General features: G+C 66.0%; 32 protein-coding genes. 19 read left to right on the top strand and 13 right to left on the bottom strand.

Features of this window, described 5'->3' with window-relative positions; genetic code table 11:
• From ACTJJK_RS11620 to ACTJJK_RS11580, 9 genes are all read left to right on the top strand, one after another.
• Positions 1 to 3,549 (top strand): hypothetical protein (locus ACTJJK_RS11620; RefSeq protein ID WP_440730266.1); only part of this gene is annotated, 3,549 nt, incomplete at its 5' end.
• A 375-nt stretch (positions 3,550 to 3,924) separates the two neighbouring features.
• On the top strand, positions 3,925 to 7,344 hold the full coding sequence (locus ACTJJK_RS11615; RefSeq protein ID WP_440730265.1) for a CshA/CshB family fibrillar adhesin-related protein: 3,420 nt from the start codon (positions 3,925 to 3,927) through the stop codon (positions 7,342 to 7,344).
• 1,328 nt (positions 7,345 to 8,672) lie between these two features.
• The gene (locus ACTJJK_RS11610; protein WP_152566274.1) at positions 8,673 to 9,065 is read left to right on the top strand and encodes a transposase; all 393 of its coding nucleotides are present in this window, start codon (positions 8,673 to 8,675) and stop codon (positions 9,063 to 9,065) included.
• A gap of 452 nt (positions 9,066 to 9,517) precedes the next feature.
• Positions 9,518 to 10,228 (top strand): HAD family hydrolase, encoded by a 711-nt coding sequence (locus tag ACTJJK_RS11605; protein WP_031372660.1) that lies wholly within the window; start codon positions 9,518 to 9,520, stop codon positions 10,226 to 10,228.
• Between the two features lie 806 nt (positions 10,229 to 11,034).
• On the top strand, positions 11,035 to 12,192 hold the full coding sequence (locus ACTJJK_RS11600) for a hypothetical protein (RefSeq protein WP_200875849.1): 1,158 nt from the start codon (positions 11,035 to 11,037) through the stop codon (positions 12,190 to 12,192).
• Positions 12,193 to 13,032: 840 nt separating this feature from the next.
• Positions 13,033 to 13,491, top strand: a complete 459-nt coding sequence (locus tag ACTJJK_RS11595) for a hypothetical protein (protein WP_223619627.1) — start codon at positions 13,033 to 13,035, stop codon at positions 13,489 to 13,491.
• A gap of 164 nt (positions 13,492 to 13,655) precedes the next feature.
• Entirely contained in the window at positions 13,656 to 14,159 is a 504-nt protein-coding gene (locus ACTJJK_RS11590) for a hypothetical protein (protein WP_440730264.1), read from the top strand.
• Positions 14,160 to 14,248: 89 nt separating this feature from the next.
• The gene (locus ACTJJK_RS11585) at positions 14,249 to 14,902 is read left to right on the top strand and encodes a hypothetical protein (protein ID WP_440730263.1); all 654 of its coding nucleotides are present in this window, start codon (positions 14,249 to 14,251) and stop codon (positions 14,900 to 14,902) included.
• A 94-nt stretch (positions 14,903 to 14,996) separates the two neighbouring features.
• The gene (locus tag ACTJJK_RS11580) at positions 14,997 to 15,527 is read left to right on the top strand and encodes a GNAT family N-acetyltransferase (RefSeq protein WP_440730262.1); all 531 of its coding nucleotides are present in this window, start codon (positions 14,997 to 14,999) and stop codon (positions 15,525 to 15,527) included.
• A 47-nt stretch (positions 15,528 to 15,574) separates the two neighbouring features.
• Here ACTJJK_RS11580 and ACTJJK_RS11575 read toward each other — a convergent pair whose 3' ends face one another.
• A complete protein-coding gene (locus ACTJJK_RS11575; protein WP_440730261.1) occupies positions 15,575 to 17,407 on the bottom strand; it encodes an ABCB family ABC transporter ATP-binding protein/permease in 1,833 nt (610 codons plus the stop codon).
• Between the two features lie 226 nt (positions 17,408 to 17,633).
• Here ACTJJK_RS11575 and ACTJJK_RS11570 point away from each other — a divergent pair, with 226 nt between their 5' ends.
• From ACTJJK_RS11570 to ACTJJK_RS11560, 3 genes are all read left to right on the top strand, one after another.
• A complete protein-coding gene (locus ACTJJK_RS11570; protein WP_440730260.1) occupies positions 17,634 to 18,455 on the top strand; it encodes a penicillin-binding transpeptidase domain-containing protein in 822 nt (273 codons plus the stop codon).
• A 307-nt stretch (positions 18,456 to 18,762) separates the two neighbouring features.
• Positions 18,763 to 18,942: a hypothetical protein gene (locus tag ACTJJK_RS11565; protein ID WP_031372668.1), complete on the top strand. Its 180-nt coding sequence runs from the start codon at positions 18,763 to 18,765 to the stop codon at positions 18,940 to 18,942.
• 84 nt (positions 18,943 to 19,026) lie between these two features.
• Positions 19,027 to 20,313: a YcaO-like family protein gene (locus ACTJJK_RS11560; protein WP_440730259.1), complete on the top strand. Its 1,287-nt coding sequence runs from the start codon at positions 19,027 to 19,029 to the stop codon at positions 20,311 to 20,313.
• A gap of 30 nt (positions 20,314 to 20,343) precedes the next feature.
• Here ACTJJK_RS11560 and rtcR read toward each other — a convergent pair whose 3' ends face one another.
• Complete coding sequence (rtcR, locus tag ACTJJK_RS11555) at positions 20,344 to 21,936, bottom strand: RNA repair transcriptional activator RtcR (protein WP_440730258.1); 1,593 nt, start codon at positions 21,934 to 21,936, stop codon at positions 20,344 to 20,346.
• A gap of 703 nt (positions 21,937 to 22,639) precedes the next feature.
• Between rtcR and ACTJJK_RS11550 the strand changes: the two genes are divergently transcribed.
• Positions 22,640 to 23,866 (top strand): RtcB family protein, encoded by a 1,227-nt coding sequence (locus tag ACTJJK_RS11550; RefSeq protein ID WP_031372671.1) that lies wholly within the window; start codon positions 22,640 to 22,642, stop codon positions 23,864 to 23,866.
• Between the two features lie 123 nt (positions 23,867 to 23,989).
• Entirely contained in the window at positions 23,990 to 25,009 is a 1,020-nt protein-coding gene (gene rtcA / locus ACTJJK_RS11545) for an RNA 3'-terminal phosphate cyclase (protein WP_440730257.1), read from the top strand.
• Positions 25,010 to 25,159: 150 nt separating this feature from the next.
• Here the strand turns inward: rtcA and ACTJJK_RS11540 are convergent, their stop codons facing one another.
• The 11 genes from ACTJJK_RS11540 to ACTJJK_RS11490 all read right to left on the bottom strand — a co-directional run bounded on the left by ACTJJK_RS11540 (position 25,160) and on the right by ACTJJK_RS11490 (position 37,746).
• The gene (locus ACTJJK_RS11540) at positions 25,160 to 25,615 is read right to left on the bottom strand and encodes a hypothetical protein (RefSeq protein ID WP_440730256.1); all 456 of its coding nucleotides are present in this window, start codon (positions 25,613 to 25,615) and stop codon (positions 25,160 to 25,162) included.
• Positions 25,616 to 25,749: 134 nt separating this feature from the next.
• The gene (locus ACTJJK_RS11535) at positions 25,750 to 26,955 is read right to left on the bottom strand and encodes a polymorphic toxin type 44 domain-containing protein (RefSeq protein WP_440730255.1); all 1,206 of its coding nucleotides are present in this window, start codon (positions 26,953 to 26,955) and stop codon (positions 25,750 to 25,752) included.
• Between the two features lie 302 nt (positions 26,956 to 27,257).
• Positions 27,258 to 28,145 (bottom strand): DUF6999 family protein, encoded by an 888-nt coding sequence (locus ACTJJK_RS11530; RefSeq protein WP_031372675.1) that lies wholly within the window; start codon positions 28,143 to 28,145, stop codon positions 27,258 to 27,260.
• Positions 28,142 to 30,043: an iron-containing redox enzyme family protein gene (locus ACTJJK_RS11525; RefSeq protein ID WP_440730254.1), complete on the bottom strand. Its 1,902-nt coding sequence runs from the start codon at positions 30,041 to 30,043 to the stop codon at positions 28,142 to 28,144. The genes ACTJJK_RS11530 and ACTJJK_RS11525 overlap by 4 nt, the downstream gene beginning before the upstream one ends.
• Positions 30,043 to 31,038, bottom strand: a complete 996-nt coding sequence (locus ACTJJK_RS11520) for a fatty acid desaturase (RefSeq protein WP_440730253.1) — start codon at positions 31,036 to 31,038, stop codon at positions 30,043 to 30,045. The genes ACTJJK_RS11525 and ACTJJK_RS11520 overlap by 1 nt, the downstream gene beginning before the upstream one ends.
• Positions 31,035 to 31,802: a sterol desaturase family protein gene (locus ACTJJK_RS11515; RefSeq protein ID WP_440730252.1), complete on the bottom strand. Its 768-nt coding sequence runs from the start codon at positions 31,800 to 31,802 to the stop codon at positions 31,035 to 31,037. The genes ACTJJK_RS11520 and ACTJJK_RS11515 overlap by 4 nt, the downstream gene beginning before the upstream one ends.
• Positions 31,803 to 32,018: 216 nt before the next feature.
• Positions 32,019 to 35,900, bottom strand: coding sequence for a peptidoglycan-binding protein (locus ACTJJK_RS11510; protein ID WP_440730251.1), 3,882 nt, complete (start codon positions 35,898 to 35,900; stop codon positions 32,019 to 32,021).
• Complete coding sequence (locus ACTJJK_RS11505; RefSeq protein WP_223619641.1) at positions 35,897 to 36,352, bottom strand: hypothetical protein; 456 nt, start codon at positions 36,350 to 36,352, stop codon at positions 35,897 to 35,899. Before ACTJJK_RS11505 ends, ACTJJK_RS11510 begins: the two co-directional genes overlap by 4 nt.
• A 73-nt stretch (positions 36,353 to 36,425) precedes the next feature.
• Positions 36,426 to 36,830 carry a hypothetical protein gene (locus ACTJJK_RS11500; RefSeq protein WP_440730250.1) on the bottom strand — a complete coding sequence of 135 codons (405 nt, stop codon included), beginning with the start codon at positions 36,828 to 36,830 and terminating at the stop codon, positions 36,426 to 36,428.
• Positions 36,831 to 36,915: 85 nt separating this feature from the next.
• Positions 36,916 to 37,266 (bottom strand): hypothetical protein, encoded by a 351-nt coding sequence (locus tag ACTJJK_RS11495; protein WP_223619643.1) that lies wholly within the window; start codon positions 37,264 to 37,266, stop codon positions 36,916 to 36,918.
• 54 nt (positions 37,267 to 37,320) lie between these two features.
• Complete coding sequence (locus tag ACTJJK_RS11490; protein ID WP_223619644.1) at positions 37,321 to 37,746, bottom strand: hypothetical protein; 426 nt, start codon at positions 37,744 to 37,746, stop codon at positions 37,321 to 37,323.
• A gap of 333 nt (positions 37,747 to 38,079) precedes the next feature.
• Here ACTJJK_RS11490 and dusA point away from each other — a divergent pair, with 333 nt between their 5' ends.
• The 5 genes from dusA (at position 38,080) to ACTJJK_RS11465 (ending at position 42,841) form a co-directional block, all read left to right on the top strand.
• Positions 38,080 to 39,066 (top strand): tRNA dihydrouridine(20/20a) synthase DusA, encoded by a 987-nt coding sequence (dusA, locus tag ACTJJK_RS11485; RefSeq protein WP_255610690.1) that lies wholly within the window; start codon positions 38,080 to 38,082, stop codon positions 39,064 to 39,066.
• Positions 39,067 to 39,146: 80 nt separating this feature from the next.
• Entirely contained in the window at positions 39,147 to 40,088 is a 942-nt protein-coding gene (locus ACTJJK_RS11480) for an arginine deiminase-related protein (protein ID WP_440730249.1), read from the top strand.
• Positions 40,089 to 40,267: 179 nt separating this feature from the next.
• Positions 40,268 to 40,612, top strand: a complete 345-nt coding sequence (locus ACTJJK_RS11475; RefSeq protein ID WP_343223003.1) for a hypothetical protein — start codon at positions 40,268 to 40,270, stop codon at positions 40,610 to 40,612.
• Positions 40,613 to 40,671: 59 nt separating this feature from the next.
• Positions 40,672 to 41,355 (top strand): response regulator transcription factor, encoded by a 684-nt coding sequence (locus tag ACTJJK_RS11470; protein WP_031372686.1) that lies wholly within the window; start codon positions 40,672 to 40,674, stop codon positions 41,353 to 41,355.
• A 73-nt stretch (positions 41,356 to 41,428) separates the two neighbouring features.
• The gene (locus ACTJJK_RS11465) at positions 41,429 to 42,841 is read left to right on the top strand and encodes an ATP-binding protein (RefSeq protein ID WP_440730248.1); all 1,413 of its coding nucleotides are present in this window, start codon (positions 41,429 to 41,431) and stop codon (positions 42,839 to 42,841) included.
• Positions 42,842 to 43,430 lie beyond the last annotated feature (589 nt).

The raw sequence follows: 43,430 nt of genomic DNA, 5'->3' as shown, positions 1-43,430 counted from the left end.
TGCAGCGGCGAAGACGGCTTGCTGTTCAAGCTGCGTACGCGCAGCTACAGCAAGCCGGTGACCGAGGGCACGACGGCGAAATCCTCGTCTGAAGCCCTGCAGCCGGACCGCCGCGTGTCGGTGGCGCTGGAGCAGCCGGGCAAGGCCGTGGCGATCGGCAAGTGGTCGGTCAGCCTGCCCAACGGCGGGGTGATCTGGGCGACCGAGGATCCCACCCTCGGCCGTCCGGAGATGAACATCAGCAGCACCAGCCTGGTGTCGTTCGACGGCACCAAGGTGCTCAAGCCGGTGCGCTTCTACGCGTACAACAACTACTCCTCGTTCATCCAGCGCGCCGAAGTGTTGATCTACCGCGCCAGCGACACCGACCTGGTCGATCCCTTGGCCAAGGTCGAATTGCCGGTGGGCGCGATCAGCGAAGCGGAATGGGACGGCACCCTGCCGGCCGGTTACGAAGCGCGTGCCGGCGACGAACTGCTGTACCTGGTGCGGGCCTACGGCGCCGACGGCAGCGTCGACGAGACCTATCCGCAACGCATGCAACTGGTGCGGCCGGAGGAAGCCGAACGCGGCCTGCAGACCATGCGCAACGCCATGGAACGCAAGCAGGGCACCTCGCTCGGCATCGAAGAGGCGCAACGCAACAGCCTGACCGAAGCCGTGTTCGGCAGCAGCACCCTGCGCCAGCAGAACATCGGCATCTACGGCTCGCGCATCCGCATCCAGGGCCGCAACATTCCCGAGAATTACTCGGTCACGATCAACGGGCGCAATTTCCCGGTCGATCTGGAACGCAAGCTGGTCGCCGAATACCTCGAGCCGATCGGCCGCCATGAGTACGACCTGCGTCTGAAGGGCGAGGGCGGCGAGATCAACCATAAGCTCGACATCGACGTCAGCGGCCGCTACATGTTCGCCGTCGCGATCGCCGATGTGACCGCGTCCAAGGGCAGCACCTCCGGTTCGATCGAACCGCTGGCCGGCGACGAGCATTTCGACAAGAGCTTCCTGCTCGAAGGCCGCCTGGGCTTCTATCTGAAGGGCAAGATCAAGGGCAAGTACCTGGTCACCGCCCAGGCCGACACGCGCGAGCGCGAAGTCAGCCAGTTGTTCAACGGCTTCTGGAAGGCCGACCCGCAGGACATCTTCCGCCGCCTGGATCCGGACCTGTATTACCCGGTCTACGGCGACGACTCGACCACCTACCGCGACGTCGACACCATGGGCCGGCTGTACGTTCGGGTCGACTGGGACAAGAGCCAGGCGCTGTGGGGCAACTTCGAGACCGGCATCACCGGCACCGAATACGGTCAGTACAGCCGCTCGCTGTACGGCGGTGCGCTCAACTGGCGCAGCCGCCGCAGCACCGTGCTCGGCGAGCCGGGCAGCGAACTGCGGGTGTTCGGTTCCGAGGCGCAGACCGCGCCCGGCCATAACGAGTTCATCGGCACCGGCGGCAGCCTGTACTACCTCAAGCACACCGACGTGCTGCCGGGCTCGGACAAGATCGTGCTGGAAGTCCGCGACGCCACCACCGGCCGGGTCGAGAACCGGGTCGACCTGGTGCGCGGCGCCGACTACGAGATCGACGAGATGCAGGGCCGCATCCTGCTGACGCGTCCGCTGGCGCAGGTGACCCGCGAGAACATCCCGACCCTGACCCGCGACACGCCCCTGGACGGTTTCACCCAGGTGCTGCTGGTCGATTACGAGTTCATCCCGAACGGCTTCGATGCCGACTCGGTCACCGCCGGTTTCCGCGGCAAGCACTGGTTCGGCGATCACGTCGCGCTCGGCGCGACCTATGTCGACGAGAACCGCGCCGGCGACGACTACACCCTGAAGGGCGCGGATCTGACCCTGCAGGCCGGTCGCGGCACTTACCTCAAGCTGGAGCAGAGCCAGACCGAGTCGACCAGTTCGCCGATCTTCTTCTCCGACAACGGCGGCCTGAGCTTCAACGAAATCAATTCCGGCCTCGACAACCGCAAGGGCACGGCGCGCTCGGTCGAAGCGCGCGCCAACTTCAAGGAACTGGGCTGGACCAAGCTGGACTGGTCGGCCGGCGCCTGGTGGCGTCGCGTCGATCCGGGCTTCTCGATCTCGCGTTACGACCTGGGCCAGGAGGTTCAGGAGCACGGGTTCGAGGTGCTGGGCCAGTTCAATCCGGCTTTCAACATCTACGGCCGCTACAGCCGCGCCGAACGCGGCAGCGAATCGCTGACCCAGGCGCAGTTGACCGGCGAATGGCGGATCAGCGACTCCACCACCTGGGCCGCGGAAATCCGTCGCGTCGAAGAAAATCGCGCCACCCTCGACGCCGCCGGCGTGTTGGGCGCCCTGCAGTACAAGCGCCGCTTCGGCAGCAGCTTCGATCTGTACGGCACCGCCCAGGTCACCCTGGACGACGACAACGGCCGTTACGCCGACAACGACGCCTTCACCCTGGGCGGCAAGTACGTGTTCGGCAATCTGTCGAGCGTCGGCGCCGAGCTGACCACCGGCGACCGCGGCGACGCGGCGCAGATCAATGCCGAGTACCGCATCCAGCCCGACCACACGGTCTACGGCAGCTATACCTACTCGACCGATCGCACCGACTTCGATCCGCTGTTCAACAACCGCCTCAACTCGGGTTGGACCCTCGGCCAGCGCTGGCGCCTGTCGAACCAGGTCAGCATGTACAACGAGAGCCAGTTCCTGAAGGCGCCGAACGAATCCGGCCTGGCCCATACCTACGGCATGGATTTCTATCCGAGCCAGGGCTGGAACCTCGGTTTCACCTTGCAGAGCGCCCGCCTGGACAAGGCGATCGGCGAAGTCGATCGTCGTGCGGTCAGCCTCAGCGGCGGCCACACCTCGGCGGCGACGCAGTGGCAGAGCAAGCTGGAATGGCGCGAGGACACCGGTGCGGAGCGTCGCGAGCAGTGGGTCACGACCAACAACCTCACCCACAAGATCAACGAAAGCTTCCGCATCGCCGCTCGCTTCAACTACTCCAAGACCACCGACCAGATCAACGCCGAGGCCGGCGCCAAGTTCATCGAAGGCAACGTCGGTTTCGCCTGGCGGCCGTGGAACAGCACCAAGTACGCGCTGCTCGGCAAGTACACGTATCTGTACGACGTGTCGGCACTGCCGCAGATCGGCGACAACGTGGCGTTCTACGATCAGCGCAGCCAGATCCTGTCGCTGGAAGGCATCTACAACCCGAACCACCACTGGGAGTTCGCCGGCAAGCTGGCGCGTCGCGAAGGCGAAGTGCGTTACGGCCGTCTGGAAGGCCAATGGGCCGATTCGGCGACCACCTTCGCCGCGGTGCAGACCCGTTACGAGTTCGCCGAAACCTGGCATGCCCTGGCTGAGTACCGCTGGCTGGGCGTGAGGGACGGCGGCGATCGCCAGGGCTTCCTGATCGGCGTCGACCGCGACATCGGCCGCAACTTCCGCGTCGGCGTGGGCTACAACTTCACCGAGTTCAGCGACGACCTGACCAACTTCGATTACGACCACAAGGGCTGGTTCTTGAATCTGGTCGGCACGTACTGATCGCGTTAGGCCGTAACGCAAATGCGTTGCGGCCATCGCCGCGACCGCCGAGAGGATGATCGCGCTTGAGCGGCGGATGGTTCTGCGGCCGCTCGGCGCCTGCGTGGGGGGCTTTTGAGCCATTCGCGCCGCCGCCGGTTTTTCGTTGAGGATGAACGACATTAGGTAGACATATTTCCGCTTTCGTTCTGGTCATAGGCGCATCGGCGATCGGCATGAGCGAAACCGGCGCGCAGATCCGGATACAGATCCAGCAAGAAGACTCAGCTCGGCTCCGGCCGGAGTGACCACTAGCGGCAACGATCCAGCGTCGCAGTCCCATCGATCGAATCGCAGCCGCGGCCGAACCTTCGCAGGCGGTCCATGGAGAAGGAAATGAAATCCATCGTCGCCAAGCTCCTCGCGCTGATGACGGCCGTGCTGGGCATGTTGGCTGCCGGTCCGGCGGCGGCGCAGTACGCGACCGGCGGAAGTGGCCAGTATCGAAGCCAGATCCTGTGGTTCGACTGGGGCGTCAGCGGCACCGCCATTCCCCAGGTGGGTACCTCGGTCGTCAATACGATCACCATTTCCGGTACGCCGCTGGTGATTACCTGCACCTTGAGCGGCATCAACGGCAACGGAGCCGATCCCGACCTGCAGATCTATCGGCCTGGCGGCTATTTCGAAGACGGTCTGGACGATCTGTACAACGTCGGCGGCACCGGTGGCTCCAACACGATGGACATCGGTCTGATCAATCGTGTCGACGGCACCCTGACCACGTTCACCTACAGCTGCTCGGCTTTGCTGGGCGGCAGTCCCTATGTACTGGACGGCCTGGTGTTCGCCGATGCGGAGACCACCAGTGTCACCGAAGCGATACGTACGACGTTGCCTGCGGGCGCCACGATGCGCGTGATCGAGCGCAATCGCGCCGCGGGTTGCACGACCGGTTACAACGTCAACGTGACAGGCACGACCTATGCGTTTTCTTCGTTGCCGCCGAATAGTTGTTCGCCGGCCAACCCCGCCCCGATGGGGGTGTACTTCATCGACAACGCCACCACGGCGACCCTTACGCTGCAGGCCGGCGGCCTCCAGGCGGTGGCCTTGGGCGTGATGCTCAACGTGGCCGACTACGGCGATGCGCCGAGCAGTTACGGTACGGCAGGGCACTTGCCGCAATACAACTGGAGCGGCGGCACGCTTCCGGCCGGCAACACCGACATATTCTCCGCGGGCTTCTCGCTTGCAACCCTCGTGCAGCCGACGACCGCCTTGCTCGGAAGCCGCGTCGATGTCGAGAATCCGGCCTGGACCGGGGCCGGGGCGTCGCTCGACGACAGCAACGGCGCCGCCAACGACGAGGATGGCGTCAACGTATCGGCATTGGCTCCGCTGTCGGTCAGTCTGCGGACGCTTTCGTATTCGATGCCGGTGGCCTGCGTCGGCACGGGCTTCATCGCAGGGTGGATCGATTTCGACCGCAATGGCGTATTCGATGCCGACGAACGATCGGCGACGGTCAACTGCAGTGGCGGCAGTGCGACGCTGGCTTGGACGGTGAACCCGGATACCAGCGCCGGTCAGTCCTATCTGCGCGTGCGCACCGCGGCCAGTGCCGCGCTTATTGCCAGCGCCACCGGCATCGCCGGTTCGGGCGAAGCGGAGGACTACGCACTGACGATTCTCGATCAGACGAGCTTCGGCACCTGCGATGCGCGCATGTGGCTCGAACAGTCGCCGGGTGCGCCGACGCCGACCACGCTGTACCAGATCAATACCACCGTCAATCCGCTGGTGTTCAACGCCGTGGGAACCGCCACCTCGGTGTATAACGCGGTGGGCTACAACCCCAGCGACAACTATCAGTACGGTTTGATCACCAATCCTGCCGGCAATACCCTGGTGCGCGTTGGCGCCGACGGCAGCACGGCGATACTGGGAGCGGTGACCGGATTGCCTTCGGCGGTCTATATCAGCGGCGCCTTCGGCACCTCCGGAAACATCCTGTACGTTAAGAACAACGTCGCTGCCGGCACCGTGATGTACGCGGTCAACATCACGACCTTGGTCGCGACGCCGATCACTCTGAGTTCGGCGATCAATATCGCCGACTGGGCCTGGGTGGGCGGCCTGCTGTACAGCGTGACGAACAGCGGTCAGCTGGTGTCGGTCAATCCGACCACCGGTGCCGTCACCAATATCGGCGTGCCGAACGGTTTGCCGGCGGGCTTCTTCGGCGCGATCTATGGCGCGCCCAACGGCTTGTACGGTTCGGGCAATAACCCGCCCAGTGGTTTTTATCAGTTCGACTTGAATACCGGCGCGGCGACCCTGATCAGCGGCGCGCCGGGCTCGAGCTCCAACGACGGTTCCAACTGTCCGACTGCGAACATCACCTTCGGCGCCGACTTGGCGATTACCAAGACCAATACGCCTGGCGTCAACGGCGAGGTCGACCAGGCCAACGACACCTATGCGCCGGGCACGAACGTCGTCTACACGATCGTGGTCAGCAACAGTGGGCCCTTCGGCGCCCAGAATGCGACGGTCGCCGATCCGTTGCCGGCCGGCATCACCACTGCGAGTTGGACCTGCACGGGCACGGCCGGCGGCGTCTGCACGGCCAGTGGCAGCGGCGCGATCAACGACGCGACCGTCGATCTGCCGGTCGGCGGTTCGGTGACTTACCTGCTGACCCTGACGGTGCCGGCGAACTTCACCGGTGCGCTGACGAATACCGCCACGGTCACCGCCGGCGCCGGTACCAGCGAAGCCAACACCGCCAACAATCAGGCCACCGATTCGGACGTGTCGGTGGCGCGGTTGACGATCGCGAAGACCAGCCTTGGCGGGGTCGGCAGTTTCGGCTTCACTGGCAGTAACGGCGTGGTGCCACAGACCTTGACCACGACCGTAGCCGGCACGCCGGTAAGCGGCGCAGTGCAGACGTTGACCGCGCTCGGAACCGTGACGACGGTGACCGAGGCGGCGGTCGCCGGCTTCACCCTGACCGACATCACCTGCACCGGGCTGGCCGCGGGAGGAAACGCGGCGCCGGACCTGGGCAATCGAACGGTGACGCTCGATGCCGCGGCCACCGCGGCCGGAGCGAACATCGTCTGCACCTTCACCAACAGCAGGCAGCCGGTGCTGCGACTGCAAAAAGCCTTGCCGCTCGGGCGCTTCGTCGGCAGCGACCAGTTCGCGTTGACGATCAGCGGTGCAGGCGGGCCGGTCAGCGTGACCACGACCGGCACGACCAATACGCCAGCCGAGATCGCGGTCCTGGACCCGGCCACGCTGGCGAGCGTCTACACCCTGTCCGAAGCGGGCGCAGCCGGCGCCAACCTGGCCAACTACGTCACGACCTATGCCTGCACCAATGCATCGGCCGGCGGACAAACCCCGAGCGGCAGCGGCAGCAGCTTCAGTGTGACGCCGGTGGCCGGCGACGACCTGACCTGCACGCTGAGCAACACGCGTAACCCGCTCGCCGACTTGATCATCACCAAGACTAATACCCCTGGCGTGGGTCCCAGCGACCAAGCCGGCGACACGGTGACGCGAGGCGCGACCACGATCTACACCATCGCGGTGACCAACAACGGGCCGGATACGGTTACGGGCGCCGTGCTGAGCGATCCCGCTGCAGGCCGCAGCGGTCTGACTTGCACCGCGCCGCCGACCTGCAGTGGAGCAGCCTGCCCGGCGGGTCTGACCTTGGCTCAGCTGGAAAGCGGTGTCGCCTTGGGGGCACTCGCCAATGGAGCATCCGTGGTCGTGACGTTGACCTGCACGGTCAACTGAGTCGGCGACTTGCCCGCGCCGCCGGATCGCCGGCGGCGTATCGATAGCGAGCGAACGCATTTCCCTGACTCGCATGCCGGCTCTGCCCGGTTATGGCCGTCGGCGCGTATTGCCGCGCCGGTCGGTATCTGCCGATACGGGTTCGTTGATCCCGCTAATAATCCGCGGCAGCCGATATGGCACCGCCGGTAACACCCCTCTCATTCCCTGAGTGTCGCGGCCTCGGGAATGGGCTGCGGTGTGCATTAAATCCAGCGATCCTGCGAAGAAAACGGATCTGGATCAGGCTCGATTGGCCAGGCTCAAAAGGTAAGTTTTGTCAGAGGCTTCTTTCGAACCCCGGTTCAGTGTCACGCGGCTGACATTTACCGTCAATTACCGCCCCAAAGCGTGGGTCCAGGGGGGCGGGAAGGGGGGCGAGCTTGCACGTAGCTGGCACGAAGAGCGCTTTCTTGGGCGATGTAAACAGTTTCATCGCGAAATTGATGAAACTTTGCCAAATTCGGCCAAAAACGTGACGGTCGGCACAGAATTTGCATCGGTATGCCTAAGAGGCCATCGGCGCGACAGGACGTCCGGCGAGGGCGGACTCATACGGCGAGGCGAAAGTCGGGTGCGTAGTGGATTCCTCTCATGGAGATTCCGGCTCGGCGCTTTTATCTTGATGCGCCAGCGCGTGTCGTATGCGGAGCAGACGATCGAGATATTCGCGAGCGCTGGCTCTATTCGCCGTCCATGCCTTGGCTGGCCTGGTTCGAGATAAAAAGCGAAGTGGGGCGTGCGCGGTCTTATGTTTCAGGTGCAATTAATTTGTGCGGGTTATTGGCGGCGTGGCGGGGTCGAAATGCATGCAGACGATCGGCGCCGAAGATAATTGCGGGTAATAACGGCTAAGGAGTCGTTGCACATATCAAATTTTCATTTCGGTTCGGGTCATATTGAACGCACGCTTCGAGCGTTCGTGTCGTGCACATGGTGTGCACCGGACAGGATTTAGTTTGCGTCGCGATCCGGCGGCGCAATCCCAACAAAGAGGCCAAGGATGGCGATCATGGACGAAAACAAGCGTTGGGCCCGGAAGGATGAAAGTCCGGTTTCAGCAATCTGTCGTAGCCCGCGACAGGAATCGAAGCAGTCCGATTCCAAGGAGGTAATGCACTGCGTCCAGTCTTCCGATCCTGGTTTGTGTCGATGGAATCGCCCTTGTCGGCAATGACCCTTCGGAACCCCCCTAGACATACCCATAAGCAGATCACGCCGTGTGCAATATCCATCCGTTTAGCAACGAACAAATCGACGACCCCGTGGACGAGCTGGAAGCCGAATCCATGCCCCAGAACGACAGCGAGGAATTGAAATTCACCCGGCTCGATGAGAAGCAGTGGGCGGCCATCGAAGCCGTGTTGCCGCGGACGGTCTATACGCGCAACGCCAGCGCCGACGACGCACGACGATTCGTCGAGGCGGCGTTGTGGGTCATGGCGACCGGGCGTTTCTGGACCGAATTGCCCGAGGCGGTCTATGGGCCCTGGCGCAAGAATTACGTCCGCAGCAACCGCTGGATTTACCGCGGCATGTGGCTGACGGTCATCAACGCGCTCGGCCCGGACAGCGAACTGGCGGCGTTGATCTCCGGTTACATGAATTCGCAGCTCGAGCGCCACCGGAAATTCGGTCGTCGCAATAACTTCCTGGACGAGGGCGGCGAGCACGAAACCTGAGGCTTTGCGTTGGGGATGGTCATCGGTCCAGCCGAATCGCGGGCCCTGGCCATGGAAGAAGGCGCCGCTAGCCGCCGGGCTAGGGCTCGGGGCGGCGCCTTCTTCTACCTGCCGCGTGGTGCTCGTTCCTGCCGGAGCTCCCGTTCTCCTCCGGTCGACCCGGGCGCCGCCCGGGCGATAAACCGTTCGATGCCGGCGTTCCTTGCGGCCCGTACGGCACTTCTCTCCGTGCCGCCGGGCCGCCTCCTTGAGGTCTCTCATTAAGGCCGCCAGCCGAGGCCGCCAGCCATACCGGCCGTTGCCGCATAGGCGCTGCAATCGGGCTGCGGGATAATGCCCGTCGCCGCGGCAGTCCCTGCTGCGGACGCGCCGACCGAGGCCGCATCGGCCCCCGGTCCATCCCCCGGCAAGCGCGGCGAGCATCGCCTGCGCCCGATCTTCAAGGCAGACCCATGCTGGAACTAGTAGGTTTCGACGGCGACGACACGCTTTGGCATAGCGAGGGCTACTACCAGGAGGCTGCGGTCGAATTCGACAGGATCCTCAGCGCCTGGGTCGACGTCGACAACGCCTCGGTACGCCAGCGCCTGCTGGCCGTCGAGCGCAGCAACCTCGCCCTGTTCGGCTACGGCGTCAAAGGCATGGTCCTGTCGATGATCGAGGCGGCGATCGACATCACCGAATCGCGCATCTCGGCCGCCGGCATCCACAAGATTGTCCTGCTCGCCAAGGCCATGCTCGACCACCCGGTGGAGCTGCTGCCCGGCATCCGCGAGGCCGTCGAAGCCGTCGCCGCCCGCCACCGCATCGTCCTGATCACCAAGGGCGACCTGTTCCACCAGGAAAAGAAGGTCGCCCGCAGCGGCCTGGCCGATCTGTTCCACAGGATCGAGATCGTCTCGGAGAAGGACGACGCCAGCTATTCGCGAGTGCTGGCGGAGTTCGGCATCGCGCCGAGCGCTTTCGCCATGGTCGGGAATTCGCTGAGGTCGGACATCGAGCCGGTGATCACCCTCGGCGGCTGGGGCATCCACATGCCCTACCACGTGACCTGGGCGCACGAGATGGAGCACGGCATGAGCGGCGAACATCCGCGCCTGCAGACGGTGAGCGGAGCCGGCGCGATCGCCGAAGCGATCGCACGCTTCGATCGTGGAGTCTGAGGTCGCGCAGGTGCCGGCAGAGGTCGCGACTGCGGCGGAGCGGCCGGCGGCGCAAGCCGTCTATGGCTCGTAACGCAAAGATCGTACCCGCCGCCTCGCGGCGGCGCCCTTCAGCAAGCCAACGACCTTTGGCCCCGGCCGCCAGCGCCGGTGTTTCGGGCGGCGAGGGTCGTAGGCGCGAAGCGGCCTGATCGGGCGGATTGGTCCGAGCGAGTGGAATCGATGGAATGCAGTTGCCGATTCGGCGTACGACGCCATCGTCCTGTATTCGCGTGTCGCCTACGCTTCCATGCGGAAGCCTGCAACGTCTAGGCCTGTATTCTTCCGTCGCTGCATAAGCGGGCTTGGAACCGGCCAGCCGCACGCCCGATGCTCCGCGGCGAACTCTCGACGGCTGGGCGAAGTTCGCATGTCAGTCGAGTCGTGCCGGATCTGTTTGGACTCGAAGGGCGACACGCCGCGCATGCCCTCTGCGAGAGTCGCTGTGCATGCGGAGCGCGCAAGCACATGGATCGGCGATGCAGGGGGCGAGCGAGCTAAGAATTTTCCCTATGCCATATCCGATGGAACTGACCTCTAATGCATACGGGCGGAAAGACGCGGTGTTCCAGCTCTATCCAAGCAAGAGCGCAGCCGCTGCGCGATCGTGCGATGGAGGCCCGGTTGCATTGGCGGATGAGCAGTCGATCGCGTCTTTGAAGAGCATTCGCGCGATGGCATTGTGATCAACAGCATGTTGGCTGCGGCCGCGCCAGAGTCGTAGGACAGTGGCCTGCGGAAATATCGAATTTGAACAGGAGATCGTCGTGGGCAAGAATGCCGATGGAAAGAAATACGAGGATGTCATCAACCAGGTCGAAAGGGAGTTCTTGACGCCGCAACATCGGGTTGCGATCGAAGAGGCGTCGCGCAAAGGGAATTTTGCCGTCAGCTTCAGGGCGGCGGGCGCTGCCACGCTGGCCGCGCTCGAAGAGGGGGCCGCGGCCAAAGGGCACGATATTCTTGAGAAAACCATCAAGCAATCGTCGATAGCCAAGGCATATCCGGCGAACGCCGAGGGCATGTTGCAGAAGGTGCGCGACGCCGGTATCGAGGGCTATGTCGGCCATTGGGAAAAGGCCAGCGGAGAACTGACGGGCATCTATCTCAGCAGCGGTCACGGCCTGGGCGACCGGGTCAAGGGGAACATCTACCCCATCGAGATGAACCGGTTGGAGGAGTCGCTGGCCCCGCTCAAAGCAAAGGAAAGCTGGAGGGCGCTGCCGTTCACCGGCGACTACGACATGCACGACATGTTGACGTTTCGCGGAGCCGGCTTGCCGCATACGCCGCTGGTCGGCTCAAAGGAAGAACTGGCGATCAGGCACGCGATCAACAGCGCGGTGGCCGCGGTCGATGCGAATCGCCCGGTCGCCGACATCGAACACAATGTGATCCGCCACGGTCCGCAGGTCAGTTTCTCGAGCTACATGGTCAGCCATGAGGCCGGGGTGGTGAAAAAGGACGGAGGGTTTTTGGGGGCGGTCGCCAAGCCGGGCGAATTCCCGGTGGCGATCGTCGATCGCGGCAAATGGTCGATGATTCAAGATGCGAAGCAGCTTGCCGACTACTATCGAAGCGTCGGGGCGCACATAAAGGAAACCTGGAACCCCGATGGCGTCAGGACTTTCGCCGATTCGGAGAAGCCGGGCATGGTGAAGTACGGCTGGCGCGGCGATACGCCTGCGAAGCCGCCTGTTCCCACCGCATCGCAATCGGTCGATAGTCATCCTTCCGCCATCGTCGATCGCATGCTGGCGGCATCGCAAAGCGGCGATCGCGATGCGTTTCGGCAAATGACCCAGCAAGCCGCAGCGGCAGCGCCGGGACGCGAACTGCGCAGCGAGGCGGTGGTTACGGTCGACAGCCAACAGCAGGCCGTGGAACAGCCCCTGCCGGGCTCGAGCGGACTGCGCATGAAGTGATCGGTGATCCGCGATCCGGCGCCGAGGGGGCGTCGGGTCCGTGGCGGGCCCGAGTCCAAGTCCGAAGAAATGCAGGCGCAGCTCGAGAATGCGTCGGGAAAGCGCTTGAATGCAATAAGACGAACTGACGGCGCTGATCGGCAGGACGGCGGTCTTGATGGAGCAATTCGAACGCCGTTGCGAGGAAGTCGGAGAAGATCAACGCGCGACCTGCCTGCAGTTGAAGGAGCTATCGCAGCAGGTAGTGGGGACGGTCTTCCAGTCCGCCGACGAGTGTCTGCGCGGCCTGTCCGGAGCGGTGATCGGCAAGCTAGAGGGCAGGCTATCGCAGCCGGTGGATACGCACGAGCATTGTCTGCAGCAGGCCGGCGCGCAGCTGCAGGAGGGTTCGCAGGGATTGGCGCGGCAGATTAAGCGTCTTGAATGGCTGCATAGGCGACCGGTCTGCATCGGCATGGCCGGTCCGCGCCGGTCCGTGCAGCGCCTCGGGCCGGTCTGGCAACGAGGTCGGGTCATTCGCGAGAGCTGCGCTTGCGCTTTGTGCGGGTCCTCCAAACGCCGCTTTCCGCTCCCGCCAGACGGAGGCCGCTGCGAAGGCTCGGACTTGCCGCCGAGCGGTCCGATCGGGTTCGATTTGGCGCCTGAACGCCGGCTGCGCAGCGGACGACTCCGCGGCCTTTGCGGGCCGGCCGGGGAGGGCCGGGCGTCCCCCCCGTGGCTGCCGTTGCAACAGCGACTGAGCGACTGGCGGCGACCCCGGAATCATTCCAAGCCGGTTCACGGTGGCGAAGGCACATTCGCATCGTGCCTGCCGAGGAGCAGGCTTTACAGGAGACCGACATGACCGCCTTGTCCCGCTGGCTTGCACCGATCGTCATCGCCGCCGGCATCGGCGCGGTCGCGATTCCTGCCCCGGCCCGAGCCGACGATCTGGCCCGTGTGATCGTCGACATTGCCGACGTGATCGTGCGCAACAACACCCCGTACTACCGCTACGGCAACTACGGTTACAACGACCGGCTGATCGTCGTGCACGACCGCTACGGCCGTCCGACCTACTACCGCAACGCGCCGCGTTACGTCGAGCACCGTTATCGCCCCGCGCCGCCGCGCTACAGCTACGGCCCCCGCTATTACGACCGCGACTGCAACCATCGCGGCAAGTGCAAGACCACGTATTACGATCCGCGTTACGACCATCGTTACGACAACCGCTACTACGACCGTCACGACCGTCACGACCGCGGCCGCTACGGCCGCCACGACAACGGCCGCTGGCGCGACCGCTACGACGACTGACCCGGCGTCGGTTCGCAGCCACACGACGGCGCCTCGGGCGCCGTCGTCGTTTGACCGGCACGGCGGCAGGTCCGGGAGGGTCGTCGCCCGGCAGTGTTAGCCTCCCTCACCGGCACGACTCGCCGTCGTCCATGACCGGTTCCGCCATCGTTCGAGGCCCGCCCATGCGCACCGTTACTGAAAACACCGCGAAGACCCCCGTCGCCCCCGTCCGCAGCCCGTCGTCCCGCCTGCGCCCGCGACGCGTCCTGCTTGGCGCGCTCCTGCTGGCGGCGATCGCCGTGCCGGGGGCGGCCTCCGCCCGCGGCTCGGTCGACTGCAAGCTCAAGTTCAACATGTCCGGCTGGTCGGTGTTCTACAAGACCTCCTCGGGCAACGGCACCATCAGCTGCAGCAACGGCCAGAGTATGTCGGTGCGGATCAGCGCCAAGGGCGGCGGGTTGAGCTTCGGCAAGTCGCGCATCGTCAACGGCACCGGCGAGTTCTCCGGCGTGCACAACATCGGCGAAACGCTCGGCAGCTACGCTACCGCCGAAGCCCATGCCGGCGCGGCGAAGTCGAGCAAGGCGCAGGTCATGACCAAGGGCGAGGTGTCGCTGGCCCTGGCCGGTACCGGCGAAGGCTGGGACATCGGCGTGGCCTTCGGCAAATTCACCATTTCGCGCTGACCGCGCGGCGTTTCGCGGCACCGCTGGACGTTCGCCGCAATAGATTCCGGGCAAGCAGCCACCGCATCCCCGGCCGCAAGGAGGTTCCCATGCCTAACAAGCTCAAGACCCATTTCTTTGCCCTGACCGCGTCCGTCGCGGCCTTGCTGGGCGCTGGAACGGTCCAGGCGCAGGATGTCGTGGCCGGCTGGAATCCACGCAGCGGCGACGTCTGGGTGGACACCTGGCTCGGCGACATCAACCGCTACGGCGCGCGTTACCGCGAGCCTTTCATCGACGAAATGGTCCGCTACTACGGCGCGCCGCGCGAGCTGGTCGGCGATCTGTTGAACCAACGCCGTTGGACGCCGGGCGATGTTTATTACGCCTGCGCGGTCGCGCAGGTGCTCGGCCGGCCGTGCCGCTATGTGGTCGACGAATGGGATCGCGACCACGCCGAAGGCTGGGGCGCGATCGCGCTGCGCCTGGGCATCAAGCCCGGTTCGGCCGAGTTCCATCGCCTCAAGCGCGGCTTCGTGCCGACCTACGACCGCTGGGGCCGGCCGATCACCATCGACACCGAGCTGCGTCGCGACTATCCGAACCGCCCTTATCGCGATTACGAGCGCGATCGCGGCGAAGCCAAGTCGGCCAAGGCCAAGTCCGGTAAAGACAAAAGCGGCAAGGACCACGCCGGCAAGAGCAAGAGCGCCACGCAGGGGCGCGGGCCGGGCAAGGACGACAAGGGCAACGGCAAGCCCTGAACGCGCGGGCCGGTTGTTTCGATGACGGCGGCTGCGGCCGCCGTCGTCGTCTTCCTGGCTGCGAACGCCGCTCCGGCCGGTCTATGATCGAGGCATGAGCGATGAGGCATCCAAGGATTCCGCACCGCCCCCCTTGCGGGTGGTCGGCGCCGTTCGTGTGGTCGATTTCGAGCCGCGCTGGCGCGGCGAGTTCGCCCGCCTCAACATCGAGTGGCTGGAGCGCTGGTTCACGGTCGAACCGGTCGACCGCGAGGTGCTCGGCGATCCGCAGACGCATCTGCTCGCCGGCGGCGGCCGGGTCCTGTTCGCGGTCGACGAGGCCGACCAGGTGCTCGGCACGGTCGCCCTGATGCGCCACGAAGACGGCTTGGTCGAACTGACCAAGATGGCGGTGGAGCCCTCGCTGCGCGGCGGCGGCATCGGCCGCAAGCTGATGGCCGGGGCGATCGAGGCATTTCAGCAGATGGGCGGCCGCGAGTTGTTCCTGGAATCCAGCACCCGCCTCGGGCCCGCGCTCAAACTCTACGAAAGCGTGGGCTTCCGCCATCATCCGGCGCCGCGGCCGGGCTCGCACTATCAGCGCGCCGACGTCTACATGGTCTGGGAATCCGACGCTTCGGCCTGAGGCCTTCGCTTTCGCCACCGGCGAGGCGAGGCGGGGCGCCGGGCGGTTCAGGCCAGCGCTGCGTCCTCCTGGCGCTGCTGCAGCTCCCACATTTGCGCATACACGCCATCGAGCGCCCGCAGTTGCGAGTGCGTGCCGCGTTCGATGATGCTGCCGGCGTCCATCACCAGGATCTGGTCGGCGTCCATGACCGTCGACAGCCGATGCGCGATCACCAGGGTGGTGCGCCCGATCGCGAGCCGGTCGAGCTCGGCCTGGATCGCGCGTTCGGATTTCGAGTCGAGCGCCGAGGTGGCTTCGTCGAAGATCAGGATCGAAGGGTTCTTGAGCAGGGCGCGGGCGATCGCGACGCGCTGTTTTTCGCCGCCGGACAGTTTCAGGCCGCGCTCGCCGACCGGGGTGTCGTAGCCGTCGGGCAGGCCGACGATGAAGTCGTGGATATGCGCGGCGCGTGCGGCCGCCACGACTTCGTCCTCGCCGGCTTCGGGCCGGCCGTAGCGGATGTTGTAGCCGATGCTGTCGTTGAACAGCACCGTGTCCTGCGGGACGATCGCGATCGAGCCGCGCAGCGAGGCCTGGGTCAGGGCGCGCAGGTCGTGGCCGTCGATGGCGATGGAGCCGGCGTCGACGTCGTAGAAGCGATACAGCAATCGCGCCAGGGTCGATTTGCCCGAGCCGGAATGGCCGACCACGGCCACGGTCGCGCCGGAGGCGATCTCGAAATCGATGCCCTGCAGGATCTCGCGGCGCGGGTCGTAGCCGAAGCGGACGTCGCGGAAGGCGACCGTCGGATGCGAGGACGCCAGTACCTCGGCGTCGGGCGAATCGCGCACGTCCTGGCGTTCGTCGAGCAAGTCGAACAATCGCTCCATGTTGGTCAGGGCCTGCTTCACCTCGCGGTACATCATGCCGAGCATGAACAGCGGCGCCGACAGCTGCAGCAGGTAGGCGTTCACCAGGACCAGGTCGCCCACCGTCATCTCGCCGGCGACCACGCCGCTGGCGGCCAGCCACATCATCGCGGTGACGCCGATCGCGACCACCAGGCTCTGGCCGAGGTTGAGCACCGCCAATGTCTTGATCGACATGACCTGGGCATTCTCCAGGTGGCGAAGGTTGTCGTCGTAACGGCGCGCCTCGTGTTCTTCGTTGTTGAAGTACTTGACGGTCTCGTAGTTCAACAGCGAGTCCACCGCGCGTTCGTTGGCGCGTGTGTCGGCCTCGACCGAGGCGCGGTAGTAGCGCGTGCGCCACTCGGTGACCGAGAACGTCCACAGGCCGTAGGCGAACAAGGTGCCGAGGGTGATCGCGGCGTAACGCCAGTCGTAGATCCACACCAGCACGGTGGTGACCATCGCCACTTCGAGGATCACCGGGATGATGGTGTAGATAGTCCAGTCGAGCAGGTCGGCGATCGAGCTGCCGCCGCGTTCGACGTCGCGGGCGACGCCGCCGGTGCGGCGCGCGAGGTGGAACTTCAGGCTCAGGCCGTGCAGGTGGCGGAACACCTGCAGCGTGACCTGGCGCGAGGTGCGCGCCATGACCCGGGCGAACACCACCTGGCGCAATTCGGTGAACAAGGTCACGCCGATCCGCGCCGCGCCGTAGGACAGCAACAAGGCGACCGGCAGCATCAGCGGGGTGACTTCGATGTTGAGCCGGTCGATGAGCTGCTTGAGCGCCAACGGCACGTACAGATTCAACAATTTGGCCGCGACCACCATCGCCAGCGCGATCGCGATCCGGCCCAGGTAGGGCCGCAGATACGGCAGCAGCGAGCCGATCACCGACCATTCGCCGCGGCGTCCGGCGGTGCGGGCGACCGGGGCGGCGCCGTCGGTGTCGGCGGCGGATTCGCTGCTGGGAGGAATGGCGGCCATGCCGTCCTGTGCCTGGGAGTAGGAAGCCGAGCATAGGACCTCGAGCGCGCTTCAGGTCAAGCGGTCGCCGATCCGGGCCGGCCGCCGCCGCGCGCCACGGTCGAAATACGCGTATAAGGCATGGCATCCTGGGGCGAGCAGGGTGGACGCGACGGCGAAACCCTCGGGGTTCGCGTCCCGGCCGGCCTGCCCCCGTCATTACGCCTTCGCAAGGAGCACTGCAGGCATGAAAGCTGTCCTCACCGCGGCATTGTTCGCCGTCTCGCTCTGCGGCCCGGCAACCCAGGCCTACGCCCAGTCGATGGGTCCCCCCGGCAGCGAGCCGAAGATCCAGTCCTGCTTCGTGCTGTACGACCTCAGCGGCGGCGAGATCAGCCGCACGCCCTCGGCTGCGTGCAGCCGCCGGGTCAGCCCGGGCGCGACCTTCGACATCCCGCATGCGCTCGCCGGGCTCGATGGCGGCATCGTCCAGGCGCAGGAGCGCATCGGCGCCGACAGCGGCGGCAACGCCGGCGGCAGCGACCAGACCCTGGATTCGGCGCTGCAATTCTCCGCGCCCTGGTACTTCCAGCGCATCGCCCAGCGCCTCGGCGCCCAGCGCGAGCGCGAGTACATGGTCCGCTTCAATTACGGCAACGCCGACACCAGCAGCGGCGCCACCAATTTCTGGGATGGCGGTTCGCTGAAAGTGTCGCCGGACGAGCAACTGCTGTTCCTGCGTCGCTTCTTCCGCGACGAGTTGAGCGTCAACCGGCAGATGATCGCCGACGTGCGTTCGGGCCTGCGCCAGCCGCCGGGCGTGGTGGTCGGCAGCTTCGGGGTGGCGCCGTTCGGCGCTACGCCGCCGCGCGACGACACCTCGGTGGCGGCCAAGAGCGCCTCGACGGTGATGGACGGCCGGGAAGGCGTGCGCTGGCTGGTCGGCCAGGTCAGGCGCGGAACGCGCCAGTACGTGTTCGTCAGCTGTGTGACCGGCCCGAAGAGCCTGCCGCAGAACGCGGCGGTGTCCCTGGCCGAAGGCGAGCTGCGTCGCGCCAACGTGTTCTGACTCGAACGCGAGGCGTCGGCCGATCTACCGGTTCGCCAAGATCGGCAAGCAAGATCGGTCCGCCAAGAATCCAATGCCCGACCTGTCGGAACCGACAGCCGCGGAAGCATTCGCAGAGTCGTCGGTCTCAGTTTGGATCCGACGGCCTCCGTTTCGGTGACGGGAGTCAAGGACTCGAAGCCGCCCCACCCGGTAACCCTCGCATGCGGTTTCGACCGTATCGCGGGGACGTAGCCGTGCCGGTCCGCCGGGCCGGGGGCGACGCTTCGCTTCGCAGTTTCCTTTCGACCAAACAGGAGGTTTCGTCATGGGTACCACGCGCATCGATTTCGATAAGACTTCGCTCATCAAGCCCAAGTACATTCCGGTCACCGAATCCATCCGCGCCAATGGCACGGCATCGGGCGAAGAGCTGAAAAGCGCGATGTCCGAGCTCAACTCGCCGACGGTGCAGGAACAGGCCTTCCTCGACGAGTTCGCCAAGTAAGCGTCTCGACGCAGCGATCCCGCATGGCGCGTCGCGAGCGGCGCGCCATGCGGTCTTTACGACGAGGCAAGGCAGGAGCAGGGAATGATTCCGTACGAACGAGAGCGCAGTCTGGACGACGCCGACCGCATCATCCGCGACTGCATCGCCCGGCGCGGCTGGACCGTGGAAACCGAGGATTACGGCGGCCAGCTGATGACGGTCAAATGCAGCTTGCGCGACGCCGGCGGCGAGTTGATCAGCCGCGGCTTCGGCAAGGGCGATGCCGCGACTTCGATGGCCGGCGCCTTGCACGAGGCGGTCGAGCACTATTACTGCAAGGCGAGCCGGGTCTCGACGCCGGTCGAATACGTCGCGGCCGAGCATTTCATCGACGATCCGCGCTACGCCGCATTGCCCTTCCTGTCGGCGTTCGCCGACAACCGCGGCCGCTACCTGGCCTGTCGCCGTTACCGCTCCTTCTTCGCCGGCCGCCAGGACATCCAGGTGCCGTTGTTCCTGAGCTTTCCGGACTATCCGGTCGGCGCGCAACTGGACGCGCAGTCGGGCCGGCGCGACGACTTCGACTACCGCAGCGTGATCCGCTACAGCTCCAACAGCGGCACCGCGATCGGCGCCAGCCTCGAGGAAGCGGCCTTGCACGGCATCGGCGAGATCGTCGAGCGCGACGCCTGGTCGTTATTCCTCCTCGCGCATTACCTCGGCGGCCCGGGCCGCTACGGCGCGCTGATCGACCCTGCCTCCTTGCCCGATGAGGTCGAGAAAGTGCTGCGCCTCACCGAGCGCCGCATCGGCCGCGGCGTGTTGCTGATCGATGTGACCTCCGACCTCGGCTATCCGACCTTCATCGCCACCGTCGCCGAGCGCCGGCCCGACGAGATCGTCTACCCGCACGGCTGCGGCGCGTCCTCGTATGGGCAGTACGCGGCGATGCGCGCCTTGACCGAACTGGTGCAATGCGTGGACATCAAGCAGCGCTCCGACCATCTGGCCGAGCTGGACCGACTCGCGCTGGAGATGCTTGCCGCTTATCCGCGGCTGCAGGCCTGCGCTTATTTCGAGGTCGATCGCGACCGGCTCGAGCGCGTCGACTGGCCGCATCCGGACCGGCCAAGGTTGGCGCCGGACCTGCTGTTGCCCGAGGTCGTGGCCGATCTGGAGGCGCGCGGCATCGAGCTGTACTACGCGGTCAATCACAGCGAAGGCGAGGACTTCTGCGTGGCCAGCTGTGTGTCGTTCGAACTGGAGCGCTTCTTCCTGGCGACCTCCGGCATCCTGATGGCGCCAGGCCGGCGCGGCCGCGAGTTTCTGTCCAGGCTCTCGCCCGCGAATGCGTCCAGGGCGGTCGAGGCGGAAGAGCAGGCGGGCTGAAGCGGGCCTGCCGGTGCGCTGGCGCTCGGCCTAGCCGCGTCCGCGCACCTGCTCCCAATCCAGTCCGAACCGGGCCAGGTATTTGCGCAGGCGATCGGCGTCGTTGGTGCTGGTGCGCGCCGCGCGCGAGACCGCGAACAGCTCGCGTCCGGCTTGCGACAGCGACTTCGCCTGACGGCAGGCGCGCAGCACGTCTTCCAGTTGCACGCGGTCGAAGCGGTCGAGTTCGGCCGCACGCTCGCCGAGGACTTCGTCGAGCAGGCTGGGGCGCAGGCCGGCGCCGTGCCATTGCCGGCGCAGGCGGCCGATTTCCTCTTCGACCAGATCGCTGCGGATGCGCCCGCCCTCGGCGAGGGTCGCCAGACGCATCACCGACGCGCCGAGGTCGCGGAAGTTGCCGCCCCAGGTGGCCTCGGCGCTGCGCGAGAAGGTCAGATAGCGTTCGCGCGCTTCGCGGTTGAAGGTCACCCGTTGCCGGTTCTCGCGGGAGTGGCGTTCGAGCTCGAAGTCCAGGTTCGGTTCGATGTCCTCGGCGCGCTCGGCCAGACCGGGCAAACGGTATGTCCACAGATTGAGCCGTGCCAGCAGGTCGTCGCGGAAGCGGCCTTCGAGCACGGCCTGCTGCAGGTCGCGATTGGTACCGGCGATCAACTGGAAGTCGCTCTCGACTTCCTTGTCGCCGCCGACCGGCAGGAAACGCTTTTCTTCCAGCGCCCGCAGCAGCATCGCCTGTTCGTCGAGACCGAGCTCGCCGATTTCGTCGAGGAACAGCAGGCCTTGATGCGCCGAGCGCAACAGGCCGGCGCGATCGGTCGAGGCGCCGGTGTAGGCGCCCTTGATGTGGCCGAACAAGGTGCTCATGGCGCCGTCGCCGCGCAGGGTCGCGCAGTTGACCTCGACGAAACGGCCCGGCAATTGATGCTTCTGCTTCTTGAGTTCGAACACGCGGCGTGCGAGTTGGCTCTTGCCGGCGCCGGTCGGGCCCATCAGCAACATCGGCGATTTCGAACGCGTCGCCACCGTCTCGATCTGTTCGATCATGCGGTTGAAGGCCGGGTTGCGCGTGGCGATGCCGCTCTTGAGCAGGTCGCGGTCGTGCAGGCGCTCCTCGGCGAAGCGCTGCGCGATGCGGTCGTAGCGCGACAGGTCCAGGTCGATCACCGCATAGCTGCCGGGTGCCTCGCCGTTCTGTTTGCGCGGCGGCGCGGTTTGCAGCAGGCGCCCCGGAAACAGACGGCTTTCGGTCAGCAGGAACCAGCAGATCTGGCTGACGTGGGTGCCGGTGGTGATGTGGACGTAGTAGTCCTCTTCCTCGGGCTGGAAGTCGTAATTGCGTACGAAGTCGTGCAGCGCGCCGTACACGGCCTCGAAATCCCAGGGATCGGCGAGGTAGGTGTCGTGGCGACGGACCTGGGTTTCGGGCGAGACCTGGCCGAGGTCCTGGGCGACGACGGCGGCGAGTTTGCCGTAGCGGCGTTCGTCGACCAGCAGCTCGATGCGGTCGAGCAGCAAGTCCTCGTGCATGCCCAGCGAAACCGTCGGCCGCCATTTCTCCCAGCGGCCCGGGCCCAGGCCGGCGTCGAGTTGGGTGCCGAGCATGCCGACCACGACCTGGCGTTTCATGTTTATACATTCATATATAAAGCGATCAGAAAGTATAGATAACGAATGACTGATCGGGCGAGCAAAACCGGTCACTCTGAAGTAAATATCAATTTATTCAATTAGATAGGTTGGGCTCGGGGTGGTTGGCACGGGGCTTGCGCTACTACCTGCGAGTTCGAACCGCAATGTCCCGATGGCCAACCCCGATGTACGCCGCGACCGGTGGCTTGAACCGCGCCTTCCACGCGAGCGGCTAGGAGCAGTTGCAACACCTGCCGCAGCGCACCGCGGCCGCCAAACGATTGAGCTAGCGCATCGACGAATCCGGCATCGACTTGCCGATTGGGGATGCGCGATATGGGCGGAGATTAAAGAGAAGGAAGGAGCGGATCGCCGATCCGTTCCAAGGCGGGCCAGGGATCGGTACCGCCGCGGCGCAAGGATGCGCCGCAACGCGAACGCAAGGAGTGTGTTCGCGTGGACGGATTGGAAACCCGTCGACCGCACGCGCAAGGGAAGTGCGATGCGGTTACAGGATGGCCGGCGGACATTGGGGTCCGCCGGCCGATAGGCGATCAGGAGTCGGCTGCGTTTGTCTTCGTCGTCGCGCAGCCGCTTTTCCCTCGTGCTGCACCCGCGGCCGTCGTAGAGGCCCAGCGCAACCGCGCTCGCCCTTCGAGCTTTTCCCCTTCATTGTGTGCGCAACCAAGAGAGCAAGACCATGAACACCAGCCAGTACGATGTCATCAACGAGCCGGGCGCGGTGCCGATCAAGCACTGGACCCGTGGCGTTCCGCTCGAGGACGAGGCGCGCCGCCAGTTGCAGAACATCGCCAAGTTGCCCTTCATCCATCGTTGGATCGCGGTGATGCCCGACGTACACCTCGGCAAGGGCGCCACCGTGGGTTCGGTGGTGCCGACCGTCGGTGCGATCGTGCCGGCGGCGGTGGGCGTCGACATCGGCTGCGGCATGATCGCGGTGCGCACCAGCCTGACCGCGCAGGACTTGCCCGATCATCTGGGCGAGGTGCGTGCGGCCATCGAGAAGGCGGTGCCGCATGGCCGCACGGTCGGCCGCGGCCTGCGCGACAAGGGTGCATGGGCGAATCCGCCGGAAGCGTCCTTGCAGAGCTGGTCGAGCCTGCACGAGGGCTTCGAGCGCATCGTCGCCAAGCACCCGAAGCTCGAGCGTAGCAACCACCTCAGCCACCTCGGTACGCTCGGCACCGGCAACCACTTCGTCGAAGTCTGCCTCGACGAGGAGCAGCGCGTGTGGTTCATGCTGCACTCGGGTTCGCGCGGCGTCGGCAATGCGATCGGCAGCCATTTCATCGAGCTGGCGAAGCAGGACATGCGCCGTTGGATGATCAACCTGCCGGACCAGGACTTGGCCTACCTGCCGGAAGGCAGCGATCATTACGCCGACTATGTGTTCGCGGTCGACTGGGCGCAGCGTTTCGCGCGCAGCAACCGCGAGATCATGATGAAGCACGTGGTCGACTCGGTGCGCAAGGTCATCGCCAAGCCGTTCGAGGCGCAGGCCGAGGCGGTCAACTGCCATCACAACTACGTCAACCGCGAGCATCACTTCGGCAAGGACGTACTGGTGACCCGCAAGGGCGCGGTGAGCGCGCGCAAGGGCGAGCTCGGCATCATTCCCGGCAGCATGGGCGCGAAGAGCTTCATCGTGCGCGGGCTGGGCAATGCCGACAGCTTCCATAGCTGCAGCCACGGCGCAGGCCGCGTGATGAGCCGCACCGAGGCGAAGAAGCGCATCAGCCTGGAAGAGCATGCACGGGCGACCGCGCACGTGGAATGCCGCAAGGACGCCGACGTGGTCGACGAGTCGCCGGCCGCGTACAAGTCGATCGATGCGGTCATGGCCGCGCAGAGCGACCTGGTCGAGATCGTGCATACGCTGCGCCAGGTGGTTTGCGTCAAGGGCTGAACGCCCGGGCCGCAATGCCGCGCGGTATCGCGCCAACAAGCTATAGCGGCGACCGGAAACGGCGCCGCGAAACGGAAAGGAGAGCGGGCGGCCGCAAGGCCGTCCCGATGGATGGATCGCAAGATGGAACTGATCGAAATCAGCGGGCAAGACGGCGGCGGACAGCTGCTGCGTACCGCATTGACCCTGAGCCTGTGCACCGGCACCGCGTTCGAGATGCAGCACATCCGTGCCAAGCGCTCGCGCCCGGGGCTGATGCGCCAACATTTGACCGCAGTCGGCGCCGCGGCGCAGATCGGCTGCGCCCACGTCCACGGCGCACAGTTGGGTGCGACCACGCTGCGCTTCATGCCCGGCGCGATCAACGCCGGCCGCTATCGTTTCTCGATCGGCAGCGCCGGTTCGGCGACCTTGGTGTTGCAGACCGTGCTGCCGGCGCTATGGCAGTGCGCCGAGCCGTCGGAGGTGTTCATCGAAGGCGGCACCCACAACCCGCTGGCGCCGTGCGCGGACTTCATCGCCGAAGCCTATCTGCCGGCTTTGCAGCGCATGGGCGTGGAGGCGAGCTTCGTCTTGCAGCGCCATGGATTTTTCCCGGCCGGCGGCGGTGCGCTGCAGTTGCGCGTAGCGCCGTGCGCGCAATTGCGCCGCTGCGTATTCGACCAACGCGATGCGGCCCCGCGCCTGGACACGACCGTGTTGCTGTCGGCCTTGCAGGATCAGATCGGCCACCGCGAACTGGCGGTCGTCGCCGAGCGTCTGGGCTTGGCCGAGGATCAGCAGCATCTGCGCCGCGTCGTCAACGCGCAAAGCCCAGCCAACGTGTTGCTGCTGCGCGTACATGGCGAGCAGCACACCGAGCTGTTCAGTGCGCTCGGCGAGCGTGGGCTCAGCGCTGAGCAGGTCGCGATCGGCCTGGTCAAGCAGGCCTCGGCCTACCTGTCCTCGCCGGCGGCGGTCGGCGAGCACTTGTCGGATCAGCTGTTGTTGCCGATGGCCTTGGCCGGCGGCGGTGAGTTCACCACCGCCGCGCTCAGCGAGCATCTGCTCAGCAACGCTCGCTTGATCGAGAAGTTCCTGCCGGTCGAGATCGACTGGGTCCAGGAGGCCGAGAGGTGCTGGCGGGTGACGGTGCGTTCGTAAGGGTCGCGGCGGCGCTTGCCGTCGCGGCTTGCGCAATGCGAAGAGGTGGATGCGTTATGTCGCGACGATTGTTTGCGCCCAGCGACGACCGCGCAACGGCCTGCTGCCTCGAAGGCGGGGCCGGCCCGGTGCTGCCGCCTTGCGCCGTGTCTACCGTGCCTGCTTGGGTTCGGGCGCCATGCCGCCGGCCGGCGCGGCCGGGTTGCTGACGCCGCTACGCAATTGCAGCGTCACCGCGCGCCCCGCGACCGAGACTGCAGCCGAGGCCGGTTTCATCACCCGGCCCTGCAGGTAATCGGCGCGCACGTTGTTGGCGTCCTGCCAGTGCAGATCGACGCCGTAGGCCTGGGCGTTGCGGGTCGCGCCGTACAGCTCGGCGGCGGAGGGCGCCGAGCGCCAGTCGGCGCCGTGCGGCACGATCCGGATCCGATAGATGAAGGAAGCCGTGGCGCCGGGATTGGCTTCGGTCAGCACCGCGTCGGCCTGCAGGTCGGGCGAGGCGACCCGGGCGACTTCCACGTCGGGCATGATCGCGTCGTGGCTGCAGCCGATGGCGAGCAGCGCCGTCAACACCATCGTCAGTACCGTAGCTATGCGGGCTTTCATCGTCGGCGATTCGTCTCGGTCGGAGTTCTGCTCGATCCTACGGGTGCGCGGCGCCGCGGAGTAGTGCACGCACGCCCAATACGACGAAGGCGCCGGCATGGCCGGCGCCTTCGCGATCGAATCCGGCCGAGCGGTCAATCCGCCCAGACCCGCCACATGCCGGAGTTGTAGTAGTCGTAACCGGCCTTGATCTGGGCCTGGTCGCGCGGGTCGTCGCCGTAGCTGCTGTCGCCCAGGTCGTAGGGCTTGCCCCAACCGTCCTGCGAGGTGTCGGACTGGATCTGTACGTAGCCGGCGCCGCGCAGGCCGATCTGCTCGGGGATGTCCATCGCCGCGGCGACCACGCCGAAATGGAAGTTGCCGTAGTTCTCGTACTGCGCGCCCTGGGTCTTGTAGTCCCACGGCCCACCGCCCTGGACTTGGTCCTTGAACCAGACCATGTCGCCCGGATTCGGGAACTCGTGCTTGTGGGTGTCGGCGATGTTGGCGTCCATCGACACGCCGGCCGGCGCTTCCGGAATCTTGAGCAGGCCGGCTTCCACGGCCTCGTCGCGGCTGAGCACCTTGCCCATGGCTTGGGCGACGCCGTCGACGTAGGGTTCGGCGCCGAGCAGGCCGACGTTGTCGCCCTGCATGGTCTGCAACTGCGGCATCGCCGCCTCGAACACCGCGGTGCGGGTCGGCAGGTCGGCGCCCTGGGCGGCGTTGAGGATGCCGGTCAGCACGCTCGGGTCGTACTGGGTGGTGCCGGCGGTGCGGCCGCTGAAGTCGACGATGTACTTGCGGCCCATGGCCACGTTCATCACGTCCTGCAACTGCTCCTTGCTGAGCGAGCCGACGGCTTGCTGGAACGCCTGCGGGTCGTTGGCGAGGCTGGCCAGGACCTTGCCGGCCGCTTCGGTTTCGCTGTTGCCCCAGGTGCCCTGGGTGGCCTTGTACTCGCCGTCGATGTCGCCTTTGACCGCGCCGATGAAGGCGGTCTTGGCGTCGCTGCTGCCGTGGCTGGCGATAGCGTCGGCGAAGGCTTCGAGCCCGCCCGAGCTGCCGTCGAAGGCTTCGACGAAGCGGGTGGTCTGCGGCCCGTCCAGACCCTCGGCCAAGCGGTTGAACAACTCACCGCGCTCGCCGGCGCTGAGCGAGCCCATCGCGCCGTCGATCTCCTGGGTCCAGTTCTTGATGTCGTCGTTGCTGAGCTTGCCGATGAACTCGTTGCGCTCGGCCAGAGTGAGGTTGGCGACCTCGCGGTTGATCGCATCCAGGTCGCCCTTGCTGACGTCCCAATCGAGCCAGCCCTGGCTGAGTTTGTCCTGGGTGACGGAAACGGCGGAATCGACGCTCATGGAACGGCTCCTTGCCCGGTCGGGGCAGATCGGCGGTCGCGCCGGTGCAAGCCGGAAGCCGGCCGCGGCGCAGGGGAGGACTGCAATGCCGAGCAGCCTAGACAGCCGCCGCACGCCGGTAAATCGGGGGAAACCCTAGTCAGCCTGGCCGAATGCACGATCCGCGCACATCCTCAGCGCCAGCGTTGGTCGTTGCCGGGTGGGTTGGTCGGTTTGGCCGTGATGCCCTTACAGGTCGCGGCGGCCCGGCCTCTCATCGCGAGGGGCCGAGGCGCCGGATGCGGCTACGGCTGGCCGCGGTTTCAGGCGACGGCCGCCGCTGCCGCCTGCTGGTCGCGCTTGCTCATCAGGAAGGCGTGCAGCATTTCCGTCGACAGGCCGTGCAGGGTCAGGCGGAAGCCGGCGCGCAAGGTCGACAACGGCACCAGCGGATGGCGGTTGTTGAGCAGGACCAGGTGCGAGCGTGCATCGAGGATAGTCGCCACGTACAGGCCGATGGTCTCGTCGAGCTGCAGCGAGTTGGTCGCGCGCCAGAAGTCGCTGTCGGTGAGCAGCAGTTGGTAGATCGGCGTGAACAGTTCGATCGAACTCTGCAGGTCGAGGAAATTGCGCCAGCGCCGCGGCATGTCCTCCAGCCGCAGCTCGGGTTGCTTGACCATCGACAGGTCGGGGTCGGCGACGAACTGCAGTTCGCGCCCGGCCGCCTGCAGGTTCTGGTTGAGGCGGATGACGAAATTGAACAGGTTGAGGTCGTGCACCAGGAACATGTCCTCGCGCACGTCGGCCACCGCGGCCGGGCGCAGCGGGTTGCCCTGCACCTCGACCCCGGAGTTCTTGCCGATGAACTCCAGCACCTGCGAGCCGAGATGGAAGTGGCGCAGGATCAGCCAGTTGGCTTCCGGGCGCAGGAAGTTTTCCATGCCCCAGGCCAGCAGGCGGTGCAGGGTGCGCGAGAACGCGAGCCGGCGCGGGGCGAATACCTTGGCGACCTGGATCAGCACGATCAAGGTGCGCGCCAGCGGCCGCATGAACGGCAGCACGAACTGGCGCGAGCGCGAGCTGGAATCGGCCAGCCAGGCGCGCTTGACCTCGTCGTCGAGCGGCGTGCTGCGATCCAGGTACAGGGCCAGCCACGGACTGGGGTCGCGCGGGTCGTAGGCCTGCTCGAGGAACTCGGGTTGGTACTTCATGCCGGCATCACGTGATCGAACTGCATGAGATAGAGCTCCGCGGTGCGTCGAGCCGTGGCGATGATGGCACGGGCGCCTTCGCCGTCGGCGTCGTGTTCGAGCACGATCTCGATCGCCCGCAGCCAGCGGGCCAGATGGTGCTCGTCGTTGCTGCCATGGTATTCGAGGAAACGGAAGGCGTCGGCCGGCAGGGACAGGCTGGCCTTCATCAGCGGCAACAGGGCCGGGATGATGCGCTGGCCGGTGCCTTCGATGATGTAGATCGCGCCGAGCAGGCCGAGCGGATTCGGCGTCGCCGCCAAGGCGTGCAGGTAGCTGTTGAGCGCTTCGCCGCCCGGGTTGCGGCGCAGGGCGTCGATGTCGGCGACGGCGCCGCCGGCCTTGCGGTAGTCCTCGTACAGGATCATGTAGTCGTCCTGTTCGTCGCCGGCATGGGTTTCGATCAGGGCGCTGAGCTCGGTGTACGGCGCCTGCACCGCGGCCGCGCCTTCGCGCATCCATTTGCTGCCTTCGCGGACCTGCGGGATCCAGTGCTGCATCCACTGCACGTAATCGGCGGTGGCGAAGCGGCGCTCGCGCAGCTTGCGGATCACCGGTGTGCGCCAGGCGCGCGATCGGTAGTCGTGCCAGATCGTCGCCAACTCGCCAAGCAGATGACGCAGGGCCGCGGGCGCGTCGGCCGGGTCGTGCGGCGGCGCGATCAGCTCGGGATCGTGCGCTGCGGCGACGGCCGGAGTCGTCGTGGGCACGGACGCGGAAGCGATCAGCGGCGCATCGGCGGCTTCGACTTCGATCAGCACGAAGGCGACGGTGAAGCGGCCGGACTCCGGAATGAAGCACAGGATGCGTTCGCCCGGCTGCAAGGTGCGGGTGCGCAGGAACTCGTCGAGCATGATGAAGATCGACGCCGCGCCGGTGTTGCCGCGCGAGGTCAGGTTGCTGTACCAACGTTCGCGCGGAATCTCCAGTCCGGCCTTGCACATCAGCTCGTCGACCACCGGGGCGAAGCGCTCGGACGAGTAATGGCAGAGGAAGTGATCGATCTTGGCCGGGTCGAACCAACCGGCGTGGGCCAGCTTGGCGTACTCGTGCACGCCGACGTCGAACAGATGCGGCAGCAGGCGGATGTCCTGGCGCAAGAACAGCGCGCCGTCGGCTTCGGCGGCCTGCCAGGAGTCGTAATCGAGATGGCTGCGGGTGCGATCCGGCGTCAGTCCCAATTGCATGCACACCGGGTAATCGCCGGAGAACGAACGCTGATGGATGAAGCGCAACCGCAGGCGCAGGCCGTCGCGCGGCTTCGGTGCCGAACTCAGCTGCAGGGCGCCGGCGCCGTCGGACAGCATCCAGCGCAGGAAGTGCGCGTCGAAATCGGCGTTGTAGTCGCGCGCGGCATAGCGCGAACGCTTGAACAAGCGCGACGGCATTTCTGCCGCCGCGACCAGGGCGCGCTGGTGCGAACCCAGTTCGACCGCCGATGCCGCGCTTTCCCAGGCGCCGACGCCGGAGGCGCAGATGCCGTGCGCGGACAGGGTCTGCATCGGCGGCGCGGCCAGTTCGCCCTGCACCATGCAGGCGAAGCCCGGCATCAGCGCATCGCCGCCGGAGGTGCCGCAGGCGAGCAGGCCGATGCCGTCGAGCGCGGTGTCCGTGCTGGCCAGACACTGCCGGATCGCCGATGCGGCCATGTCGGCGCAGGAGTGCACGGTGCGGCCCTCGGCATCGACCGCGTAATGACGCGTCAGGATGCCGTTCTCGGCCAGGATCCGGCGCTTGATCCGGTCGGACAGCTTGCTCAGCGGCGCGATGTAGGCATCCATCGCGGCGTTGTCGACGGGCGCGCCGGGCAGGAAGCGGCCGCTGCCCTCGATGAAAGTGCGTTCGAAACGGGTGGGCATCAACAATCCTTGGCAGTGGTGGCAGGCCCGTCGATGGCCGCGCAGGTATCGGCCGGGCGCAAGGAGCGCGAGCGATACTGCGGCAGGAACGGGCCCAGGACGAATACGCGCCAGGCGTAGCCGGCGAAGCTGGCTTCGAGCAGGCGTGGGTCGATCAAAGGGCGGTAACGGTGGTGCAGCCGCGGCAGTTCGGACCAGTGCGCGCGGCCGTGTTCGTGGTGGGCGGTGTGCAAGCCGATATTGAACAGCAGCGGGTTGAGCCAGCCCTCGAAATTGCGCGCGTAGCCGAACCGCGCCGCATCGTCGGCGTGGGCATGCTGCAGGTAGTTGGCCGAGAGCAGCCAGTGCAGGCCCAGCAATTGCGGCAGGATCACCAGCGCCAGCGCCTTGCCCGGGTCGATGGCCAACAGCGCGGCCCACGAACCCAGCCAGGCCGCGTACTGCAGCAGATACCAGCGATAGGCCCCGGGCGCGCGCCGGCGCACGCCGCGCAGCCAATCGAACAGGAAGGGATAGATCACCGCGATCGCCTGCAGCGGATGCAGCAGCCAGCCGAGCGCGTGATTGTGGTCGCCGAAGCGCCAGGTGCGGGCGACGTCGCCCGGGCCGTGGCGATGGCGATGGTGGTTGCGGTTGTGCGCGGGATGGAAGACGAAGGTCGGGTGACCCTGCAGCACGGTGATCAGCAGATCGGTGCAGCGATTGCGCCAGCGCCCGCGCCACATCGGCAGGTGCGCATGGTTGTGGTGGATCACGCTGACCGCGATCGCCAGGTACAGCATCAGCGCATACAGGGGCAGGCTGAAACCGTGCCGCCACTGCCACAGCGCCAGCAGCGGCTGCGCGATCAGATAGGCCAGGCTCTGCAGGTCGCGGCGATGGCGCAGTGCGCCGATGCCGGGACCTGTCGCGTTGGAGCGCGCCTCCTCAGGGCCGGCCTCGTCGGGACGGGCCTGGTGGAGGCCTGCTTCATCGCGGGCCGCGCCGTCGCTCATGCCGCGCCGTCCGTGCGGGTTCGCGCCGCAGGGCGGGCGTCTTCGGCGGCGGGGTCGATCACCGTGCCGGCCCAGCGGTCGAACACTTCCAGCAGGAAGCCGTAGTTGCCGTTGTAGCGCGCGTGGTGCAGATGATGGCGACGGCTGGCGCCGCGCCATCCGCGCGCCGGCGCGGTGTGGCTGGCTTCGTAGTTGCTGTGGCCGAGGTTGTTGAGGGCGATGCTGAGCACCGGCAGGCTGGCCAGCGCGATGAAGCTGAAATCGTGCAGCAGCATCGGGATTAGCGGCACGCTGCCGAGCATCACCGCCTCGACCGGGTGGAAGGCGTAAGTCGAGAACGGCGTGGCGACGTGCGAGCGGTGGTGCATGCCGTGGAAACGGCGCAGCCAACTCGTGTGCAGGGCGCGGTGGTTGAGATAGAAGTGCAGCTCGTTCCACAGGAACAGCACGGCGATTTCGAGCAGCACGCGCCAGGCCGGCGGGTCGACCGCGAACCGCGCCCAGCCCAGGCGCAGCATGCCCCAGGGCACGACCAGGCCGAGGCCGAAGATCAGGATCGAGACGGCCGAGGCGCCGAACTCGCGGCGCAACTGGCCGGGCGGCAACGGGCGGGTGTCCAGACGGCGGCCGTAGCCGAGCGTCGGCAGCAGGGTGTGGGTCAGCCACCAGTTCAGGCCGCCGCTCAGCAGATACAGCGCGGCGAAATACAACACGCCCACGACCATCACTTCGATGGCGCTCAGCGAGACGAACCAATGACCCACGTGCGGCTCCTGCCGATTACTCCTGCCGATAGCTTGCACTATCCGGCGGCGCCAACCCAGTGCGAGGCGACTGGGCAGGCCGTGTTTGGATGACTCGATCGGGTGGCTCGCGAAGCAGGGCGAGGCTCCCGGCGCGACCGCCCGGGCATCGCCCGAGCGCGCTATGGCGCCGCGACGGCCGCCGATCGCAGCCGCCGCCCGTGGCTGCGTGCCTCGTCACTGCATGCGTGCGGCCCGCCCGGGTTCGTCCTGGGCCTTCTGCGTCGACTCCTGCGCCAAGCGCTCGTCGCGCTGTTGGTTGAACGACTGCGTCTCGCGCAAGGTGTCCTGCATCGCCGGCGCCTGTTCGGCCACCGATACGCCGGCATGGAACCCGGGGATGGTGCCCGCGACCCACAGCTTGCCGTCGACCACGGCCGCCTTGTCGATGCGGTCCGCATCCGGAATGCCGTTGAGCTTGGCTTCCAGCATCGCCTTCGCCACGGTTTCGTCCGGCACGTCCGCCGGCACGCCGGCGCGGATCTTGGCGAACATCGCCTGGTCGTTGGGCGTTAACCGCGACAGGCTGAAGAGCGGCTCGGGCTGGGCCGTCATCGGCGCAGGCTCTCGTGCGGATTCTCGTAGGGGCTCTCGCGTCGGCGTAGTGGCTGCGGTTTCGGTGGTGCGTGGCGATGTGGTCCGCTCCGCAGCCGGGGCGAACGCATCGGCCTGCTGCGCAGGTTCGTGCGAACGAGCCGGTGCTTGCGTTTGCGGCTGCTCGTCGCGAGCGAGGTTGGCGGTCTCGCGCGCCGGAGGCTGTTGCGCTTCATCGGTCTGCGGCCGCGGCGCCGCCCGTTCGTCCTGTGCGATGAACTCGGTCGGCTGTGGGCGTTCGGCAGGCTGCGCGGATCGAGCGCCTTCTTCATTCGACGGCGCACGAGAACCGAATTCGCGCGCTGCCTGCGAAGGCGCCTCGTCGTCCCGCCGGGCGACGGCGGCGGGGCGTTCCGGTGGGGCGTCCGATTCCGGCAGGGCCGGCGTGCGGGCCTGCGCCTGCGGCGGGTTCTGCCCGGCGCTCTTGCTCGATTCGATCCGCGCATGCTGCGCCGCCGACATCGCCTGCTGCGTGGCCGGATCGGCCATGCCGGTGTCGGCGAGGCCCTGGTCGCGCTGGAACTGACGCACGGCCTGTTCGGTGGCCGCATCGTATTCGCCGTTCTGAGCCAGCGGCTCGCCATCGGCGCCGCGATAACCGACGCGATGCAAGCGGTATTGCAACAGCTCCACCTCTTGCCCGCGGTCGCCGGGGCGAAGCACGTCGTCCTGTTTGTTCGCAGCGGAGCTGGCCGCGATTGCAGGCGCGACGGTGGCCGGCTGCGCGGAATCGGGTTGGACGACTGCAGGTTGGATGGCGGCGGGCTGGTTGGCGGCAGGCTGGGCAGGAGCGGCTTCGGCAGGAGCGGCTTCGATGGAAGCGCCCGGCACGAAAGCAGTCGGCGCTGCCGCCGGCTCGGATGCGCGCAGCGGTACCTCGGCCTGGGGCGATTCGGGTTGGCGCGACTCGGCGGCAACCGTTTTGGCCTGGGCTGCGGCTTCCGCTTGGGGACGCTCGGGTTCCGGGGCGGTTTCGGCGATCGGTGCGGGCGCCGCGACCGTGGGTGCGGGCGAGGGTGTGGGCGCCGCTGTGGGCTCGGCTTCTCGGCGCAAATCCGACGGCGGAACCGGCGCGCCGGTCATACGCACGGGTTGCGCATCATCGAGTGCCGGAACCGACGGCGCGAGTTCGGGCGAGGCGGTCGCCACGGCGGCCTGTTGCGCCGCCTGCTGCACCTCGTCGCGCGACAGCCCTTGCCGGTTGGCTTCGCGCTCGGCCTGTTGGTGGGCCTCGCGTTGCTGCGGCGACAGCGTGGCGACGCGCAGTTCCGGGGTGTCGGGAATGGGGGGCGCGCGTTCGCGCCGGGCCGCCACTGCCTGCTGGATGTCCTCAGTGCTCGTGACCGCGACGATCTGGACCACGCCGTTGTCGCGACGCAAGTGGGCGAGCGGGCTGTCGATGTCGTAGCCGCCGTTCGGGCTGCGCTCCACGTGCAGGGAACTGGCATGCGGGTCGATGCCGTGCGCCTCCCGCGTGCGCTGCAAGGCATCCATCACCGCGTCCAGGCGCTCTGGATTCGGCTTGATGCCGAGCGCGGCATAGGTGGACATTACGTTGGCGCGATCCTTTTCGTCCAACGACGGCGCCTGCCACTGCGGAATCGTCAAAAGGTGCCGATCGTGCTGCACGAGTTGCGTCTGCAATTCGGCGCGCGTGGTGTCGAGTTCCCGTTGCAGATTGCCCGACGCCTGGCGGCCGGCCATCAGGCCGTCTTGGCGCTGCCACTGGCCCTCGTCATCGCGGCGATACTGGTGGCCGTCCGAGGCTTGCAGGCTGTTCGGCTCGGCGAGCGCTGCCAGCACCGGCTCCGGCATCGGTCCGAACGCATCCCAACCGTTGCGGCGATAGGCCTGTTCGTATCGCGCGGCGATCGGTGCCGGGCCGCTGGCGATGTTTTCGCGGACCACTTGCTCCGACATCCGGTCCAGTTCCGCGGCGCGTTCGGGCGAGGCTTTTTCCGGATTGACCAGCGGGTGGCCGCGGTCGGTGCGCGCGATCACCACCTGGCGGACCCAGTCGCCGGTCTCCGCATTACGCTGCCAGTCGGCTTGGGCGAAGCTGTGCTTGTCGGTCTCGTTGGCCGGCAGAACGTACGGGTCGCGCGGCGGCTCCAGTTTGCCCATCGCCAAGGCGCTGGACGAATTGCTGGCCAGGTAGGTGAGTTCCCGTGCCTTGTCCGGCAAGGCGGCGAACGACTGCTTCTCGGCAATGGTGACGCCGTCGTCGCGCAGGTCGCCGGGCTCCTGCCTCAGCCATTGCTTGCCGTTGTACTTCCAGTCCACGCCGTCGCGGTCGGTCTGGTTGTAGACCTGGCGCTCGTCCCACCACTGGGCGACCTTCTCGCCGACCTCGCTGCCGGCGATCGCGCCGACCGCCACGAACGCGATCGCACCCGGCCCGGTTTCCCAGCCCACCGCGAGACCGGCCGCCGCGCCGCCGAGCCAACCGCCGGTGCCGCGCGCCGCGTAATGGGCGAACTGCGATTGCGCGGCGAGCGGATTGTCCTGCGCGAGCAAGGTGCCGATGCGGTCGCCGGTCTGTTTTGCGTCGTAGATGCTGGCGGCGACGCCGAGGCCGACAGCGGCGCCCATTCGCCTGATAGGCGCTGCGCGAGCGGCCTCCATTGCGCGCTCGCTCTGGGCTACCTGGGCCTGCCAGTCTGCGAAATGTTGTTCACCCGCGAGTACGTACTCCGTTGGCGGATTCATTCTGTCAGCGAGCGGACGAGTGAGCGTGGTAAACCCAGGTGTCTTGCCTTCAACCTGAGTGCCGACCATATAAGCGCGGCTATCCGTCAGGATAAGGCCCGAATCTCCCCGCAACGGCATGCCGGCATAGTTCACTGCCACTTGCAATTGCCCCACGTTGTCCCGAGCCCGCGCAACGATCATCTCGAATGCGGCTTGGGTGCCATGGCTAGACTGGCGCGCGACCAGTACATCGCGCGGAATCCCTTCCACGGTGGTAACGTTCGGGTTGGCGAGGACGTGCGGCACCTCTATCGCGCCGAAGACGCGACTCGGCAGCGCGTCGCTCGCGATCGCGCGGACCTCGCCGACCGTCTTATCCGCAAATCGTGCCGACGCATCGGCCCACGGGCCTTCGGTGGGATGGTAGAGCCAGTCGGCGGCGGGGCCGCGATACGAGGCATCGATTAGCGGGCGGACAGGGATGTCGTATGCATCGGCCACTGCGCTAAAGAAATCGCGTGACTTCAGGAATTTGGCTGCTTCGCTTTTATTGATGACGCGAACGTCTTCATTCGCCTCCACCATGCTGTCGATCACATCCGAAGACCACACACCTTTTGCTGTCGGTCCGCTGTAAAGAACAGTGAGCTGTCCCGGACTATCCGCATCTACCTGCGCAGCTAGCTGACGCAGCTGTTCCGGCGAGCGATAGGCTTCAGGACTCCTGCGCAGGAGCTCGATAGCTTGCTGGGAGGTCAGGGAAGGAGACGTCATAAAACGCATTCCTCACTGATATCCAGGGTGATGGTGTACTCGGTATTTTTCGAGTAAACGCCAAAGTCCTTATAGGCGATTAGTGCTTCTTCCAGATCACGGATCACTTCGTCTTTCTTTGATCTGAGGTGTGCCGGCAAGCCGTTGCTTCCGTTCAACCAGACGAGTAGCCAGTGCGACCATCCTGGTTCGCCGCGGCCTCCTGTTCCAGCTAGTAAATCCAAGCGCAAGTTCAGCAGGTCGCCCTGCCAATAGAATGTCCACAGCGTTCTGTTTCGAAGTTCCGGCTCTGCTCCGCTGCCTATCGCTACGTTTCTTAGATAGATGCTCCTGTCTCGGTCAATCGTCCAATCCCGGGCATTCGTTCCGTTGGATATGAATTTCTCGTCGATTTGTTTGAGTTGATAATTATCGGCATCTTCATCGGAAATGAATTCATTGATGAAGCTCATATATCTATCCTTTTCGAAAAACAAAGAATTACAGTATGGTTTCTTTAATGTTAGAGCATTGAGTGGGGAGCGCTTAATTCATAGGTTGTGGGGACTTTGAATTTATTTGGCTCGGCTGAAAATAGTCCCAAAGCGCTTCGTCACCGATCCAGACGTGCTTCCAGCCCGCCTGCGACATCAATCGCTCCTTATCCTTAGCTCTGGCCACTGCACTCTCGTCCTTGGTTGCCTTTGCTGCTTCCCACTCGGCTCGAGCGTCCCGGAAAAACTCCTCTAGCTGGCCTTGTAGCATCCAAGTCACAATTTCGAACTTGGTGCTCACCGAAGGTGGTTCTTCCGCTACCTGATTAAGCGTCTTTTGCAGTCGCTCCAGGTGCTCTGGGTAGTCCTTGAGCATTTCCGTCAGTCGCTTGGGTATAGGCGGCAGAAGTGAGTTATGGCGAAGGGAGAGAGGAGCAACGTCGTTCGTCATGGCCATGTTTTCCATTCTGCAGGGCATTGTATCCGGGGGCTGGCCACGTACTCGGGGATTCTTCGGTCGTGAGAACTGCGCTTTCGGTTCATTAGGAAGCGTCCTTGTTCCCTTCGAAGTAATCCCATAGATCGTGCAGTCCCTTCATGCCGCCATTGCTCGATCTGGCCCTGAACATGAGTTCCTCCTTGATCTTCGCCTGCCCGATCGAATCCATATCGCCACTGACCTCCGCGTCTTCCAACTCAGTCCTGGCTTCGCGAATGAAAGCCTCCAACCGGCTTTCCAGCACCCATATAGCCACCTCGAATGGCGGTGTCAGCGGCGACGGCTTTTCGACTACGGTGTTGAGAACTTCCTGCAGTCGCTCGATGTGCTTGGGATAGTCCCTAAGCATTTGATGCAACTTCTTTGGCACGGGTGGCGGTGGAAGACGGGTCATAACGATGCTCTTGGATAGAAGGCTGCTAGGCGAGGGAGGTCCGGAACCGAATCCTCAACACCCAGGGGCCGTCAACGCCCAGTCGTTCGCAAAAGTGACCTTCCCAAGGAATTGGCTTTCGTTCTCCATGTACATGATGACCGGCCTGTCATTGCGCTTCGTAAATTCCTCGACGAGTCCCAAGATCAACGTCTGGACCGTTCGCAGTTGATCGGATGAAAACTTCGCGATGAAAGGGTTGGTGGCGTTCATCGGCATGCCGATGTTCTCGGGCATGTGGTGGCCGAACGACACGACTTCGAGATTGAAATGCTCGCGGTCTGGCCAGGTGTTTCTTATTTCGCCGAAGTACTCGATGTCGTCCAGCTCGATGGCGAAAGTGTCGTGGCCTGATTGTTCGGCCCCACGGACGCCGCCAGCAAAGCGCGCCCGGCCATGCGGAAACTGCACCCAGTCGAACGTCCCTTCATCCGCTGCCATCCTGATGGTCCCTTCCCTGCAACGCGGGTCTGCCGTATTTGCCCGCTCGGCCTCGTAATACCGCATTGAGTATCGCTCAGGAGCAGCCGTCGTAGCATCAGACTTTTCCTACACCGGCCTCGGGTAATTACCCTGCGTTTCGATATTCCTGCAGGGCGCACTGCGCGTCGGCTGTGGCCGGATGCAAGTTAACGCAACCGGGAGTATCGCTTTCAGGTGCTCAACCCCCGCCATTGCTACACTTACGCCTTATCTCGGCCTGAGTTCAGCAGGTATCCGGGGACTCAACAGGGCAGGCGGGTTTCAGCAGTGATCGAAGCAACCGGGAAAATATTGGAATCTCAGGCCATCCGTCTTTCCGTCGCCCCGATGATGGACTGGACCGATTCGCATTGCCGGGTGTTTCATCGCACCCTGGCGCCGCATGCGCGGTTGTATACCGAGATGGTGCATGCGAATGCGGTCATCCACGGCGACCGCGCGCGGCTGCTGGCGATGGACCCGGTCGAGCATCCGGTGGCCTTGCAGCTCGGGGGCAGCGAGCCGGCCTTGTTGGCGCAGGCGGCGCGGATCGGCGCCGAGCGCGGGTTCGACGAGATCAATCTCAATTGCGGTTGCCCGTCGGACCGGGTGCAGGCCGGGCGTTTCGGCGCCTGCCTGATGCGCGAGCCGGCGCTGGTCGCCGAGTCGGTCGCGGCGATGATCGCAGCTTGCGATGTGCCGGTGACGGTGAAGTGCCGTCTCGGTGTCGACGACGATCATCGTTTCGAGGTGTTCCTGGCCTTCGTCGACGAGGTCGCGGCGGCCGGTTGCACGATGTTCGTGGTGCATGCGCGCAATGCCTGGCTCAAGGGGCTGTCGCCGAAAGAGAATCGCGAAGTGCCGCCGCTGCGTTACGACTGGGCGTATCAGCTCAAGCGCGAACGGCCGCAGCTCAAGATCCTGGTTAATGGCGGTATTGCCTCGGCCGAGGAGGCGACCTCGCATCTCGAGCACGCCGACGGCTCAATGCTCGGCCGCGCGGCCTATCACGAGCCTTACGTGCTGCATCGGATCGACACCGCCTGGTTCGGCGGCGAGTTGCGCAGTCGGGCCGAGCTGCTGCGTTCGTTGCGGCCCTATGTCGAGGCGGAACTCGCGCGTGGGGTGTTCCTCAAGCACATCACCCGGCACATGCTCGGCCTGTTCCACGGCGAGCGCGGCGGTCGCGCCTTCCGTCAGGTGCTCAGCGAGGGCGCGCACAAGCCCGGCGCCGACTGGTCGCTGATCGAGCAGGCCCTGGCGGTGACCGAATCCTTCGCCGCCCGCGACGCCGCCTGAGGTCCTGGTACCAGCGTTTCCCGGCTCTGCCGCGTCCATAGCCCTCCGCCAACCCCACCGGCGCCTGCCTGCGAGTCCGCATGATCACCCGCGATCCCGATGCCTTCTTCGCCCAGGCCCGCACCCTCGCCGCCGATTTCGGCCCGGCCACGGCGCGCGCGGCGTTCCTGGTCGCGCCGGACGGGTTCGCCCGCGCCGAGCAGTCGGCCGGCGACAACCGCTACATGGCGCAGGCAGCCGATTTCGACCCCGGCCGCGCCAGCGCCCAGCATCGCGAGCTCCAGCGCAGTCTGTCGGCGGTGCTGCCCACGATCTGCTTCGCCGGCGATCCGGATACCCCGGACGCCTTGTTCCCCAACAACGTGTTCGCGACCGGGCGGCCCGACGCGGCGCGGGAGCCGGGCGGGGCACCGCGCTACCTGGTCGGGCGGATGCGCCACCCGGTCCGCCAGCGCGAGGCCGGGCGCGCCGACATCCGCGCCTTCTTCGGCCGGGTGCTGGGTTATCGGGAGGTCGATCTGTCGCTGCAGGGCCACCCCTGCGAGCTGACCGGCGCCCTGGTGGTCGACCGCGCCCGCGGCCTGGGCTTTGCCGGCCTGTCCGAGCGCTGCGACGAGGCCGGCGCACGGCTCATGCACGAGGCCCTGGGCCTGCGCGCGACCCTGCTGTTCGAGCTGGCGCCGGGCGAGTACCACACCAATGTCGTGCTGGCGGTCCTGGCCGGCCGCGCCGCGCTGGTCAGCCCGGCCGGTTTCGCCGCGCCGGCGCTGGCGTCGGCCATCGCCGGCTTCTATGCCCCGCACGGGATGATCCTGTCGGCGGCCGAGCACGCCGCCTTCGTGGCCAATTCGATCGCGCTGTCGGCCGACCGGGTCTGGATGAGCGCCGCCGCCGGGCGGGCGCTGGCCGGGCCCACCCGGGCCGGACTGGCCGCGGCCGGTTTCGCGCTGGAGACGGTCGAACTGGACGCGATCGAGGCCGGCGGCGGCTCACTGCGCTGCTGCGTCGGCGAGATTTATTAGGAATGACTCTCAGCTGCGCACGGACTTTGCTGGCGCTACGTGTGATGGCGGTCGAACCGGCCTGAATGGCAGCCGGATGCAAGCGAAAAGTTCAGATCGGATTCACTGCCCCGTTCCGAAAATGCCCCCACGTCGCAAGTTCGCACATTATTGTTCCGCTGGGGCATCCTAAGATCGTCATGAGCATCCGGTCCACCCGCGTCCTGTCGTTGCTGCTGCTCGTCGCCTCGTGCGCCGCGGCCGGCAATGCCTTGGCTCAGCACGACGACGGCCGTGGCGGCCGCGGGCACGACCGCCGCGACGACCATCGCTCCCTGTCCGACGCCATCCGTCGGGTCGAGCGGGAGAGCGGCGGCGGCCAGGTCCTGAGCGCCGAGCGCATTCCTTTCGACGGCCGTGACGTAAACCGGGTCAAGGTCGTCGATTCCAGCGGCCGGGTCCGGATATACATGGACGACCCGCAGCAGCGGGGGCGCCGCGACGACGACCGCCCTACACGCCGCGACGACAATAACAACGACTAACCTTCGCTTCGACGGCCCGGACGATCCTGTCGGGCCGATATTTATACAAGGGAGTGCCCATGCGAATTCTGCTGGTCGAAGACGAAGCGCCGCTGCGCGAGACCCTGGCCGCCCGCCTCAAGCGTGAGGGCTTCGCGGTCGATGCCGCGCAAGACGGCGAGGAAGGCCTGTACATGGGCCGCGAGGTGCCGTTCGACCTGGGCATCATCGACCTGGGCTTGCCGAAGATGTCGGGCATGGAGCTGATCAAGGCCTTGCGCGACGAAGGCAAGAAATTCCCGGTGCTGATCCTGACCGCGCGGTCGAGCTGGCAGGACAAGGTCGAGGGCCTGAAGCAGGGCGCCGACGACTACCTGGTCAAGCCCTTCCACGTCGAGGAGCTGCTGGCGCGTCTCAACGCGCTGGTGCGCCGCGCCGCGGGCTGGAGCAAGCCGACCCTGGAATGTGGCCCGGTCATGCTCGACCTGGCGGCGCAGACGGTCAGCGTCAACGGCGGCAACGTCGACCTGACGAGCTACGAGTACAAGGTCCTGGAATACCTGATGATGCACGCCGGCGAGTTGGTCTCGAAGGCCGACCTGACCGAGCACATCTACCAGCAGGATTTCGACCGCGACTCGAACGTGCTGGAGGTCTTCATCGGCCGCCTGCGCAAGAAGCTCGACCCGGACGGCGCCCTGAAGCCGATCGAGACCGTACGCGGTCGCGGCTACCGGTTCGCCATTCCGCGCAGCGGCGACTGATCCAGGAACCTTTCCGGACCCCTATGCGGCCCGCGTCTCCTCCTGATGCGGGCCGTCCGGCCCGTCCGATGCCATGAGCTGGGGTCAGCCCCGCTCGCTGCGCGCGCGCCAGTTGCTGGCCGCCAGCCTCGGCCTGCTCGCTTTCCTGGCCCTGGCCGGCTACGCGCTCGACCGCGCGTTCCTGGAAACGGCCGAGAGCAACATGCGCCAGCGCCTGACCAGTTACGCGCTGGCCTATGCCGCCGACACCGATTTCGGCCGCGGCGGCGAAATCATCCCGCCCTATGACCCGCCGGACCCGCGTTTCGACCGGCCCGGCAGCGGCCTGTACGCGGAAGTGATCCTGCCTAACGGGCACTGGGACTCGATGTCCGCGCAAGGGCCGGTGCTGCCCGACGGCGGCATGCTCAAAGCCGCCGAGGAGACCTTCGAAGGCCCGTTGCCGATCACCGAGATCAACGGCCATGCCGGCGAGGCCTATCGCTATGGGCGCGGCCTGATCTGGAGCGTCGACGGCGACTCCAAGTCCGAGTTCCAGTACACGATCTACATCCTCGAAGACACCAGCGCGTTGCGCCAGCAGGTCGCGGTGTTCCGCCTGTCGCTGTGGCGCAACCTCGGCGGCGCCGGCGTGATTCTGCTGCTGCTGCAGGCGCTGATCATGCAATGGAGCCTGCGCCCGCTGAAGCGCGTGATCGAGGAGCTCAAGCGCGTGCAGCGCGGCCTGGCCTCGCGCATGAGCGAGCGCCACCCGCGCGAGCTGGAACCGCTGACCGAAAGCATCAACGCCTTCATCGAGAGCGAGCGCGAAAACCTCGACCGCCAGCGCAACACCCTGGCCGACCTGGCGCACAGCCTGAAGACGCCGTTGGCGGTGCTGCGCGCGCGCCTGGACGACGACCAGAACGGTGGCGCGGCGATCGACGCCGGCCTGCGCGAGGACGTCGACATGCAACTGCGGCGTATGAACGACCTGGTTTCGTATCAACTGTCGCGCGCCGCGTCCGGCGGCCATGCGCTGTTCGCCGCGCCGATCGCGATCGAGCCGCATGCCGAAGAGATCGTGCGCGGCCTGGAAAAGGTCTACTCGTCCAAGGGCATCTTGTGCGAGTTCGACGTCGCCGAGGGCGTGCAGTTCCATGGCGAGCCGGGCGACCTGCAGGAACTGCTCGGCAATCTGCTTGAGAACGCCTTCAAGTGGGCGAACTCGCGCGTGCTGCTGACGGTGCAGTCGGGCGAGACCGCGGCCAACCGCCGGCCGGGCTTGTTGCTTGCCGTCGACGACGACGGCCCCGGCATTCCGCCGGAAAAGATCGCCTCCATCCTGCAGCGCGGCGTGCGCGGCGACGAGCGCGTGCACGGCCACGGCATCGGCCTGGCGATCGTGCAGGACCTGGTGCGCGGGTATCGCGGCACGCTCGACGTGATTCCGTCGGAGGAACTGGGCGGGGCGCGGTTTGAGGTTAAGTTGCCGCCGGGATTGTGAGGCGCTGGGCGCGCCGCGATTGCGCCTGCGCTGGTTGTGCTTCGATCTCCGTGTCGTTTCGGATGGCCCCTGTAGGAGCGGCGTAAGCCGCGACCGCGGGACGTGCCGAGGCAACGAAGGCCATAGTTATTCGTCGAAGCGGCGTGCGCTTGCCAGGGTAGGAGCGGCGTCCTACTGGATTTCCTTCGGTCACAAGCCGCGACCGCGGGACGTGCCGAGTCCGCAACGCCTTCGTCATTGATCGAAGATGTGATTCGTCGCAGGGGTAGGAGCGGCGCGAGCCGCGACCAGGAGACGCGCAGAGGCAACAACGCCGAAGTCATCCGCCGAGGCCGCGGGCTGCCGCAAGGGTAGGAGCGGCGCAAGCCGCGACCGCGATGCCTCGACCTCGCGCCGTCTCGAGGAGGCCTTTGTAGGAGCGGCGTCCCACAGGGATTTCCTCTCGCCATAAATCACGACCGCGCTGTAATGGTCTCGCGGCGTATCGCTCCGGCAAGATCAAGATCAGGATCTAGATCAAACGCCAAAAGCTTCCGCCACTAAAGCGGCGGGTTACTTTCTTTTGTCTAAAGCAACAAAAGAAAGGTAA

The organism is Lysobacter sp. 22409 (assembly GCF_052045105.1).
Lineage (GTDB): Bacteria > Pseudomonadota > Gammaproteobacteria > Xanthomonadales > Xanthomonadaceae > Lysobacter > Lysobacter antibioticus_B.
The sequence above is the reverse complement of the archived record's forward strand: the minus strand, read 5'-3'. Positions and strand labels throughout refer to the sequence as shown.

Excerpts from the sequence above, each read along its gene's own strand:
- ACTJJK_RS11585 (WP_440730263.1), top strand. The coding sequence starts at position 14,249 with ATGCCTAACAAGCTCAAGACCCATTTCTTTGCCCTGACCGCGTCCGTC.
- ACTJJK_RS11470 (WP_031372686.1), top strand. The coding sequence starts at position 40,672 with ATGCGAATTCTGCTGGTCGAAGACGAAGCGCCGCTGCGCGAGACCCTG.
- ACTJJK_RS11510 (WP_440730251.1), bottom strand. The coding sequence starts at position 35,900 with ATGACGTCTCCTTCCCTGACCTCCCAGCAAGCTATCGAGCTCCTGCGC.
- ACTJJK_RS11540 (WP_440730256.1), bottom strand. The coding sequence starts at position 25,615 with ATGAAAGCCCGCATAGCTACGGTACTGACGATGGTGTTGACGGCGCTG.
- rtcR (WP_440730258.1), bottom strand. The coding sequence starts at position 21,936 with ATGAAACGCCAGGTCGTGGTCGGCATGCTCGGCACCCAACTCGACGCC.
- ACTJJK_RS11605 (WP_031372660.1), top strand. The coding sequence starts at position 9,518 with ATGCTGGAACTAGTAGGTTTCGACGGCGACGACACGCTTTGGCATAGC.
- ACTJJK_RS11490 (WP_223619644.1), bottom strand. The coding sequence starts at position 37,746 with ATGGCAGCGGATGAAGGGACGTTCGACTGGGTGCAGTTTCCGCATGGC.
- ACTJJK_RS11590 (WP_440730264.1), top strand. The coding sequence starts at position 13,656 with ATGCGCACCGTTACTGAAAACACCGCGAAGACCCCCGTCGCCCCCGTC.
- ACTJJK_RS11615 (WP_440730265.1), top strand. The coding sequence starts at position 3,925 with ATGAAATCCATCGTCGCCAAGCTCCTCGCGCTGATGACGGCCGTGCTG.
- ACTJJK_RS11475 (WP_343223003.1), top strand. The coding sequence starts at position 40,268 with ATGAGCATCCGGTCCACCCGCGTCCTGTCGTTGCTGCTGCTCGTCGCC.
- ACTJJK_RS11595 (WP_223619627.1), top strand. The coding sequence starts at position 13,033 with ATGACCGCCTTGTCCCGCTGGCTTGCACCGATCGTCATCGCCGCCGGC.
- rtcA (WP_440730257.1), top strand. The coding sequence starts at position 23,990 with ATGGAACTGATCGAAATCAGCGGGCAAGACGGCGGCGGACAGCTGCTG.
- ACTJJK_RS11465 (WP_440730248.1), top strand. The coding sequence starts at position 41,429 with ATGAGCTGGGGTCAGCCCCGCTCGCTGCGCGCGCGCCAGTTGCTGGCC.
- ACTJJK_RS11575 (WP_440730261.1), bottom strand. The coding sequence starts at position 17,407 with ATGGCCGCCATTCCTCCCAGCAGCGAATCCGCCGCCGACACCGACGGC.
- ACTJJK_RS11495 (WP_223619643.1), bottom strand. The coding sequence starts at position 37,266 with ATGACCCGTCTTCCACCGCCACCCGTGCCAAAGAAGTTGCATCAAATG.
- ACTJJK_RS11535 (WP_440730255.1), bottom strand. The coding sequence starts at position 26,955 with ATGAGCGTCGATTCCGCCGTTTCCGTCACCCAGGACAAACTCAGCCAG.
- ACTJJK_RS11550 (WP_031372671.1), top strand. The coding sequence starts at position 22,640 with ATGAACACCAGCCAGTACGATGTCATCAACGAGCCGGGCGCGGTGCCG.
- ACTJJK_RS11520 (WP_440730253.1), bottom strand. The coding sequence starts at position 31,038 with ATGAGCGACGGCGCGGCCCGCGATGAAGCAGGCCTCCACCAGGCCCGT.
- ACTJJK_RS11580 (WP_440730262.1), top strand. The coding sequence starts at position 14,997 with ATGAGCGATGAGGCATCCAAGGATTCCGCACCGCCCCCCTTGCGGGTG.
- ACTJJK_RS11530 (WP_031372675.1), bottom strand. The coding sequence starts at position 28,145 with ATGAAGTACCAACCCGAGTTCCTCGAGCAGGCCTACGACCCGCGCGAC.
- ACTJJK_RS11480 (WP_440730249.1), top strand. The coding sequence starts at position 39,147 with ATGATCACCCGCGATCCCGATGCCTTCTTCGCCCAGGCCCGCACCCTC.
- ACTJJK_RS11610 (WP_152566274.1), top strand. The coding sequence starts at position 8,673 with ATGCCCCAGAACGACAGCGAGGAATTGAAATTCACCCGGCTCGATGAG.
- ACTJJK_RS11525 (WP_440730254.1), bottom strand. The coding sequence starts at position 30,043 with ATGCCCACCCGTTTCGAACGCACTTTCATCGAGGGCAGCGGCCGCTTC.
- ACTJJK_RS11570 (WP_440730260.1), top strand. The coding sequence starts at position 17,634 with ATGAAAGCTGTCCTCACCGCGGCATTGTTCGCCGTCTCGCTCTGCGGC.
- ACTJJK_RS11565 (WP_031372668.1), top strand. The coding sequence starts at position 18,763 with ATGGGTACCACGCGCATCGATTTCGATAAGACTTCGCTCATCAAGCCC.
- ACTJJK_RS11500 (WP_440730250.1), bottom strand. The coding sequence starts at position 36,830 with ATGGCCATGACGAACGACGTTGCTCCTCTCTCCCTTCGCCATAACTCA.
- ACTJJK_RS11560 (WP_440730259.1), top strand. The coding sequence starts at position 19,027 with ATGATTCCGTACGAACGAGAGCGCAGTCTGGACGACGCCGACCGCATC.
- ACTJJK_RS11505 (WP_223619641.1), bottom strand. The coding sequence starts at position 36,352 with ATGAGCTTCATCAATGAATTCATTTCCGATGAAGATGCCGATAATTAT.